Annotated in this window: 45 protein-coding genes and 1 riboswitch (2 of these 46 cut by a window edge); of the genes, 13 read left to right on the top strand and 32 right to left on the bottom strand. The window is 50.6% G+C overall.

The genetic code is table 11. The features are described 5' to 3' along the window. Together B5D63_RS30460 and B5D63_RS30455 are read left to right on the top strand one after the other, a co-directional pair. Positions 1-422: the 3' portion of a PCMD domain-containing protein gene (locus tag B5D63_RS30460; RefSeq protein WP_078672652.1), read on the top strand. 640 nt of this gene lie to the left of the window's left edge; only the last 422 of its 1,062 coding nucleotides appear in the window; the start codon falls outside the window, past its left edge; the stop codon is at positions 420-422. A gap of 20 nt (positions 423-442) precedes the next feature. Further along, positions 443-1,204, top strand: a complete 762-nt coding sequence (locus tag B5D63_RS30455) for a porin family protein (RefSeq protein WP_078672651.1) — start codon at positions 443-445, stop codon at positions 1,202-1,204. A gap of 201 nt (positions 1,205-1,405) precedes the next feature. Here the strand turns inward: B5D63_RS30455 and B5D63_RS30450 are convergent, their stop codons facing one another. Together B5D63_RS30450 and B5D63_RS30445 are read right to left on the bottom strand one after the other, a co-directional pair. Continuing rightward, positions 1,406-2,932: a S10 family peptidase gene (locus B5D63_RS30450; protein WP_235021669.1), complete on the bottom strand. Its 1,527-nt coding sequence runs from the start codon at positions 2,930-2,932 to the stop codon at positions 1,406-1,408. 74 nt (positions 2,933-3,006) lie between these two features. Next, on the bottom strand, positions 3,007-3,816 hold the full coding sequence (locus B5D63_RS30445; RefSeq protein WP_078672650.1) for an AraC family transcriptional regulator: 810 nt from the start codon (positions 3,814-3,816) through the stop codon (positions 3,007-3,009). 86 nt (positions 3,817-3,902) lie between these two features. On the opposite strand from B5D63_RS30445, the gene B5D63_RS30440 reads away from it, so the two are divergent. From B5D63_RS30440 to B5D63_RS30430, 3 genes are read left to right on the top strand one after another with little or no spacing between them, the layout of a single operon-like run. Next, positions 3,903-5,237, top strand: coding sequence for a TolC family protein (locus tag B5D63_RS30440; protein ID WP_078672649.1), 1,335 nt, complete (start codon positions 3,903-3,905; stop codon positions 5,235-5,237). Positions 5,238-5,240: 3 nt separating this feature from the next. Continuing rightward, on the top strand, positions 5,241-6,314 hold the full coding sequence (locus tag B5D63_RS30435; RefSeq protein ID WP_078672648.1) for an HlyD family secretion protein: 1,074 nt from the start codon (positions 5,241-5,243) through the stop codon (positions 6,312-6,314). Between the two features lie 2 nt (positions 6,315-6,316). Further along, positions 6,317-7,912 (top strand): MFS transporter, encoded by a 1,596-nt coding sequence (locus B5D63_RS30430; RefSeq protein ID WP_078672647.1) that lies wholly within the window; start codon positions 6,317-6,319, stop codon positions 7,910-7,912. Between the two features lie 122 nt (positions 7,913-8,034). Here the strand turns inward: B5D63_RS30430 and B5D63_RS30425 are convergent, their stop codons facing one another. The 5 genes from B5D63_RS30425 to B5D63_RS30405 all read right to left on the bottom strand — a co-directional run bounded on the left by B5D63_RS30425 (position 8,035) and on the right by B5D63_RS30405 (position 16,068). Continuing rightward, the gene (locus B5D63_RS30425) at positions 8,035-9,168 is read right to left on the bottom strand and encodes a TlpA family protein disulfide reductase (RefSeq protein ID WP_078672646.1); all 1,134 of its coding nucleotides are present in this window, start codon (positions 9,166-9,168) and stop codon (positions 8,035-8,037) included. Positions 9,169-9,221: 53 nt separating this feature from the next. Beyond that, positions 9,222-10,802, bottom strand: coding sequence for a RagB/SusD family nutrient uptake outer membrane protein (locus B5D63_RS30420; protein WP_159456224.1), 1,581 nt, complete (start codon positions 10,800-10,802; stop codon positions 9,222-9,224). A gap of 19 nt (positions 10,803-10,821) precedes the next feature. Further along, positions 10,822-14,244 carry a SusC/RagA family TonB-linked outer membrane protein gene (locus B5D63_RS30415; RefSeq protein WP_078672644.1) on the bottom strand — a complete coding sequence of 1,141 codons (3,423 nt, stop codon included), beginning with the start codon at positions 14,242-14,244 and terminating at the stop codon, positions 10,822-10,824. Positions 14,245-14,360: 116 nt separating this feature from the next. Then, positions 14,361-15,386, bottom strand: coding sequence for a FecR family protein (locus B5D63_RS30410; RefSeq protein ID WP_078672643.1), 1,026 nt, complete (start codon positions 15,384-15,386; stop codon positions 14,361-14,363). Positions 15,387-15,471: 85 nt separating this feature from the next. Next, positions 15,472-16,068, bottom strand: a complete 597-nt coding sequence (locus tag B5D63_RS30405; protein WP_078672642.1) for an RNA polymerase sigma factor — start codon at positions 16,066-16,068, stop codon at positions 15,472-15,474. 135 nt (positions 16,069-16,203) lie between these two features. Between B5D63_RS30405 and B5D63_RS30400 the strand changes: the two genes are divergently transcribed. After that, positions 16,204-16,785 (top strand): TetR/AcrR family transcriptional regulator, encoded by a 582-nt coding sequence (locus B5D63_RS30400; RefSeq protein WP_078672641.1) that lies wholly within the window; start codon positions 16,204-16,206, stop codon positions 16,783-16,785. Positions 16,786-16,843: 58 nt separating this feature from the next. After that, positions 16,844-17,635 (top strand): SDR family NAD(P)-dependent oxidoreductase, encoded by a 792-nt coding sequence (locus tag B5D63_RS30395; RefSeq protein ID WP_078672837.1) that lies wholly within the window; start codon positions 16,844-16,846, stop codon positions 17,633-17,635. A 904-nt stretch (positions 17,636-18,539) separates the two neighbouring features. On the opposite strand, the gene B5D63_RS30390 is transcribed toward B5D63_RS30395, so the two are convergent. From B5D63_RS30390 to glk, 3 genes are all read right to left on the bottom strand, one after another. Further along, entirely contained in the window at positions 18,540-18,977 is a 438-nt protein-coding gene (locus B5D63_RS30390; protein WP_078672640.1) for a VOC family protein, read from the bottom strand. Positions 18,978-19,058: 81 nt separating this feature from the next. After that, positions 19,059-20,348, bottom strand: coding sequence for a voltage-gated chloride channel family protein (locus B5D63_RS30385; RefSeq protein WP_078672639.1), 1,290 nt, complete (start codon positions 20,346-20,348; stop codon positions 19,059-19,061). A gap of 46 nt (positions 20,349-20,394) precedes the next feature. Next, positions 20,395-20,468: riboswitch (Fluoride riboswitch) on the bottom strand. Between the two features lie 9 nt (positions 20,469-20,477). Continuing rightward, positions 20,478-21,530: a glucokinase gene (glk, locus tag B5D63_RS30380; protein WP_078672638.1), complete on the bottom strand. Its 1,053-nt coding sequence runs from the start codon at positions 21,528-21,530 to the stop codon at positions 20,478-20,480. A gap of 103 nt (positions 21,531-21,633) precedes the next feature. On the opposite strand from glk, the gene B5D63_RS30375 reads away from it, so the two are divergent. Further along, on the top strand, positions 21,634-23,415 hold the full coding sequence (locus B5D63_RS30375; protein WP_078672637.1) for a glycoside hydrolase family 15 protein: 1,782 nt from the start codon (positions 21,634-21,636) through the stop codon (positions 23,413-23,415). Between the two features lie 98 nt (positions 23,416-23,513). Here B5D63_RS30375 and B5D63_RS30370 read toward each other — a convergent pair whose 3' ends face one another. The 11 genes from B5D63_RS30370 to B5D63_RS30320 all read right to left on the bottom strand — a co-directional run bounded on the left by B5D63_RS30370 (position 23,514) and on the right by B5D63_RS30320 (position 37,463). After that, complete coding sequence (locus B5D63_RS30370) at positions 23,514-25,703, bottom strand: bifunctional alpha,alpha-trehalose-phosphate synthase (UDP-forming)/trehalose-phosphatase (protein ID WP_078672636.1); 2,190 nt, start codon at positions 25,701-25,703, stop codon at positions 23,514-23,516. Positions 25,704-25,990: 287 nt separating this feature from the next. Next, positions 25,991-26,947: a Gfo/Idh/MocA family protein gene (locus B5D63_RS30365; RefSeq protein WP_078672635.1), complete on the bottom strand. Its 957-nt coding sequence runs from the start codon at positions 26,945-26,947 to the stop codon at positions 25,991-25,993. A 36-nt stretch (positions 26,948-26,983) separates the two neighbouring features. Continuing rightward, positions 26,984-27,889, bottom strand: a complete 906-nt coding sequence (locus tag B5D63_RS30360) for an EamA family transporter (RefSeq protein ID WP_078672634.1) — start codon at positions 27,887-27,889, stop codon at positions 26,984-26,986. Next, positions 27,886-28,506, bottom strand: a complete 621-nt coding sequence (locus B5D63_RS30355) for a CGNR zinc finger domain-containing protein (protein ID WP_159456223.1) — start codon at positions 28,504-28,506, stop codon at positions 27,886-27,888. Before B5D63_RS30355 ends, B5D63_RS30360 begins: the two co-directional genes overlap by 4 nt. Positions 28,507-29,526: 1,020 nt before the next feature. Further along, positions 29,527-31,218: a hypothetical protein gene (locus tag B5D63_RS30350; protein WP_078672632.1), complete on the bottom strand. Its 1,692-nt coding sequence runs from the start codon at positions 31,216-31,218 to the stop codon at positions 29,527-29,529. Positions 31,219-31,241: 23 nt separating this feature from the next. Continuing rightward, complete coding sequence (locus tag B5D63_RS30345) at positions 31,242-31,841, bottom strand: HAD-IB family hydrolase (RefSeq protein ID WP_159456222.1); 600 nt, start codon at positions 31,839-31,841, stop codon at positions 31,242-31,244. Continuing rightward, on the bottom strand, positions 31,838-32,569 hold the full coding sequence (locus tag B5D63_RS30340) for an SDR family oxidoreductase (protein ID WP_078672630.1): 732 nt from the start codon (positions 32,567-32,569) through the stop codon (positions 31,838-31,840). Before B5D63_RS30340 ends, B5D63_RS30345 begins: the two co-directional genes overlap by 4 nt. Positions 32,570-32,595: 26 nt before the next feature. Continuing rightward, a complete protein-coding gene (locus tag B5D63_RS30335) occupies positions 32,596-33,927 on the bottom strand; it encodes an FAD-binding oxidoreductase (RefSeq protein ID WP_078672629.1) in 1,332 nt (443 codons plus the stop codon). After that, a complete protein-coding gene (locus tag B5D63_RS30330; protein ID WP_200817129.1) occupies positions 33,927-34,814 on the bottom strand; it encodes a decaprenyl-phosphate phosphoribosyltransferase in 888 nt (295 codons plus the stop codon). Before B5D63_RS30330 ends, B5D63_RS30335 begins: the two co-directional genes overlap by 1 nt. A 129-nt stretch (positions 34,815-34,943) precedes the next feature. Further along, entirely contained in the window at positions 34,944-35,717 is a 774-nt protein-coding gene (locus B5D63_RS30325; RefSeq protein ID WP_078672628.1) for an acyl-CoA desaturase, read from the bottom strand. 102 nt (positions 35,718-35,819) lie between these two features. Then, positions 35,820-37,463 carry an ABC transporter substrate-binding protein gene (locus tag B5D63_RS30320; protein WP_078672627.1) on the bottom strand — a complete coding sequence of 548 codons (1,644 nt, stop codon included), beginning with the start codon at positions 37,461-37,463 and terminating at the stop codon, positions 35,820-35,822. A gap of 45 nt (positions 37,464-37,508) precedes the next feature. Between B5D63_RS30320 and B5D63_RS30315 the strand changes: the two genes are divergently transcribed. Then, positions 37,509-39,158, top strand: coding sequence for a M1 family metallopeptidase (locus B5D63_RS30315; protein WP_078672626.1), 1,650 nt, complete (start codon positions 37,509-37,511; stop codon positions 39,156-39,158). Between the two features lie 83 nt (positions 39,159-39,241). On the opposite strand, the gene B5D63_RS30310 is transcribed toward B5D63_RS30315, so the two are convergent. Both B5D63_RS30310 and B5D63_RS30305 read right to left on the bottom strand, forming a co-directional pair. Then, entirely contained in the window at positions 39,242-39,901 is a 660-nt protein-coding gene (locus B5D63_RS30310) for an NADPH-dependent F420 reductase (protein ID WP_078672625.1), read from the bottom strand. Between the two features lie 105 nt (positions 39,902-40,006). Beyond that, positions 40,007-40,756 carry a menaquinone biosynthetic enzyme MqnA/MqnD family protein gene (locus B5D63_RS30305; RefSeq protein WP_078672835.1) on the bottom strand — a complete coding sequence of 250 codons (750 nt, stop codon included), beginning with the start codon at positions 40,754-40,756 and terminating at the stop codon, positions 40,007-40,009. Between the two features lie 141 nt (positions 40,757-40,897). Here B5D63_RS30305 and purB point away from each other — a divergent pair, with 141 nt between their 5' ends. After that, the gene (purB, locus tag B5D63_RS30300; RefSeq protein WP_078672624.1) at positions 40,898-42,235 is read left to right on the top strand and encodes an adenylosuccinate lyase; all 1,338 of its coding nucleotides are present in this window, start codon (positions 40,898-40,900) and stop codon (positions 42,233-42,235) included. Positions 42,236-42,363: 128 nt separating this feature from the next. On the opposite strand, the gene B5D63_RS30295 is transcribed toward purB, so the two are convergent. Together B5D63_RS30295 and B5D63_RS30290 are read right to left on the bottom strand one after the other, a co-directional pair. Continuing rightward, positions 42,364-42,687 (bottom strand): hypothetical protein, encoded by a 324-nt coding sequence (locus B5D63_RS30295; RefSeq protein ID WP_078672623.1) that lies wholly within the window; start codon positions 42,685-42,687, stop codon positions 42,364-42,366. A gap of 314 nt (positions 42,688-43,001) precedes the next feature. Then, positions 43,002-43,349, bottom strand: a complete 348-nt coding sequence (locus B5D63_RS30290; RefSeq protein WP_078672622.1) for a YraN family protein — start codon at positions 43,347-43,349, stop codon at positions 43,002-43,004. A gap of 213 nt (positions 43,350-43,562) precedes the next feature. Between B5D63_RS30290 and manA the strand changes: the two genes are divergently transcribed. Beyond that, complete coding sequence (gene manA, locus B5D63_RS30285; protein ID WP_078672621.1) at positions 43,563-44,768, top strand: mannose-6-phosphate isomerase, class I; 1,206 nt, start codon at positions 43,563-43,565, stop codon at positions 44,766-44,768. A gap of 77 nt (positions 44,769-44,845) precedes the next feature. On the opposite strand, the gene B5D63_RS30280 is transcribed toward manA, so the two are convergent. From B5D63_RS30280 to B5D63_RS30265, 4 genes are read right to left on the bottom strand one after another with little or no spacing between them, the layout of a single operon-like run. Next, a complete protein-coding gene (locus B5D63_RS30280) occupies positions 44,846-45,796 on the bottom strand; it encodes an NADP-dependent oxidoreductase (RefSeq protein ID WP_078672620.1) in 951 nt (316 codons plus the stop codon). A 31-nt stretch (positions 45,797-45,827) separates the two neighbouring features. Next, positions 45,828-48,428: a polynucleotide kinase-phosphatase gene (locus B5D63_RS30275; protein ID WP_078672619.1), complete on the bottom strand. Its 2,601-nt coding sequence runs from the start codon at positions 48,426-48,428 to the stop codon at positions 45,828-45,830. Further along, on the bottom strand, positions 48,412-49,491 hold the full coding sequence (locus tag B5D63_RS30270) for a DNA polymerase beta superfamily protein (protein WP_235021667.1): 1,080 nt from the start codon (positions 49,489-49,491) through the stop codon (positions 48,412-48,414). Before B5D63_RS30270 ends, B5D63_RS30275 begins: the two co-directional genes overlap by 17 nt. Further along, positions 49,488-50,876 carry a 3' terminal RNA ribose 2'-O-methyltransferase Hen1 gene (locus B5D63_RS30265; protein ID WP_078672618.1) on the bottom strand — a complete coding sequence of 463 codons (1,389 nt, stop codon included), beginning with the start codon at positions 50,874-50,876 and terminating at the stop codon, positions 49,488-49,490. The genes B5D63_RS30270 and B5D63_RS30265 overlap by 4 nt, the downstream gene beginning before the upstream one ends. A gap of 150 nt (positions 50,877-51,026) precedes the next feature. On the opposite strand from B5D63_RS30265, the gene B5D63_RS30260 reads away from it, so the two are divergent. Continuing rightward, on the top strand, positions 51,027-52,322 hold the full coding sequence (locus tag B5D63_RS30260) for an O-acetylhomoserine aminocarboxypropyltransferase/cysteine synthase family protein (protein ID WP_078672617.1): 1,296 nt from the start codon (positions 51,027-51,029) through the stop codon (positions 52,320-52,322). Here B5D63_RS30260 and B5D63_RS30255 read toward each other — a convergent pair. Continuing rightward, entirely contained in the window at positions 52,319-54,742 is a 2,424-nt protein-coding gene (locus B5D63_RS30255; RefSeq protein WP_159456221.1) for an AsmA family protein, read from the bottom strand. The genes B5D63_RS30260 and B5D63_RS30255 overlap by 4 nt on opposite strands. A gap of 144 nt (positions 54,743-54,886) precedes the next feature. After that, positions 54,887-56,680, bottom strand: a complete 1,794-nt coding sequence (gene lepA / locus B5D63_RS30250; RefSeq protein WP_078672615.1) for a translation elongation factor 4 — start codon at positions 56,678-56,680, stop codon at positions 54,887-54,889. A gap of 198 nt (positions 56,681-56,878) precedes the next feature. Here lepA and B5D63_RS30245 point away from each other — a divergent pair, with 198 nt between their 5' ends. Then, on the top strand, positions 56,879-57,136 hold the full coding sequence (locus B5D63_RS30245) for an acyl-CoA-binding protein (protein ID WP_078672614.1): 258 nt from the start codon (positions 56,879-56,881) through the stop codon (positions 57,134-57,136). A 54-nt stretch (positions 57,137-57,190) separates the two neighbouring features. On the opposite strand, the gene B5D63_RS30240 is transcribed toward B5D63_RS30245, so the two are convergent. Then, a protein-coding gene (locus tag B5D63_RS30240; RefSeq protein ID WP_078672613.1) for a M1 family metallopeptidase crosses the window boundary here: on the bottom strand, positions 57,191-57,671 show its end. 1,373 nt of this gene lie beyond the right edge of the window; 481 of the gene's 1,854 nt are visible here — the last part of the coding sequence; its start codon lies beyond the right edge, outside the window — the gene reads right to left on this strand; it ends in the stop codon at positions 57,191-57,193.

Here is a 57,671-nt window from a genome sequence, read left to right as displayed (position 1 = left end):
AAGCTTTCGCCCACCCGCTGGAAGCTACCCAGTTCGGGCAACCCTACCGCGGTGAAGCTGTGCGGTTTACAGGATACTATAAGTACCAGCCCGGTCCTAAATACCAAAACAAAGCAGGCGACATCGTCCCCGGCATGATAGACTCCTGTTCTGTCTATGCAGTGCTCTACACCGGTACCACCCGTCTGGATGCCACCAACATCCATACCTCAGACAGGATCGTGGCCACGGCTGCACTGCCGGAAGGTTCTGCCAAAGCCAACTGGACACGTTTTGATCTTCCTTTTGTCATGAAAAGAAAGGTTAACTATGACGAAAAACTGATGATGGCCATTGTTGCCTCCTCCAGTCAGTACGGCGACAAATACGAAGGCGCTATTGGCAGCCGCCTCGTACTCGACAGCCTGGAAATTGTTCACTAACAAAGATTTGACATTCACTCATGAATATAAAAGTAAAAGGCCTGATGGCCGCGTTGTTACTTACAGCCGGACAACTTTGCGCCCAACAAAACGACCAGAAAGAAACCTCCTTCACCCCGCATCTCGAACACCGGATACTGGCAGGATTTAACTTCGGCGCCACTGCACCGGTAGGATTACCGAATACTATCCGTAAAATCAATAGCTACTGGCCTGAATTCAGCCCGTCGCTGGGATATGAACTGGGCTACCGTATCACGCCGAAATGGGGAGCTGCCATTGGGGTAAAACTCGACTACAAAGGAATGGGCACCAAAGACGAAGTCATGTACTTCCCGACGATCATCAATACGAAAGACGGCGGTACTTTTTCGGGCACCTTTACCGGTAAAAACAAAACGACGGTACGTAACGCTTATGTCGCATTCCCCCTCAGCGCTACCTTCACACCCAATAGTAAATGGCGCTTCAGCCTCGGTGGTTACGCCGCCTGGCTCTTCAGCTCCAACTTCTATGGCCATGTGTCCGACGGCTACATCCGCAGTGGCGGTCCCACCGGAGAGAAAGTGATCATCGACCACGCAACTTTCGATTTCGGCACCGACGTGCGCAAATTTGATGTCGGCCTTCAAGGTGGCGCCCTCCGCAAGGTAGGACGCAAACTGGAAGTGATGGGTAATCTCAACTGGGGACTGAGACCCGTGTTCCCGGATGAGTTTAAAGGACTGGATTTCCCGCTGTATAATATCTACCTGACATTGGGTGTGGCGTATAAAATCTAACGCTCGCGGGTTCGCGGAGTTTTCTCGCAAAGCACGCAAAGGAGCAAAGAACGCAAAGATTTTTTTAAGTTTAAATAAGAAAGCAAAGGAGCGAAGATCAAATCGATTTGATCTTCGCTCCTTTGCTTTCTCTGCCCGCTTATATTTTATTCTTTGCGCTCTTTGCTCCTTTGCGTGCTTTGCGAGAAAACTCCGCGAGCGTTAGTACTTCGCCGGTTGACCCGCTTTCGGCAGCGACTTCCGGATAAACTCGCGGATATCCTCGTTGCCCGTGGCCAGGTCATCTTTCCGCAGATACATCATATGCCCGCTGCGATAGCCTTTCCAGGACAGTCGGCTTTTGAGCCGTCCGCCGGGGTCGAGCTGCCACATGCTGTACTTGGCGTTGAAATAGTCGCACGCGCCGTCGTAGTAGCCGGACTGTATCATCACATGGAGGTAGGGATTCGCTGCCATCGCCTGCCGCAGGTTTTCGCCGGTCCTGTCATTGCTGCGGTCCCAGGGATGTACCGGGCCAAACATCATATACTTCAGGTCTGTGCTGAACTTCAGCTCATCATGCAGGTAGATGTGCATAGCAGGTGTAAAGGCGTGCAGCCAGGACGTCAGCTCAGCATTGTAGTCAGGAGACCCGCCGGCGTCTTCCCTGTCCTGCCCGAGGTAGCGGGAATCCAGGCGGCCTACGGTATAACCGCGGTCACGCAGCAGTTCCTTCCAGAAGAAATCAACGGGGATGTTGAGGTTATGCTGCATAATAACTTTCTCAGAAAGACCGGAATAGCGGGCCATACGCGCGGCGATATCTTTTCTTTTCTGATCGTCGAGGAAACCACCCTGGCTGATGGCCGGTATCAGCTCCTGGATAGTGAAGTTTTCCACTTCCGGCAGCATAGCGGTAAGGTCTTTCTGTTGCAGGTCTGCCGCCAGCGCTTTATGGAACCAGGCAGTGGCCGCAAAGTAAGGGAGCGATAGTGCCTGGTCTACCGGACCGCTCCGGGCAATACCCAGATCGGTAGGGGACACCAGTATCACACCGTTGAGATACATCCACTGGGCGTTCTGCAATTCCAGCGCAAGGCCGGACGCGCGGGTGGTACCGTAACTTTCGCCGATCAGGTATTTGGGAGAAGCCCAGCGGTTGTGACGGGTCACGAACGTGTTGATCCATTCGGCCAGGTATTTGATATCGGCATTGGTGCCGAAAAATTTCTCCCGTGGCGCATCTTTATTAATCCGTGAATAACCGGTGTTGGCCGGATCAATATAGACAATGTCTGCAATGTCGAGGATAGACTGTGGGTTCTCCCGGATGCCGTAAGGTTGTATGGGATATCCTTCGTCGTCGATGTTCAGCAGGCGAGGGCCGGTATAGGCGATCTGCATCCATACGGAAGGGGTGCCGGGACCGCCGTTGAAGGAGATGACCAGTGGGCGGGAAGCACGGTCTTTTACATCCGTCCTTTCATAGTAGGTGTAGAAAATCCCCGCTACGGGCTTGCCGTCCTGGTCCCATACAGGCTGTGTACCGGCAATGGCTTTGTAGGGAATTTTCTGTCCTTTAACCGTAACATCGTGGTAGCTGGTGACAGCAGTGTCCGGGTTGAGGGAGAGTACCGGGTTGGCGCCGGTAATCGCTGCTTTGGGCGCCTGTTGCGCCTGTACTGCGGACGACAGGCAGGTAAGGCCGGCCATGAACAAAGGCATCCAGGCCTTGTTGAATACGCTCATAATTAGATCAGATATTTGGTGATAAGCTGTTGTAGCATGCTATTTATAACCAAATATCCGGAAATCCAAACCGGTCATCCCTTTCCTGTCTCCCGCAGCTGGAAGTCGGACGGCCGTTTGCCCACCAGCTTAAAAAAAGTGTTGCTGAAGGCGGACACGCTGTTGTAACCGGTATCCCAGGCGATCTCGCTGATGGTTTTCTCCGTTTCCAGCAGATAACCCATCGCCCGGATCATACGCGCCAGTTTCAGGTACTGGAAAAAAGAGATGTCCATGGTGGAGCGGAACAAGCGGGTTAACGTACGCTCGCTGATATTGAATGCAGTGCTGATCGAGTCAAGCGTCAGCGGTTCGGCCAGGTTCTCATTGATATAACGCAGCACCGGCTGCAGTCGCTTATTATCTGTGGTCGGCAGGTTAATCGGCAGCGGCGAGGTACTGATGTCCGGTAGTATCTTTTTAATAGCTTTTACGAACCGATAGCCATTGGAGCCTGGCATTACGTCCTTGTCCCATTTGGTGGTGTACAGGATCATTTCCAGCAACAGGTTGTTGACCGGATATATGCCCGTCTGACGGTAAAAAGGCTCCTGCTCATCATCCTCATCCCGGAAAAAATAGATGGTACGGACAAAATTAGCAGGGTACCGGTGCGCAAAGTAATGCTCCACACCCGCAGGCACCCACATGTAATGCCGCGCCGGCAGGAAATACGTCTTATCCCGCGTATATAAAAAAGCCACACCCCCCTCAACATAGGTGAGTTGTCCTTTGTCATGCTTATGGAAAGGAAAGTGATGCTCCGTTTTCCAGTGCCATATGTAGGCGGACTCCGGTATCCTGTCCACCTGCTCGAGAATCAGTGCTGGTTTAAATTCTTCCATTTGGCCGGATTTAGCAAATTAATGGCAATTTATAACAAATAATTTAACCGGGATGAACTGAACTTTGCAGCTTCATCAGATTAAATATGTCTTCAATCAGTAAGAAATGGCTTGCGGGAATAATGCTCTCTGCATTATTGGCCGGCAATACAGCCGTTTGTCAAAACCCTGAGCAGAGCCCCCTAACGTTAACGGATGTATGGAATAAGGCTGCCGTGTATAACAAACAACTACAGATGCAACAGCTGCGGGTGGCCGGCGCACAGCAGCAGGTAAAAGCGGCACAGGACGAACGACTGCCGGAGATAAAGGCCAGCGGCTCCTATTCCAGGGTATCCAACCTGCCAATGTACGAAAAGGGCATCTTCAACACGCCCACACAGTTCCCGGTCGTGCACCAGTCGTATTCCGCAGGCGCCGACGCTTATCTCAATGTATACAATGGCGGAAAAACATCCCGCGAAATCATGGTTAAACAAACAGAGAGCGAGCTGGCAGCCGAACAGCGTAACATGACCAACGCGGAAATAAAATACAAAGCGGCGGCATACTACCTCGATATATACCGTTACCGGATGTACGAAAAAGTAATGCTGCAGGATATCCGTGACAGGGAGAAAGAACTGGAGGAAATCAGACAGCTCCTAAAGAACGGCGTAGTGCTGAAAAGCGATGTATTGCGCGCGGAACTGAAACTCTCCCAACAGAAAATGACCCTCCTGGAAATCAGGAACAGTCTTATCATCGCGAACCAGCGGCTCAATATTATGATTGGCCAGCCAGACAGCATCAACAACCACTTGGCGCTGGATACCCTCGCCATGGCGGCCATGCCGGAGAAAGACTACAACAGCTACCTCGCGGAAGCCTGCGAACACGCCTTCGCCTTTAAGATTTCAGAAAAGGAAACAGCGCTTAGTGAGCTCAGGCTCAAAGCAGTAAAGTCCAATATCCTGCCTAAAGTAGGACTGTTCGCGGAATACTCCTACGCCTACCCGCAGATCCTGTTTTATCCCTATGCCATCAGTCTGTATGGCCTCGGACAGGTAGGCGTGAAAGCCGGATTGCCCATATCTGCCCTGTATCAGAACAGGCACAAAAAGGAAGCGGCAAAGATAGACCTGGAACGACAGGAAATAGAACACGCCGATACCAAAGACAAAGTCAGGCAAGAAGTACGGGCCGGTTATCTCCGTTATACCGAAGCGCTGGAACGTATCCGCGTGGCGCAGGAAAATATTCTCCAGGCACAGGAAAACTTCCGGATCGTCAACAATACCTATTTCAATCAGCTGTCACTACTGACAGACCTGCTGGATGCGGAAACACAGCTGCTGCAGTCCCGCTTCGATCTCACCAACGCGGAAGTGACCGCACAACTACAATACTATCAATTATTGAAAGCAACAGGCAACCTTTAATATATGAGCAACACACACACGAACACGAATACGAACAAAACAGACAGGATGATATCGAGGATCACCACCGTGGTTGCCTCCATTGTGGTGATATGTCTTGCCATATGGGGCATAAGAACGCTGTTGCACCAATGGAAATATGAAGAAACCAACGACGCCCAGGTCGATGAATATATAAATCCCGTGGTGGCGAAGGTCACCGGTTATGTGGAATCCATCCGCTTTGAAGAAAACCAGGAAGTGAAGAAAGGCGACACCCTGGTAGTGATAGACAACAGCGAATATGCCGCCCAGCAGCAGGAAGCCGATGCGGCGTTGCTTAATGCCAAAGCACAGGTGAGCGTTGTCCAGAGCGGGGTGACCACCTCTTCCGAATCGGCTAAAGTATACCGGTCCCAGATTGCCGCGGCCAAAGCAAAGCTGCGCAACCAGGAACAGGAATACGATCGCTATAAAAAGCTCTATGACGCCGAATCAGCTACCAGACAACAAATGGAAAAAGTAGAAGCAGCGCTGGCAGTAGCCCGCTCTGAATACAATACTGCCATAGACGCCTACAATGCGGCCCTCGCCAAAATCAACGACGCCCGCGTACAACAGAACGCCCTGGAAGCCGAAATCAAAAGAAGGGAGGCGGTCGTGAAAAACAGGGACCTCACGGTGTCCTATACGGTGATCACAGCACCGTATGACGGCAAAATGGGACGTCGCACCATCCAACCAGGTCAACTGATACAGGCCGGGCAAACGCTGGCCTATATCGTAGACTGGGAAGCCGGGAAATGGGTGGTCGCTAACTTTAAAGAGACGCAGATCCGCCACATGTTTATCGGGGAAACAGCCAGCATCGTGGTAGATGCTTTCCCGGGAAAGACGTTCACCGGAAAAATAGAATCCCTGTCCGGCGCCACCGGCAGCCGGTTTTCATTGCTGCCGCCGGATAATGCGACCGGCAACTTTGTGAAAATAGCTCAACGTATTCCCGTACGGATACGGCTAAACGGCAACCCGGAAGAACTGAAAGCCCTTTCGGCCGGCATGAGCGTCAACATATCTGTATCTAAAACCCGCCGGTAATCATGCGTAAAGGCAATCGTATATTGAGGTCATGGGCGCCGGAATGGCTGGTCAGGCTGACGATCTTCCTCGTCCTGTTTCCTACCGTCATGCTGTTTGCGCTGTCAACGGCCAACATCAACGCGGCAACAGGGTTTTATGGCGTAGAACCGGCAGACATGCAGTTCTCCATGCTATTGTATTATGCTGCGCTGGCCAGCTTCACCCCCCTGGAACGCCGGTTCTTCAGCCGTGTTTCCACCAAAGAGTACTTCCTGATATGCCTCGTGCTGCAGGTGCTCATCAGCTATGCCTGCTATCATACCCGCACACTGCCTGTGCTCTTCGCCTGCCGGTTCCTGCAGGGGATGGTCAACTGCGGCGTTACAAGTATCTGCCTGACATTGCTCTTCGGGAGGTTAAAATCAGAACATGCAAGGGAAACAGGATACACCATCTTTTACTCCATGATCCTGTGTTCAGCCTCGCTCACCTCCCTGGTGACAGCCCCGCTGGTAGATAACTACGAGTACAACGTATTGTACAAGATGATCATCTACACTTTTGTGCCCGGTGGGATACTGTTGCTGCTGATGATGAAAAAAGTGCACCTGGTGCGAAAAACACCGTTGTACCAGCTGGACTGGGCCAGCTTTTTCCTGTACAGTCCCATGCTGATACTGATCGCCTATGTGGTCACTTATGGACAGCAATATTATTGGTTGCAGGATGATACCATCGTATGGAGCCTCATCTGCATCATATTCCTGGCCATTGTGTTTGTGACGCGACAGTTGGTCCGCAAGCGGCCTTTTATACACCAGGAGGTATTTCAGTCGAGGGCTTTCGTGTTCGGTATTTTCCTGATTGGGATGTTATATTTAATAAGAGGGGCTTTCTCTATTACCACTACCTATTTCTCTGCGGTGCTGGGGATGGACCCCATCAACCTGTATGAGCTGCTGATCTATAATATCATCGGCATCATTATAGGAGCGGTTATCTCGGGGCGGCTGATCATTAAAAAACGTCCGTTACAGTTTATCTGGCTGGCAGGTTTTTCCCTGTTGTTATTATTTCATGGCGGGATGTACTTTTTGTTTGCCTCCGAAGCAGATATGAATACCTTTATTATACCCCTGCTGTTACAAGGTATGGGGGCCGGTATGGTGTTTACGCCAATACTGTTGTTTACCATTTCTTCCGTACCGGAAGCCCTGAGCCAGTCGGCGGCAGCGGTGGGTGTATTTGTCCGCTTCGCTTTTTTCGGTATCAGTACGGCGCTGATAAATTACTTTTCCCTGTTTTATGCAGGGACACATACGCTGCGGCTGACAGACCACATTTCAAGGGCGGACAATGGCCTGGAAGACCGGTTGAAGTTATACCAGTCGGCCCTGCACGCCCGGGGAATGGAGCCAGACATGGCGGGCCATGCGGCTACGGGGTTACTGGACAAGGCCGTGAAGAAACAAGCCTTTCTGAAATATGCGATGGACTATAATGAACTGGTCGTTATGCTGATCCTGGGGGTAATGCTGCTTATCATTATGGCGCCGTTTATTAATCGAACAATTATTGACGTTAAATCCAAACAGCCCGCTGCGGCTACATTCTAGGGTTACAGTACTGTGTGAGATGAAAAAGTGTAATCAACTGATTGTGATAACGATATGGCTTACAAAAGAAAAGACGCATGAACTGCGTCTTTTCTTTTTTTGATGATTTTATGTGGATGCTCTTACGGCATCAGTTCTTTCAGTTTTTTATCGAGATCGCCGCCTTCGAGTTTCTGGGCGATGATTTTTCCTTTCGGATCGAGGATGAACAGGGTTGGCAGCACCTGTACATTGAACGTATTTTTGGAGACCTCGCTTTTAGCGTCATGAGCTTGCGGCCATGGGTTGTTTTCATCTTTCACCGCTTTGAGCCATGCGGCCTTGTCACGGTCGGTGGAGATGCTGAGGATCTCAAAATTTTTGTCTTTGTACTGTGCATACAGTTCACGCATGTGTGGGAAAGAAGCGCGGCAGGGACCGCACCAGCTGGCCCAGAAATCGATCAGCAGGTATTTCCCCCGGTAGTCGGAGAGTTTCACTGCTTTTTCTACTTCGTTCATCAGCGTAAAGTCGGCCGGTGTGGCGCCATTGGCGCTGAGTTTACGGGCGGCTATTTCTGTTTTAATGGCTTCTCCTTCCCGCAGTGCTTTGATGCCTGGCGTAAGGCGTTCGTACAGGGTGGTCAGTGTTTTGCTGTCCAGAGAGCCGCTGTTGCGTTGTAAGATCACAGCTGATGCATAAGACCCCGGGTGCTTGCTTACATGACGTTGTACCAGTTTAGCGGTGGCTGCTTTCTCCATGGTTTCCATGTCGGTAGCTGCGGCAGCATTGGGATTTTTGCCGTAAAGACTTTTCATCACATCCTCACCATATTTCTGCTTCATAGCCTTTTCTATTGTTTCCCACGCCTTGTCCTGCTCAGCGGAGAAGGCGGCATATACCTGTTGAGCAGCGCCGTCCACAGAGGAGTAATGGGTGCCATTGCTGTCTATCGTAGCGACTACATGATAAGTACCGGGCTTGTCGATCAGTATCGCCTGCGGCGCATAACCGCCTCTTACCTTTGAGTCATGGAGTGAGGCAAACAGCAGGCGGTAGGGCGCCTCAAAGGGCACTTCACCTGAGAACGTATTGTTGACCACATTCATGGAGTCGTAGCGGTCCGGGTTACGGGAGTACATATCCATACGGTTGTAGCCACGGGTGTCACCGACTACGGTACCTTTTATGACAACAGTCTTTTGCTGTGCATAGGCCCCTGTGCTTAAGGCGGTGAACAGCAGCAGGATACGGGCGCTTGTTGTTATTTTTTTCATATTGACAGATTAAATGGTTGGCATTGTAAGTTAATTTATCCCGGACGGTTGCGTTAATCCCATTCCGGATTTTGTTTCAACTCCTTTCCAGCCGGGTACTTATTAAGCACATCTATCGGGATGGGGAACAGGTACATCTTCGGCGCCACAAACACCCTGTCTTCGATTTTTGTGCGGGTGTAGGTACGTTTACCGTTAACAACGGTGATGACCATGCCATATACCGGCTGACCGATGATCTGCGGGCCTTTGTTCCAGCGGCGTACATCTGCCCGGCGTTGTCCTTCAAAGGCCAGTTCCACCGTCCTTTCCCGCTCGTATTTATCCCAGGTCATTTCCCCCGCAGCGATCGTTGGCATACCAGCGCGTACCCTGATCAGGTTCACGTAAGTACGGGCCTCTTCTGTATTGCCCATTTTCAGTTGGCACTCTGCATAGTTGAGGTAAATTTCACCCAGCCGTATGATGACCGCGTTGTTAAGGTTAGGATTGGAGATGTTCTTCAGGTCATAAGTGGTGTCCAGGAATTTTTTGAGATAGTAGCCTGTCGGTGTGCCGCGTTCGGCAGGGTTGGCAGCGCTGCCTTTCTGCAGGTCCAGTATCTCCCCGCGGAACAGCATACCGTCATACAACACGCTGCTGTACAGACGCGGGTCGCGGTTGTCGTAAGGATGTTCGGGATTGTAGTACGGAGACTCGTTCCAGGGTTTACCGTCTTTCATCAGGAATGCATCTACGATGTTCTGGGTCGGATCATTAACGCCGCTGGCGAAACCGGTGAAGTTGCGCGGATACTCATAATCGTTCAGGTCATGTTTTTGTTTGCTTTGCAGGCTGCCAAACTGTTTGTCAAAAATAACCTCCACATTGTTGTCATTGCCTGGTTGGAACATGGATTTAAAATCCGGGAACAGTTTGTACTGGTTCAGGTCCATCACCTGTTCGGCGGCGGCGGCGGCACGCGGATAGTCCAGTTCATTGAGCAGCAGCCGGCATTTCAGGGCATAACAGGCGCCTTGTGTGGCGCGACCTGTCTGTGCCGGATCGGAATATTTGGCGGGAAGGAGAGTGGCGGCTGTTTCGAGGTCTTTCAGGATGAAGTTCACGCATTCCTTGGCGGTAGCACGCGGAACGGCCAGTTCATCATTCAGTCCTAATGCTTTTTCAATGATAGGAAATGCGCCAAAGTGCGCGTAGATGTCCATATAAAACAACGCACGGAGGAAATATGCTTCTCCGCGCATCCGTTGCTGCAGAGAAGGGCTGAACGGGGCTGACTGTAGCTGTTCCAGGAGCGTGTTGCATTTGCGGATGCTGGTATAATTATCGGTCCATACCTCGGAGAACACGCCGGTAGCGGAGTTGTATTGCCCGAAGTTGACCAGCTGTGAATTCAGATAGGGGCGGTTGGCTTCGCCTTCGTCGGTGTAGCTCATCGTCAGGGCATCGCCGGCTCTGTCATATTCGGTGATAATACCAGAATAGATGTTTGCCACGTAAAGGTTTACGAGGTTACTGTCTTTCCAGATCACTTCATCGGTGAACTTGTCCAGCGGTCCTTTGTTCAGGAAATCCTTCTGGCAGGCTGTCAGACAGTAGGCCGCGAGCAAAAGGAGAAATATATATTTTTTCATGATGACTGTTATTGGTTGGTTACAGTTGAATGTTGATGCCGGCATTGTAGCTGCGGATGATCGGATAAGCTACGGTACCGTTGGCTGCTGCTTCCGGGTCTATTTGTTTTAAGCGGCTGAAAGTGAGCAGGTTGTTACCATTAAGATAAACTCTTACTCCTTTGATACCTGCGAGGCGCAGCCACTGGGCGGGCACGTTATACGCCAGCTCGGCATTTTTCAGACGGATGAAAGCCGCATTGCGTAACCAGAAGTCGGATTCCTGTGTATTGTTGACATAAGCGACAGACAGGCGCGGGAATGCTGCATTGGGGTTATCCGGTGTCCAGTAATCTTTATGTATCTCCTGGGCATGACCGTCAGCATAGAACGGGAATGAATAAGTGCCATATACATAGGCCATTACATTACCATTTCCCTGCCACAGCAGGTTGAGTTCAAAACCTTTGTAGCGGCCCCCCATGGCGATACCATACTGTATTTCGGGATAACCGCCGTTGTCGGTGATGATCTTGTCGTTGTTGGTGATTTTACCGTCGCCGTCAATGTCCACATAGCGGATATCACCGGCAGATACGGTAGGGTACAATGGCTTAGGGCCTTTCTCTACTTCATCCTGTGACTGGTACAGGCCATCTGACACGAACTTCGGTTTAGGGCTGATGCCATTGAGCTTGATCGCTACCGGTTTGCCGGTCAGCCGTTGCCACTCCGGGATGCTACTGGCCTCCGGATAATAAACCATTTTGTTGCGCGCAAAGGTGATGTTGGGTTTTACGTAGTAGGTAAATTTACCTGCGTTACCATTGTAACCTGCGCTGATTTCGAAGCCACGGTTGTCCACGATACCTGCGTTTTCCACCGGCAGGGTGATACCGATAACATCCGGAACGGCCTGCGCACGCGGGGCGAGGATATCTTTGGTGCGTTTGTAGAAGTAATCTGCGGTAATGCTGATCCGGTTATCCCACAGCTGCATATCGAAGCCAATGTTGCTCATCACCGCTTTTTCCCAGGTGAAGTTAGGGTTAGGCAGTACATTCAGCCGAAGGCCCTGGTAATACACCGGGTTGATGCCTCCGAAGGAATAACCATGGCTTACACCATAAATATCTGTACCTACAAGACTGTAGCTGGCGAGGAACTGGTAAGGATCTACACGGTCATTGCCCAGTTGGCCCCAGGAACCGCGCAGTTTAAGATAATCGACCAGTCCACGCTGCGGGAAGAAGTTTTCTTTGGAGATCACCCAGCCGGCGCCGATGGAAGGGAAGAAGCCAAAACGGCCATCCCGGGGGAAGATGTCAGAGCCATCATACCGGAAATTCATCTCCAGCAGGTATTTCTGTTGGTAGTCGTAAGTGAAACGGCCTACCACCCCTTGCCTGTACTGACGGCTGGCGGTGCCTTCCACGGCTGTATTGGTGGGATCTGCAGCGTTCAGGATTTCCAGTGCTGATGACACGAAGTTTCTGCCCGTAGCGCCAAAGTACCGCTCGTTGAAAATCGTTTGCGTATAGAGCACCATTCCACCTACGTGATGATCTTTGAAAGAACGGTCGTAGTTCACGGAGAATTCGCTGGTAGCGTAATAGTTCTGCCGGTTGTTCTCTGTCAGTTCAGGTGCAGTTGGCGCGTTGTTGGCCTTCTTCATGTTGCCGGCATTGTCCATAGTATATAATGCATATGGCTTGGCGAAGCTCCGGAAGTTGATTATGTTCCTGTCGTAAGCAAAGGTTCCCTTCACGGAAAGACCTTCTGCAAATGGCAGCTTATATTGTAACGACATGGTCCCGTTAAAGGTGTTACCGCTGTTTTGTCTGTAGCCGTCTTCTCCGCGGGACTGCTGATAAATATTGCCCCTGGCGGCGGGAACAAAACCATAAAGGCCGTTACTGTATTTGTTGGTATAATACGGTGGGCTGGAAATAGCTATTTTCATGATAGTGCCGCTGGTGGCACGGGCGTCCCTGCTGTCAGACATAATGCCAGCCATTTTAACGTCAAACAGCAGGCCTTTGGCGATCTCTGACTGGAGGCTGCTGCGCACGTTATACCGTTTGTAGGTCACCATCGGGTAGAAGCCACCTTCGTTGTTGTAGCCTGCGGAAACAAAGTAGCGCGTCTTTTCATTGCCACCGCTCACAGACAGGTCGTACCGCTGCTGTACGGAAGTGGGAGCAAGGATATCATTGTACCAGTCCGTGTTAGGGTGGCGGTCAGGGTCGCTGCCGGTTCTGAACTTTTCCAGTACCTCATCGGTGTAACCTTTTCCCACGGCGGGATTGAAGCTGTTCTCATTTTTAAGCGCCACATTGTACATACCTGCATACTCATAAGAACCCAGTGGTTTAAGTGCCCTGGTCTGTTGCTGAACTGTCAGGTTGCCGCTGAAGCTAATGGACGGTTTACCGGATTGGCCGGCTTTGGTCGTCACGAGGATCACCCCGTTGGCTGCCCTGGCGCCGTATACGGCGATAGCAGAAGCGTCTTTCAGTACGGAGATGGTTTCCACGTCTGTTGGGGCCAGGTCGTCCAGGCTGCGGTTGGGAATACCATCTATTACCACCAACGGTTCGGAGTTGTTGGTGGTGCTGATACCACGTACATAAAAAGTAGATCCTTTGCCGGGAGCGCCGTTGGCTTTGGAAACAAAGAGACCTGGTACGCGGCCGGACAGGGCGTCGGTGACCCTTGCTACGGGCGCTTCCGTAATTTCTTTGCTGTTGACCGTAGCCACTGCACCAACTATTTTGGCTCTCTTTTGTTCACCATAACCTACCACCACCACTTCTGTCAGTTCTTTGGAAGATGCAATCAGCTTCACGTTTACGGGTGCAACACCGGAGGCTGTTACCTCTTGTGGGGTATAACCCACGCCACTGATCATCAGCTTTTTATTGGCGGCATTCGGTATTTTGAAGACGCCATCAGCATCCGTATAGGCGCCGGTGGTAGTGCCAGCCACCTGAACGCTGATACGTTCGAGGGGAGCGCCTTTATCGTCGGTGACACGTCCTCTTGCTGCGGACAAGGTGGCCGCAGGGAGGGATGAAGACTCGTCCTTTTTAGTCTCATTATCAGCAGTCAGCACATGATTGCTTTTGTCTTTGTTGACGGTAATGGCGTAGTAGTCCTTTTTAATATAAAGGAACAACAGGCCATTGGGATAGAGGATAGCTTTCAGCTGATCTTCTACGCTCTGACTGCCGGCTAGATCGGGGTTAAAGGAAGTGTACTTTTCGTTGGCCAATGTTTTGTCATAGACAAAAGTGACACCGTATTTCTTTTCCAGTTTTTTTAATGCCGCATCTACGGTCATTTTTTCCTGTCGTTGTTTGCCGGCTGGTACGGTTTGCTGCGCCATGGCCCTTTGCGGTAGGGTGGTGGCGTTCAGGCAAAGCAATACCATTCCCATAGGGAAGAATAAGACTTTCCTCATCGTTAGTTGGTTTTATGATTTTGGTTAGCGTCGCGCTAGTCCTTGTTTAGCATACAGTCGGGGAATGGTGGGTGCTCCGGACTGGATGGTTGGTGTTTGATGATTGTTTGTAATTTTTATTTTCGGTTACTGAAATACATAGTGTCGTTCTTGCGGCTGATTTGTATGTCAAGTACATTGGAGATAATAAAGAGAATGTCTGCTTTGTTCTCCAGGTATATAATGCCTTCTATTTTCCTTTCTTTTATCTTTTCATCGTTCACCACGATTTTTTCTCCGTAGTTATTTTCCAGAATATCGATGATGTCGGACAGGGGAGCGTCTGTTAATGTGAGCTTACCCTGTGTCCAGCTGGTATAGCTGCTGTCGGCTTTTGAAGCGGCCACTTGCCGGGCTTGTGCGTCATATTCCACCAGATCGCCAGGGGAGAGGACCCTGCTGGTGCGCTGTGGATCATGAAAATCGACACGCACTTTCCCTGATTGCAGGAAAATAGCGGTATGGTGTTTTCGTTGCTTCAGGTCAAAGGTAGTACCCAGTACGGTTACATCAGCATCCGCGGTGTGTACGACAAATCCGGCTGCTTTTTTATCCGGATTTACACGGAACCAGGCCTCCCCATGCAGCCACAATTCCCGCAGCTGTCCGTTCAGGGAGCGGCGGTATTGCAGGGTGGAGTTGGCACGCAGCGTTACCAGGGAGCTGTCGGGAAGCACTACCTGCCTGATTTCCCCGAAGGCGGTAGACACTTTTAACGTTGTTTGCTGCCGCCAGATATAAAAGGCGGTAGTACCTGCTACTGCCAGCAATCCGGTCCAGATGGCGGCACGGCGCCAGGTAAATACAGCGTATAGCCGTCGGCGTTGAACGGGTGATTGCCGGAGTTGCGCGATGTTGCCGGTAAACCTTTGATATGACTGCGTTACCATTTCTTCAGTGGGTACGTGTTCCACAAACCGTATCTGTAAAAGCAGTTGCTTTGCCGTTGTTGCAGTAGCGGCATTTTCCGGGTTGGCCGCGGTCCAGCTTTCCCATCGGGCAGTCACCGTCGGATCTTGCTGTAATGCCCATCTCACGAAAGAAGGATCACCCAGCAAGGCTGTTACACTGTATTTTTCATTGTCCGGTTTATCGCGCTGCATCCTGTTTTAGCTGTTTACTGATATATATAAGTCGGCATAGGGAGATATTACCCCATGAAAACGAAAGTTTTTTTTATTTTTTTTGTTACTGCCCGATAAACAATAACCGAAGCATAGGTAGCAGCAGGTAGAAGGGGATGTTCACCAGTTGTTTGAGTTCATCCAGTGCCCGGGCCATGAGTTTGTAAGTGGCTTTAACGGAGATATCCATCACCGTGGCAATCTCATCATACTGCATGTTTTCATAGAAGCGGAGATAGACGGCTTCCCGCTGCCGGGGAGTGAGCTGTTGTAACGCCTGTAATATAGCAGCTTTCAGCTGCTGGTCCTGTTCCCGGAGGATCAGGATATGATCGGCGCCGAATTCGGGGGCGGCGGACCGGCTGGCCCGCTCTTCGCGCTCCATCCGCCTGATGGCGTCTTCGTGATAGCGGAACAGTTTGCGGCGGAAGCTGCTGTATACATAGCTCTTACTGGCATCCATGGCTGGGTTGCGGCTATGGACCTGCCACATGGACACAAATACATCATGAATGGCATCTTCGATCAGACTGTTGTTGTCCGTCAGTTTCCTGCCATAGTTGTACAACTGCCTGTAATGCATTTTATAGGCTGCTGCCGCCTCTGGGGAATCCGGAGCATTAAATATGACGTTGATATTCCGTTGTTCATGAGTGTCCATCAGCGAGGCTAAAGATAGAAATTTTCCGGTTATTATCTTGTAGGCCAATGGGTAGGCGGCAGATAACAGGGAAGAAGCAGAAATATTTTTGTCAGAGCGGTAGTTTTTTTTATTTTTGTATCGATCATTACAAAAATGAGAGGAAGACCAGTAACATATGATAGCGACGCGGTTGTTCTAAAAGCCCAGGAGGTATTCTGGGAGAAAGGATATAGCGCTACCTCCTTGCAGGACCTTCAGACGGCCACGCAAATGGGAAGCGGCAGTTTATATAATACTTTTCCTGGGGGCAAGAAGGAACTTTTTTCCAAAGCATTGCGGCAACGGCGGGAAGCCTTTCAGGCTTTCAAAAGAGAACTGAAACAGCATGCCTCGCCGGTGGACCTTATTAAAGACTTCTTCAGAAGCCTCGCTGACGCTGATGAACACACGCACCTGAAAGGATGTATCATCGCCAATACAGTGACCGCACTGGCTTTTGTGGACCAGGAGCTGGAGACGGAAGCGGTGAGTATCCTGAAAGATGTGGAGCGGATGTTTGCGGAAACGATCCGGGAGGCTCAGAAGTCAGGCGCCATCGCTAATCCCGCGGATGCCGCTGTTTTAGGCAGATACCTGGTCACTTGTTGGAATGGCCTTAACGTGACCCGAAGAATGTATCCTGATAAGGAAAAACTGAAAGAGCTGATTGAAATGCAGCTCAGCATACTACAATAAAAATTTTTTTACTAATTTTTGTAATGATTATTACAAAAATATAATTCAGACTGAAAATATGGATTTACAACTAGCATCGAAGCGTGCTTTCATCAGCGGGTCCACACAGGGAATAGGGTTTGCGATAGCACAGTATCTGGCACAGGAAGGAGCAGCCATCATCATTCACGGAAGAACGCAGGCGAAGGTAGATAAGACCGTAAAGCGGCTCTCAGATTCGTTTCCAGGAGCGGTGGTCATGGGAATAGCGGCAGACCTGGCGGTTCGGGAAGAGACGGAAGCATTGCTGCAGCAACTGCCGCCGGTAGATATACTCGTCAACAATGCGGGTATATTTGAAGTGAAAGATTTCATGGATATCGGAGATGACTCCTGGCACAATTTCTTTAATGTCAACGTCATGAGCGCTGTGAGGCTTTCCAGGCAGGTATTGCAAGGAATGCTGTCCCGCAATTGGGGCAGGATCATCTTTATCAGCAGTGAATCAGGACTCAACGTTCCAGGCAACATGATTCACTACGGTACCACCAAGGCGGCCATGCTGGCGCTTGGCAACGGGTTGTCAAAATTGACGAAAGGCACACGGGTAACGGTTAATACTATTCTCGGAGGCCCCGCTTATTCCGATGGTGTGGCGACAGTAGTAGAACAAATCGCTGCCAGCCACCAGCAATCTGCTGAAGCCATCAGGCAGCAGATCATGCAAAGTGCCAATCCTCACTCATTGCTGGAACGTTTTATCGACCCCGCAGAAATAGCCAGTCTGGCGGCCTACCTGGCCAGCCCGCTGTCATCTGCTATTAACGGTGCTTCTATACGGGCCGATGGTGGTGTATTAAGAACGCTGTAATTTTAAATTAATGTGGGCAATAGCGTTTGGGACTGGTGGAGTAACAGCGCTATTGGAACACGCCATACTGAAAATATTCCGTTGGGTAAGCGAAATGAAGGCCCTGAGAATCGCGTATTTCGCGGCCTGGTTGATCCTGCAGAGGTATACAGAGTCGACATAGGCGCAAAATAGACAGTCGACAGTGAAACCCTGGATATGCCTTCTTGATCTGCTTTGCCGACCGGTTACAAGGCAAAGGAGTAATTAATGGAAAAAGTATTGCTTAATCGTATTAAGTCGGTACATGGTGCCGAAATGACGCCCAACCAGATGTTAAAACTCTCTTCATAATTGCTGACGTTTTGGATGTAAGCGTTAGAATCTTGCTTGTCGATAATAAGGCAAAATAGGGGCAATAGGGGCCGCCCAAGTACACCCGTTTAACTGTAATTTTTGTTGGTATTGGTTTTTTTGCTAGTTTGAAAGAACTAGTTCTTTGACAGCTGTTACTACGCAAGCGGGGCAGTGGTTAAAATAGGCCGTTTATTGTCTTAACTCGCTGATTATCATCACGGGTTAAAGTAAAAATACATGTAAAGGAGAACTTATTAATAACGTTCTCTTTTTAATGGGTTATTCTATTTAACATAATGTTTATTATAGGAATAATTGGCAACCGTGATATTTATCCTCTCAAAGCGAGAAAATTTATACCGAAATGAGGTGAGATTTTCATGAAATGAAGCCGCTGTGGCTCGTCTATACGGATCTCTGCTGGCCCGATGTACAGATGACCGATTCTCAGCGCACTCAGTTTTGATCGATGCTGCGCTTTTGGGGCTGCTGCTGTTCTTTAAATCTGGTTGAACGGGAACAAACTAAAAAGCCGCCAGGCTGACCCATACCCCGGCGGCAAAAAAAATTAAATAAAAGCAATGAATTCGATCACTTCTCCATCCAGCCCGTACACCAGTGCGTTGCGAACATTCAAAGGCGGCAATCCAAGCGATAATACGCAAGGTTCGACGCAGATCGTAGCGCCGAGCGATAATGCGTGCGCACAGGCGGCGTCCACATCATCGACTGTCAGCGCCAGGTGCAGCAATGCGCCCGCCACAACACTTTCTCCTGGCGTTTTACGGCGGCCCTGCGTGGCCACATTCGCGTCCTTGTCGAAGATCTCAATAAAGGACTGTGTACCCGGAATCCGCAGCAGCGCAGCGTGCGTGATATTATACTCCGGAAGCGCCCAGGAATGGAAAGGTTCCAGGCCCAGCGCCTCGTAAAATCTGCAGGTGGCGGCAAAATCATTGGCCTGTATCGCCAGATGATGAATCCCTGTGATATTCGTCTTCTTCATGCATCAAACTTACTGCAAGACAAGTACGTAGATATCGGGCTAACAAAATTGTTAGTGCTACAACCAGCTACCATGGCTGATCTAATGCTCAAATTTTGACACCATCAGCTTCTGGGAGGCGTATATACCGGAATGACCGCTGAAATAATACGCAGTGAAACACGCAACGGCAAAATACAACACATGATCGGCGCCAAAAAGTTCTACGCCCATCAATGTACAGGCCAGCGGGGTATTGGTGGCTCCGGCAAAAACGGCGATGAATCCGAGTCCGGCGAAAAGATCTACCGGAGCGCCCAGCAACAGCGCCAGCGTATGACCCAGCGCGGCGCCCATAAAAAACAGGGGGGTCACCTCCCCTCCTTTAAAACCCATTCCCAGCGTCACAGCAGTGAAAACCAGCTTCCAGAGCCAGCTCCATTCAGAGATATGTGCTGTATCCCGGAATGCATTGACGATGCTGATCCCGTCGGGTGACTGGCTATTCACACCCAATCCCAAATAATCACGGGTGCCGACGACGAACGTCATGGCGATCACTATCAACCCGCCCACCACCGGAATCAACCAGGGAATTTTAATATAGGTGTTAGCGTTATATTTGATGGCATGTATCAGCCATGAAAATAGAAAACTGGTAAGCCCGAAAGCTACACCACAAACAATGACTTTCAGTAACAAGAGCAAATCTGCTTTTACGAAAGGGATGTAAGGCGTCAGATGTGTACCGGTATATAATATATGGTAATGGGTATGGGATATTCCCCAGGCCGAGCAAACAATATCGGCCAGTACGGCAGCTATCAGGCAAGGTACCAGCGCATCGTACCTCATAGCACCAATGGCCAACACTTCCAGCGCGAAAACAGTCCCTGCAATGGGTGTACCAAATACAGCCCCGAAACCAGCTGCAATACCGGTCATTAATAATATGCGTATATCCCTCTCCGTTAGCCCCAGCGTTTTTCCAATCCACGCAGCCATGCTGCCGCCTATCTGTACCGCTGTTCCTTCCCGCCCGGCGGAACCGCCAAACAAATGGGTGATTACCGTCGTCAGCAACACCAAAGGCGCCATCCTCGCGGGGACACCGCCACCAGGCTGGTGTATTTCATCCATGATCAGGTTGTTACCTCTCTCTGCGTTTTTGCCGCCAAGACGGTACAACCAATAGATCAAAACACCTGCTGCAGGCAATAAGTATAATAACCATTCGTGTTCAAAACGAAGCTGGGTCGACTTATCGAGCAACCATAAAAAGAGGGCTACCAGGCTACCCACGATCAGGGCAACGGGTAATACCAATACTGTCCATCGCAGCAGCTGATACGCCACTGTCACCTGTTCCGGTTTATTTGTGTGTTGTTTCATGTCCTACAAACAGCAATTTACAACGATACACTTGTATCGTCAGGTTTGTTTTGTAGGCGCCATCAGTTCCGGAGGACCCGGAACGGTTCTGAGCAGGAAGACACCATTTCCTGTGTCGCAAAAATAAAACTAATCTGCTAATAACCCAGCATAATATGCTGCGCCCCAGAGGGCCGACTTATCATTATTGACAATATGTATCGGAACGCTGGCCAGCAATTCGGCCATCCGGTCGCCTTGCAGATAGTGATGATAGAATTCTCCCGTCTCCAGCAACCGCGCTATCTTCGGTGGAATGCCGCCGCCAAGGAACAGGCCTCCGGTGGACTTCATCTTCAGCACCAGGTTGCAGGATTCGCGGGCCAGATAACGGACAAACAGCTCCATGGTTTTCACACAGATGGCCGCTTTTCCTTCCATCGCCGCGTTACTGATAACCGCGGCATCATCACCGGCCTCCATCTCAGTCACCAGTGCCGCCGGCGCTTCCATGCCTTTCACGTCACGAAGAAATTGGTAGATGGTTACTATGCCCGGTCCCGAAATCACGCGCTCCCAGCTGGCAATCTCATATTTCTCCTGCAGATAACGCAACAGAGCGATGTCCAGTTCTGTCCGGGGCGCAAAGTCACCATGGCCCCCTTCTGTAGGAAACGGATGATGGTGCTGCCCATCCCAATATAACCCGGCCATCCCTAAACCTGTACCAGGCGCAATGATCGCCATATTACCACTGCTGTCGGCCGCACCACGGTGCAGCGTAGTCAGCTGCCCGGGAGATAAGGTAGCCAGACCATAAGCCGTAGCCTCAAGGTCATTGATCAGCGCTACGGCGTTGATCCCGGTAGCCTGACGGATCTCGTCTTCACTCAGCTCCCGCGCCAGATTGGTCAGTTCCACCTTTCCCTTCACAACAGGCCCGGCTACGCCAATGCATATACGCTGCGGCTGCTGGTCGCCCTGACTGATAAAATACTGAATAATCTCTGAGAAACTGGCATAGTCACGGGAAGCATATTTATCCTCACGCACCACGTCCAGATCGCCATCGGCCAGTCGGAACAGCGCCAGGTTGGTTTTGGTGCCTCCCAGATCGCCTGCCAGCAAATACAGGTCACCCCCCTCTTCATATACGGGTGCTACAAACTTCGGCAAATAGTGCTGCTTTTTGATCGTATGCATAACATCGTAAACTTATCTCCTAAAAATAGTCAAATTGGAACAGCATTTGCCTCTTGTTGAACAATTTTCCGAAAAAAATGTAAACCCAATAAATTGATTTTTAATGGAAAGACATACCTATCAGACTGGACTTATCGGTAACTGCGCCTTCCTGGCGCATATCAACAAAGACACGAATGTAGATTGGCTCTGCTGGCCGAGGATGGACAGCTCCTTTATTTTTGGCGGGCTGCTCGACCGTAAAAAAGGAGGTACCTTTTCCATCCTTCCTACCGGTGATTTCGACTCCCATCAATATTATATGGAGAACACCAACGTGCTCTGTACCGAAATCAGCACACATGAGGGCAGCTACCGGGTGACGGACTTCGCCCCCCGCTTCCTGCAATATGAACGTTTCTTTAAGCCGCTGATGCTGATCAGGAAAGTAGAGCCGCTGGAAGGCTCTCCCCGCGTACGGGTGAAATGCACGCCCACCTGCGACTATGGCGCAGCCCAGTTGCATCCTGTCCGGGGCAGCAACCACATCGAATTTGCCGGTTGTGAAGACAACATCAGGCTGACCACCAATATCGCCGTCAGTTATGTTTTTGAGGAAGAATACTTTGTATTGAACGAAACCAAGTACCTGATACTCACCTACGGGCAACCGCTGGAAGCGGCGCTGACCAGCACAGCTGAACGGTTCCTGCGGGAAACCATCACCTACTGGCACACCTGGATCAAACACTCTTCCATCGCCGGTTATCATCAGCCCTATGTTATCAGGGCCGCACTGGCGCTCAAAATTCACCAGAACGAAGACACCGGCGCCATCATTGCCGCCAGTACCACCAGCCTCCCCGAATTTCCCGACAGTGGGCGTAACTGGGATTACCGCTACTGCTGGATGCGCGACAGCTATTATGTAATTACCGCACTGAACCATATCGGGCACTTCGAGGAGATGGAAAAATACTTCAGCTATATCACCGATATCTCGTTCTCCGACGACTTCCGTTATCAGCCCCTGTATGGCATTACCGGTAAAAAGGACCTGGTGGAAACCATTCTCCCCCACCTCGACGGCTATATGGGCAACCAACCCGTGAGGATCGGTAACCAGGCTTACGAGCATATCCAAAATGATATCTATGGACAAGTGCTGATTTCTATGCTGCCCCTATATACTGATCACCGCTTCATTTTCTCTGAACGAAAAGATTCCGATCGCTGGATCAACCTTCTGCTGAAGAAAATAGAACGTACCATCGATGAAAAAGACGCAGGTATCTGGGAGTTCCGCAACATGGCTAACGTACACTGTTATACAAACCTGTTCCAGTGGGCCGGCTGCAACGCCGCGGAAAAAATGGCACGCACCATCGGCAATGAGGAATTGATTGAAAGGGCCGTGGCATTGAAAAACCGCGCCGCCGCCCATATCGAGAGCTGCTACGACCCTGTCCGTAAAGTATATACCAACGCTGCCGGCAGCCAGCATCTCGATGCCAGCACGCTGCAGCTGATCATGATGAACTACCTGGACCCCGCATCCGAAAAAGCGCGTGATCACCTGGCGGGCCTGGAAAAAGAACTGAAAACACCGGAGGGACTTTTTTACCGTTACCGTCACTCCGATGACTTCGGGCTACCCAGGACCACTTTCCTCGTATGTGCATTCTGGTATGTGGAAGCGCTCGCCTGCGTTGGACGTGTAGAAGATGCGCAGCGCGAATTCAGCAAATTGCTGCAGTATTCCAATCACCTGCTGCTCTTTAGTGAAGACGTGGAATCGGCCACCGGCAGCCAGTGGGGTAACTTCCCGCAGGCATACAGCCATGTGGGCCTGATGAATGCTGCCTATCGCATTGCCATGAAACTGGACAGGCCGATATTCCTGTAAACATTCGGACCTCCGGATATCCGGATATTTTACCGGTGTTTATTATATATATAAATATTAATAATAAACACCGGTAAAACATCTGGCTATCTACCTTCCTAGACTTCTAAATGAACTGTTTTCAGGGTGCGCAACAGATGCCGCACCTCATGATGACTGCGGAGATAGTATTGTGCCGCAGACACCTGGCTTCCTACTTTGATCGTAATCGCCTTTGGCGGCAACGCCTTGAAAATATCTTCATCCGTCACATCATCGCCCATGGCCATAATAAAATCGTATTTCTTATGATTCAGCCAGCTTAGCGCGGCCTTTCCCTTATTGATCTCTATATTTTTTACCTCAATAACCTTGTCACCGGGTAATACCTGCAGCCCTTTCTCCTGTGTGTAATAACGCAGGGTGTTCATCAGCTCATTGGCACGCAGTTCCCCCAAACCGGATTCCACTTTACGGTAATGCCATACCAGCGAGTAACTTTTCTCTTCCACGAAAGAGCCCGGTGTACGATCAGTAGCCTGCTCCAGCATGGGCAAGATTTCCTGTTTCCATTTGTCAGTCAGTCCTGGCAGCTGGTACCACTCCCCTTCTTTTGTCTTCTGCCAGGCCCCGTGTTCGGCAATCAGGTCCAGCGGCAAATGCCCGAACCACTCTCCCAGCGTTTCATGTTTTCTGCCACTGATCATAACAATGTCATTGCCCGGATAAGCGGCCAGTTCGCGCAGCAACTGGTAGAGGTCCGGGTCGGGTGCGGCCATATCGATATTGGACTGGAAACCCACCAGCGTGCCGTCATAATCCAGGAAGATAATGCGCCTCTTGGATTTCCTGTATTGCTGCCGAATCAACACTGCGGTCTCCTGGTTGACCCTGCGGGCCAGCATATTCTGCTGCATTTCATTCACTTCCTCCAGGCGGGTCATGAACAACTTCACCCAGTGATTAATATTGAATTTGGACACCAGCTGGCGCATCTGTTTCATGCGTCGCTGTTGTTCCGGCAATGGCATATTCAACGCATCCACAATCGCCCGTGTGATAGCGCCAATGTTATTAGGATTGACGATGATCGCGTCGATCAGCTCTTTAGATGCTCCTGCCATTTCGCTGAGGATCAGCACCCCGTCGTTATTATTGCGGCTGGCCACATACTCCTTGCTGACAAGATTCATCCCGTCGCGCATGGGTGTCACCAGGCAGATATCTGCATAATTATACAAAGCTGCCAGCACCTCTACAGGGAAGGAACGGTAAAAATACTGCACCGGGTGCCAGGAAAGGGTCCGGAAACGAGCGTTGATGTTGCCCACCAGTTTGTCTATTTCATCGCGCAACTCTTTGTATTGCGGCACAGTGTCCCGGGATGGCACCACGATCATATACAAGACAACTTTACCTACATATTCCGGATGCAGTTGCAGCAGTAACTCAAAAGCTTGCAGGCGTTGCAGGATTCCCTTACTGTAATCCAGGCGGTCGATGGAAAGCACCATCCGCTCCTGCTGAAAATTCTCCTGCAGGTTTTGCAGCTGGTGTTTTACCCCCGGGTCGTTTCCGAGGGCGGAAAATTTGTTAAAGTCAATACCCATCGGAAAAGTCTCCACCACTACAGTACGGTCATTATAGGAAACCACGTTGGCACTGGTGTTTACCGGGAGAATACGGCTGACGGCATTAAGGAAGTGCCGGGTATCATCGAAAGTATGAAAGCCCAGCAGGTCGGCGCCCAGCATCCCTTCTACCAGTTCTGCACGCCACGGAATAAGGCGGAACAACTCATAGGAAGGGAAAGGAATATGGTTAAAAAAGCCGATGGATATCTCGGGCATCTCTGCCCGCAACATGCCGGGCAACAGTAACAGCTGGTAATCGTGTATCCAGATGATGTCTCCCTGTTCAGCAACCTGCATCACAATATCGCGGAACTTTTTGTTCACCTGATAGTAAGCATCCCAGTAACCCTGATCGTAACGGGCATACACGGCCATGTAATGGAACACCGGCCATAAGGTCTCATTGGAAAAACCTTCGTAGAAATTATTGATTTCTTCCTGTGTGAGAAAAACGGGCATCAGGTTCATCTGCCTGAGCTGCCTGGTGATTTTCTCCTGTTGTTTCGGATCTGTGATTTCCTGTCCCGGCCATCCCAGCCAGATGTTATTGCCTTCTCTGTAAATAGATCCTAAACCGGTTGCCAATCCCCCTTCACTGGCCTGTAGTGAAAATTCACCATCTTTCTCTGTAATTTTTACCGGTAGCCTGTTCGAAACAATAATAGTCTTTCTCATAGTCAGTTTATATCTCTAATTATCAATTACGTGATTTGTGCGCAGCAACAAAAACAAATAGCACACCCAAAAGAGCGGAACCGATACATATAAATAAATATAATGCTGCTAAAGCGGCTGTGGTTCATCAACAGGGACTATCCGGAGTTGGACAGCGGGATTTCCTGCAAAGTGTGATCTTCGCAATATAGTGATTTTCAGGGGCAAAAGAAAGGGAAATATCTCCCCTTCCTGCGAAATACTTGCTACGCAGGGGTTTCAACACATATAAATATAAAAGGTATTTGTCAACCGAGCAGTTGTTCCATTAGCTGCATGCCCTTAACGGCATCTTCCACCGAAGAGGGATTAGTCCCCTCACCGCGGAAATATTGCACCACTTCAGCAATAAGAGGCGCCTGTACGTTAGCCGGCGTATCAAAATTGAAATGCTCCGTTCCGGCGGCTGTCTCCAGCTCTGCCAGATGAAAATCCCGGAAGAAATGAAACCGGATAGTACCGGCATCTCCCGTGAGGATACAGTTATCTTCCTCTTCTCCTGCAGGTGCGGTGAAGTTCCAGCTACCATTAAAGCGTACGCCGTCGGAAAATAGTATCTGTCCGCTTACCTGGTCGGCTATACGCGGATCAGTTCCGGTACTGGTACCGGTTACCCGGACAGGTTCTCCGAAATAATACAGGAGGATATCCAGCTGGTGTGGCGCCAGGTCATGGAAGTGGCCACCGCCCGACAAGGCAGGATCCAGGCGCCAACCGGCATTTTCTTTCGGGGCATTTTTCCGGAGGCGCAGCTCCGCGGTGCGTACCTGGCCAATGCGGCCTTCGGCCAGCCACTGTTTCACGGCAACGAAAGCAGGCAGGCGCCGGCGGTAGTGCGCCACACTGGCACGAACACCGGCTGCACTCACCGCAGCGGCTATACGACGGGCAGCCGCCAGATCTATGGCAACCGGCTTTTCTATGTAAACCGGCAAGCCCTTCCCTATGGCCGCAAGGGCATATTCTTCGTGACTGCCAGGCGGCGTGGCTATATAAACAGCATTTACATGAGGGTCCTGCAACAAGTCATAAGCATCATCATAATAACGGTCCACCTGGTGGCGCTTCGCATAATCCTGCGCCAGTTCCTTGTTCCGGCGCATGACGGCCACTACATCGCTGTTGGCGGCCAGCCGGAAACCCGGTCCGCTTTTTACTTCTGTCACATTCCCGCATCCAATGATGCCCCAATTGATCCTGTCCATAATAATATCGATATGATTATCCCGACAAAATACAAATTACTTTTTTAACGTCATCAGCACTACACCAGCGATCACGATGGCTGCCGACGCACCCACCATGCTGTCAACCACTTCATTGCCGATGGCCCATCCGAGGAACATAGCGACTACCGGATTCACATAGGCATAGGTCGACGTGAGCCGTGGCGGCGCATTCCGGGTAAGCCAGCTGTAAGAGGTGTACCCTATGAGGGAACCGATCATGACAAGATAAATATAGGCCAGCCAACTACGTTGAGACATCCCCGGTAGTGTGCCCCAAGCACCAGGCTCCAGTAAAGCACTGACCAGCAAGGAGAAAGCGCCACCAGCAAGCATCTGTATCGCGGTGCTGATCATCTGCGTTGGCATGGACAATCGTTGTACAAGCAACGAACCGGTAGCCCAACTAATGCTTCCTGTCACCACTACAAGAATAGGCCATAACGGAAAACTACGCGTAGCATGAGCTGCAGCAAAAGGATTGAATAACAGAAACAGCCCCACAAACCCCAGCACAATTCCCAGCGCGGTCAGCAGCGAAGGGCGCTTCTTACTGAAAAAGGCCCAGTCCAGCCCCACGAACCAGGCCGGCATGGCGGCCACCAGTAAAGCTACCAAACCTGACGGCATGTGGTGTACCGCCAGCGCCACGGTTGTATTGCCGATACCTATCAGCAACACGCCCACGAAGATAGCAGACAACAGTTGCTGGCGGGTGGGAATACGCCGCTCTTTCGAATAACCAATTGCCAGAAGGATACCACCGGCAACAAAAAAGCGAAGCGCAGACAATAAAAAAGGAGGTACGGTTTCCGTGGCGATCTTCAATCCGAGGTAGGTAGATCCCCAAATAATATATACTGCCAGCAGGTAAAGGAAAGTCTTTGAGCTATAGCTGGCAGGTGCTGATGACGTGGTCATTTTGTTTTCTTTTTATTACGCTGATGAAATTGCTGTACTTTATGAATATCACCACAAACACTCATACTGCACCACTTCCGGGAGCCGTTACGGCTTTTGTCGAGGAACAACCATCCACAGGCCGGGCATTGACGGACCTGTTGCAGGCTTTTTCCGGTGTACAATTCAAGGGCCGACTTTACCAGCCACCAGGTCAACTGCTCCAACGCCGGAGCGTTGAACAAAAGTTCCCCCTGCCGTTGCGCCGGTCTCCATGCAACCTCGATGTTAGCATATGCATCGGCCACATAGGTATTGAATAAAACAATGTCTGAAGGGTCGGGTGCTTTCCGATGGATAGCAGCAGTAAAGAGCCTTAATAACAACTCCCGGAGTGCGATGCATTTGTCAAAAACGACCGCCGCTTTTTGAGGGTACCCCTTCGCCAGCCGTTCCAAAGTATGAGACACTTTGGCAGTAATTACTCCTGTGCGATCATACCATTCCAATAGTTCCTTAAAACCGGGGAGGTAGTCAAAGAGCACAGGCTTGTTTCGGTTACTAATCGTGTTCACAAAATCCAGACACAGTATCCCGCCGTCAAACCGTAAAGTGGAGATGCTTTTTTCCATAGACATAAACAGTTGTTTAAAATGGTCCTCTGCACAAATGTAAGGCATTAAATTAACCAGTAAAATTAATTTTGGTAGTTAATAAAAACAGGAAGCTTTGCCGTGGTTTCAGCAACTTAAACTACTACTTCATCATAATCAATAAAAAATATTCAAAATCAATCTATTAAAAAATAAAAAACAGCCATTCCAAATGGCTGTTTACTTGTAACAGTAATAGTATTTTAAGGCAGATTTCGTTTAGGGGGAAGATCGTTTTTGGAAGTGCCTGTCTCCTGTTGTGCTGAATAGCGGACGGCAGCAATAATACACTAAAAAACGGAAATATCTATATGAATTTACAAATACAAAATATAAATATATTAATAAATATACAAATATTTTTTTGAATTAATTATTGGGGACATAGTCTGTCAGGGCACGCTTATGGAAAGCCAGGATTATTATGACATAATGACCTGATCGTTTCTGATGAAGACTTCAATAAGAACTGACATTTGTCGCTTACACCTTACAAAAATGGCGACAAACGAAATAAAAAAAAGAACGACATTTGTCGTCCTCTACCTACAAATTTAACATTTACGGAAGGTCGGGAAGATCATTCCGGGGTGGACAAAACACGGTTTATCATTCATGTACCCTTACCACCTGCCCTGTAATTACCCCTTCGATGGTCCTCAAATAAGTATTCACCAACCTGCTCATCGGCACCGGATTAAATCCGGGAAACAGATGCCCGACAGCGCCGGCAGAATCCGCCGCCAAACCCCGGGCTAACAGCATTGATACGCATACCCCGCTGCAGCTCCCCGGTAGATATACCAATTAAGTTGAGCGAGGTAAACAGCCGGTGTTTCAGTAGGTTATGCTACGCTACCAGCAGATAATTGACAAACATGACAACCTGGTTACGGATGGCTATAAGATAAAATAAAAACGGCACCGTCCTTGGCGCCGTTTTCTATCGTACTTCAATACAAATAATATATATATATATATATATATATATATATATATATATATTTATCTTAAAGTATCCACTTTATGCAGGAACGCGTCTGTAACCGGACGTGGCGCGCCTTCTGCCACATACACTTCGATCATGGCATTGGTAGGCCGGCGAGGCGCCAGGAACGAATCCACCAGCTGATAGTGTTGTTGCAGTTCTCCTCTCAGGGTAAACGGGAAAAAGTTGTTTAACGTTGGCGCATACTCGTAGAGCACAACATCATAATGATGGGTGCGTACTTTCTCTTTGAACGCCGCCAGCTGGCGGTTGAACATCCCTACGCCCAGGTGGTACCACAGCGGGTAATCCTGGCCCGTTTCCAGTTTAAAAGGCATCGCTGCGGCCAGCGGTGTCAACTCGGTCATGTTCAGCACCTTAATATTGTCTCTTTTCTGCTGTACGACCGGCAGCGCCATTACCCGGTCAATACCCGCTACCGTTGGCGCCGGCATATAAATCTTATGAAACACCGGCAATCTGGAAAACGTCCACTGCGATACAGGTACATCCGTTGTATCAGTATTGACCATATAGTTACGACGCGATACCACATTTTCATGGGTGGAATCATTCGGTGCGTACACTGCTTCTTTCACGGGGAACAACCGGTCGGTATACCGGCCGATATATTTCCACCAGGTACCAGACCACCAGAATAAAATCAGCACCGTAGCCAGGGCTAAGGAACTGCCCGTACGCAGCGGAACTGACAACAACCGGCACAACCAGCTGGCTATGAATGCAAAAGCGAAACTGTGAAAGAAAATATTATTGTCCGGTGGTGTGTAGCTGGTCACCTGAAAGATAGCCGCCTCTCCTAAAACACCCAACGTCAGCAGGGCAAACAGTACTTCCCTCCGCTCATGTATAAAAGCGCCCCATTGTTTTACCCCTGCAAACAAACAAAGTGCTGCCAGCAATACATAGATCTTGATCCAGTTAGATCCGCCCATGATCTCATCGGTAAAATCGTTTAGGGCTAACCGTGAGCTGTGAGGCGCCTGCCCGTGGTTGAACCAGTAGGCAAATCCAGGCATCAGCGGAACGATGAACAATGCGGCTATTACCACAAATAAAACGAGGAACACCGGTATATCCAGCCAACGGCGGGTTTCCAGTGAGTTATAGGCCAGCAGCGCCAGGCACAGCATGAGCGCCATGCCGCCACCATCCTGTTTGGTAAAGAGCGATAAAAAGACAAACAAGGCCGCCAGTGCTATCAACAGATAACGACCGCCCTTACCTTCTGCAAAGAAGGCGCGCAGCAGAAAGCTGATAGCCACCAATTCGTAGACGATCACCGTATGGTTGTACCAGGGCCAGAAGTTAAAGAAGGAATAAGACATGACAAACACCAGCACCGACAGCAGCCGTACACCCGGTGTCACATGCAGCGTTTTCAGAATGGATCGGAATGACAGGCCCGCGATAATATTAATGAACACCTGCGCTTTCACCAGTGTGATCATCTGTGGCCCGAACAACTTGAAAAACAACGCGGGAATGATCCAGAAGCCATATCCCAGCGGTGAACCATAATCTTTAAAAGGTACCTGCCCGGAAGACAGGCGGTAAGCGCCTTCCCATGACAGGAAGATATTTACACGATAGGGAAAGGTGGTAAACAACGGTACCAGTGCCAGCAACACAATGATCAGGATTTCTAAAACCGCCCATTTGCGGGCATTGGGAAACGAATTGGACATACTGTATCTGTTATAAGGAGGTGTTATCCTTTATTTCTGAAAGGTTTATATACGGGGTATTGCGCTAGTGCCAACATGGGTCTGTCGCCGTTAGTGTCGCCATAAGCATAGATATCCGTATAGTCGTAAAGGTTAAACTGCTGCCGGATGCGGACTACTTTCTCCTGGCCGTTGCAGTTGACACCGGAGAGCCTGCCGGTGATCAGGCCGTCGGCCACTTCGAGATTGCTGGCAATACAGTCAACCCCCAGCGTCTCACACCAGGGCGCCACCCAGTCACGGGCCGAAGCGGTCACCACCACCACCTGCCGGCCCTGCTGCTGATGTTTCCGGATAGCTGTCAATGCCGGTTCCCGTACCAGCGCCGGCAACCTTTCGCGGCAGAAGCGCTGACAATTCTCGGTAAACTGCGCCTCCTGCATGCCGCCAAAGAAGTGCCGCAGCACTTGTTCTTTGCTTTCCTGCGCTGTCCGCCTGCCTAACTTAAAACGGACGAGTCCCGGCAACAGGCTGACCATACCGGTGTACAGCGCGGCGCTTCCCTTCTGAAAACGGATGATCTCCCATAGGGTGTCCCTGTGGGTGATCGTGCCGTCAAAATCGAAGAATGCAATACCCGTCACAGTTTTAATTTTTTAAAGATAAACTCAGGTATCAACTTAATAATCAGCATAATATATTTCCAGGGCCATTTTACAAACAGTACATTTTTCTTACGCTGCACGGCTTTGAACACCGCATTGGCCACCAGCTCCGGCTGCGCCGTCAACAGTGGCGGCAGAGTCAGATGCTGCGTCATAGCGGTATTCACAAACCCCGGCAGCACGCTCACCACGTGTACGCCACTACGAAAAAGCCGGTTGCGCAGCCCGCTGAGGTAAGCCGTGAACCCCGCCTTGGCGCTGCCGTATATATAATTGCTTTGCCTTCCCCTTTCACCGGCCACAGAACTGATGCCGACAATAGTACCAGCTTTCCTCGCTTCATACGCATTGGCCACTACATTTAATATAGATACGGCGCCGGTGAAATTGGTGTCCAGGATGCGGGCTGTTTCCGTCCAGTTTTGCTGCGCCTGTTCCTGGTCCCCCAGGTAGCCAAAAGCACAAACAGTAACGTCCGGTGGCTCCGGAAGCGTGGCATAAAAAGCAGCATGGGTATCGTAGGCGGTTGCATCGAATGTGTGCACGGAGGCGGTTATACCATACCGTATCTGGAGGTCCTGCTGCAATGGCTGCAGGGCAGCGGCCTGACGGCCAGCCAGTTGTACGTTATATTGAGCGGCGGCAAACCGGCGCGCAATGGCCACTGCCATGTCCGAGCCTGCGCCTAAAAGAAGTACTATCGGCATGTAGGTGTTTGGTTAATAAGGGGAAACTATTTTGTCAGTAATAATCTTTCTGATTGGAGCGACTCAAACCGCTTACCGGGATTGTAGGTGTTTACAATCTCCGCAAAACGACCGGCATTGGGGTAACTCTTCCAGAATACCTCCTGCTTCATGCGGGCGTCTTTTGAAAGATACAGACGGCCACCGTACTGCAACACGATCTCATCCAGCTCGTCCAGAAAGGCGAACAGCCCTTTTCGTACCGGGAAATCCAATGCCAGCGTATACCCTTCCATCGGGAAAGATATCAGGGAGTCCTGCCGGCCAAACACTTTTAATACTGCCAGGAAAGATCCCCACCCTTTGTCGCTGATACGGCGGAGAATGGCGACCAACCCTTCTTTTTGTTCCAGCGGCAGTACAAACTGGTATTGTATGAAACCCGCTTTCCCGTAACCACGGTTCCAGTGCAGGATAGCATCCAGTGGGTAGAAGAACGGCTCATAAGGCACCACATTGTTGATCTCCTTTTTAAAGTTCTTACCGTAGTACAACCAGTTGAAAGCCTTTACCGTAAATGTATTCAGGATAAAAGAAGGCAGGTTGAACGGTACCGTCAGCCGGGGTTTGGCTGGCAGCTGCAGCGGGGCCTGACCTTGTTTGGCGTTCAGGTCCGCTTTGGTGGCGTGCTCTCCCACGATCAGGATACTGCGGCCAAAGGAATCTCCTTTCTGCAGGCAGTCGATCCATGCCATGGAATAGGTGTAGTGTTTATATTCGTCAAACAGCCGTATCACCTCTTCGAGGTTCCGGGCTTTAATCTGTTTCTGTTTGATGTACGCCGTCTCTATTTTTTTCAATCCGAACTTTACCCGGGTGATCACCCCGGTAAGTCCCATTCCTCCGCAGGTAGCCCAGTACAGGTCGGCGTGCGCCACGGGGGAACAGGTGATGGTGAGGCCGTCGCCGGTGATCACATCCATCTCGGTAATGTGGCCGGAGAAAGCCCCTTCCATATGATGGTTCTTACCATGCACATCAGAAGCTACCGCTCCGCCGACAGTAATAAACTTGGTCCCCGGTGTTACCGGCAGGAACCACCCTTTGGGAACGATAATATCCAATATCTTGTCCAGGGTAACGCCGGCCTGGGTTTCCAATACGCCGGCAACGGTATCGAAAGAGAGGACCTTGTCGTATTTGAGCATCGACAGGGTGTGCTTCCCCAGAGAAGCATCACCGTAACAACGGCCATTGCCGCGGGCAATAAACCCATGATGAGCCACTACGAACGACCGTAGCTGCTCTTCCTGCGTATAAGCACTTTCTTCTGATATGATGGCGGGGTAATTACCCCAGTTAGCTAACCGCTTTTGCATTATTCAAAAAAAACTTTATTAGTGGGCCAATAAATCAGCACATAAAAACTCAGCACCCACAGGAGTATGGTTAATTGAATAAAACGGTCTTTATATAGGATCTTGGTGGGAGAACCAGTGTTGTTCTCCACGTAGGTTATTTGCAAATATCGTAATAATCCGCCAATTACAAAAAGGGTTGTGTAATAGAGACGGTAAGTATGAAAGCGGACCTGCGTTTCCGGGGCCATGGTATACATCAGGTAACACACAATAATCACCGCCGACACCAGTGCCAGCATTACATTGAGAAAATCCGGATTATACCCTTTGGCAGCCTTGCGCATCTCCTGCCCTGACTGCAGGCGGATCAGTACATCGTCGCGGCGTTTGGCGATCGCCATGAACAGCGCCAGCAGGAAGATCATTACCATCAGCCATTCGGATATGGCGATGCCACCGGCAATACCGCCGGCTTTCACCCTCAGTACAAAACCGATAGCCAGGATGATGATGTCCAGGATCGAGATGTTTTTCAGCCCAAAGCTGTAAAACAGGTTCATGAGAAAATAGATGCCCAGCACAAAGGCGAACTTGGCGCCCACCATCCATGCCAGCGCACCGCCCACTGCCAGGCAACCAATGAACATGAGCAGTCCCGCCGGCCGGGATATTTCTCCGGAAGCCAGGGGCCGCTTACATTTCACCGGGTGTTGCCGGTCAGCCTCAATGTCCTGGTAATCATTGATAATATAAATACTGCTGGCGGTGATGCTAAACGCCATAAAAGCGAGCAGCAGCTCCAGTACTTTGGCTACATTGAAGATCTCTCCGGCAAAAAACAGCGGAATAAACAGGAAGGTGTTCTTTGCCCAGTGCGCGGGCCGGAGTAATTTGATGTACTTCATGATGGGGATCAGGGTAAGTCGCCGTGCCAAATTACAATTTTATTCTTTTATCCCCTGCCTATAAAAAAAATGTCCCACCCTTGCGGTGAGACATTTTTCTATTGTAACAGATTGATTGTACGTTGTTGATCAAGCGGCTTTTTTCATGCCTGCCGGTGTTACCATCGCAGGTTTCAGCTTGATGATGCCCAATACATTGAACAGTTTCATCACCTGGTAGCTCGGGTCCAGTTCATACCATTTTTTGGCGAAGTTAGGACTGTCTTTGAATTTGTGGTGGTTGTTCTGGAACAGTTCGCCCAGCAGGATGATCCCCCAGGGAGAAGTGTTTTTGGATTGATCACCGTTATCAAAGTTGCTGTAACCATATTTATGACCGCACCAGTTAACGATAGCGCCCTGTACAGGTCCCATCAGGAAGTGGATCGGGAGCAGCAGGTACAAATACCACATGCCGGCAGGTACAAACACTACGTAGAACGCCACGTAGATGGCCATCCAGGCGATGCGGGTGATGTTGCTGTCGCCCACTCTGTCCATCGCTTCCCATTCAGGCAGCGGCTCTTCGAGGAATACAGCATCCACGGTGCTGGTACGGGTCACGAAACCATTGTAGATCTTACGGGTTTGTACCATCATGGTCCATACGTCCTTAAAGAAATGCGGAGAATGCGGATCTTTCTCTGTATCGCTGAATTCGTGGTGCATCCGGTGCATCACCCCGTAAGCACGTGGGATCAGGTAGGAAGACCCCTGGAAAAACCAGGTACAGAAATAAAAGAAACGTTCCCAGAATTTATTGGTGGTATACATCTGGTGAGATGCATAACGGTGCAGATAAAACGTGTGGAAGAACAGTGACAAGAACCAGTGCACACAAAAGAATATCAGGATCGCCGTCATTAGAAAACTTTAAAAATTGACAAATAATCTCCAAAGGTATACTTAAATACCGGGCTTTCACGCAGTTTTACAAATTGGTATAGTGAATGAAATGTTAAAAAACTATTTCTTGCGTACAAACCGCAGGTCCAGCAGGTTCATACCATTATTATATAAACCGGACACATGAGGCTGTACCAGCCGCATGGCCTGGTCATAGAACAGCGGCACCACCGGCGCGTCCGCGATAATCCGGCGGTCCATCTCCTGGTAAAGCAGGTAACGCAGGCTGTCGTTGTTTTCCTCCAGCGCCTGCTCATACAGCCTGTCGAAGGCCGGGCTGGCGTAGCGTGTATAGTTCGGTGGCGCAGGATTGCGGCTGTAGAACATCGCCAGGTAACTCTCCGCATCCGGATAGTCAGCAATCCAGCTGCCGCGGAAAAAGAGCGCCTGCGACTTGGCCGTCTGCTCCAGCAGCAGGCTTTTCTGCACTACCTCCACCTGTATACGGATACCAATCTCCTGCAACTGGTTGGCTACATAATCGGCCATATCTGCGTAGATGGGAATCGACAATAACTTAATGACCGGCAGCCCTTTACCTCCCGGATAACCGGCTTCAGCGAGCAACTGCCGGGCTTTGCCCGGATCGTAGGTGTATCCCTTCACCTGTGCGGTATCAAACGATGGCAGACCCGCCGGTACAAATCCTGCTGATGCCGGCGTTCCTTTTCCGTTGCGCAGGTAGGTGACCATTTTCGTACGGTCGATACCGTAGTTGATGGCCTGCCGTATTTTTTTTATCCGTACAGGGGCATTTTTTACCAGCGCATTGTTGCTGTCTGCCAGGAAGCCCAGGTATTCTGTATTGAGGAAAGGCTTCTTGTCGAGCACCATCTTATCGCTCCACTCCTGCTTCAGCACGCCCTGCTTGGTCAGTATTTCATCTTTAAACGAAGCGTCGATATCATTGATAAAATCCAGTTGCCCCTGGCGGAACAACAGGAACTCGGAGGCTTTGCTGTCCAGGAAACTGATCTGGACAGCATCGAGATAAGGCAGACGGGTCCCTTTTGCATCGCGTTCAAAATAAGTCGGGTTACGGTGAAAGACCAGGCCCTGGCCCTCATCCCAGAAAAAGAACGTAAATGGCCCGGTACCACAGGGATGGTTCCGGAAATCTTTTCCGTACTTCTCCACTGCCTCGTGTGGTACTACCGAACAATATTGCATGCTGAGGATTCCCAGTATCGGATGGAAAGGTCTTACCAGCGTCAGTTGAAAAGTGGAGTCATTCACCGCGCGGAAGCCGCTGTCTGCCGCAATACGCCCGTTGAAGATCCAGGCGCCCGGAGAAGCCGTGGCCGGATCGGTGATGCGTTGCAGACTATATACCACGTCCTGTGCCGTCATCCGCCGCCCTTTGCCGCCGGGGAAAATATCGCTGTCATGAAAATAAACGTCCGTCCGCAGGTCGAAGGTATAAGTGCGGTGGTCGGCCGACACCTGCCACCCTTTGGCCAGCGAAGGACGGATGGCCAGGTTGGTATCGGGCGCCACCAGCGTATTATATAACTGACTTACCGCCCAGATGACTGCCTGGCTCTTGGCAAAGGCAGGGTCCAGGCTGCTGATCCCTTCTGTCTGATTATACCGGAACACCTGCTGATCGTGGTTTTCCGCCTGTCCGCAGGAACCAAGCAACAGGCTGCAGCCTCCCAGCAGGCAAAGAACAGATATAACCACCTGACAATAACATCTTTTCATTTGGCAGTAAATTAATATCTTTCCGCATAAAATAGCTCATTAATTATGCGTGGCATTACCATGTTTTGTATGGCACTGCTGACAGCCGGTACCGTCAGTGCCCAGCAACCATTCACCAAAGCAGATACCTTACGGGGCTCTATCACCAAAGAAAGAGCCTGGTGGGATGTGACCTCCTATGACCTCCATGTACAGGTCCACCTGGAAGACAGCACCTTCAGCGGATTCAATACCATTACCTATAAAGTGCTGAAACCGGATACGGTGATGCAGATAGACCTGCAGGTACCGATGGTGATCGACAGCATCCTGCAGGACAAACACTCACTGCCCTTTACCCGCAACGGTAACGCCTGGATGGTGAGGATGAAATCTCCGCAGGTAAAAAATAAAACCAGGCACCTCACCGTATTTTATAGCGGCAAACCGCATAAAGCTAAAAACGCTCCCTGGGACGGCGGCGTGGTATGGGCACGGGATGAACAGCAACGCCCGTGGGTGGCAACTGCTGTGCAGCACTTCGGCGCCAGTGCCTGGTGGCCCAACAAAGACCACCAGAGCGACGAGCCGGAGAATATGAGCATCCATGTGACCGTGCCGGCTGAAATGACCGACGTGTCCAACGGACGGCTGAAGAAAAAAACAGATAACCCTGACGGAACGGTCACCTACACCTGGTATGTCAGCAACCCTATTAACAACTATGACGTGGCCATCAATGTGGGGCACTACAGCGAAATAAAAGACACCTACTCCGGCGAAGGCGGTAAACTGGACCTGAGCTACTGGGTGCTGGACTACAACGTGGACAAGGCGAAAGAACATTTTAAAGTGGTGAAACCCATGCTCAAGTGTTTTGAGTACTGGTTTGGCAAATACCCCTTCTATAAAGATTCCTATAAACTTGTAGAAACACCGTTCCTGGGGATGGAGCATCAGAGCGCTGTTGCCTATGGCAACAAATTCAAGATGGGCTACATGGGCCGTGACCTTTCCGGCACCGGCTGGGGCCTCAAATGGGACTTCCTCATTATTCATGAAAGCGGCCATGAATGGTTTGGCAACAGCATCACCAGCAAAGACATTGCCGATATGTGGATACATGAGTCTTTCACCAACTACTCCGAAACGCTGTTCACCCAATGCCAGTACGGTATGAAAGCCGGCGAGGAATATGTGGCCGGTATCCGCCAGATCATTAAAAATGATGTTCCGATCATCGGACCTTATGGTGTGAATGCAGAAGGCAGTGCCGATATGTACCCCAAGGGCGCCAATATGATCCACAACATCCGGCTGGTCATGAACAACGACGAAGCTTTCCGCCAGATGCTGAGAGGCCTGAACAAAACATTCTATCACAAAACGGTGACCACCCGGGAAGTGGAGCGGTTTATGAGTAACGCCGCCGGCTTCGACCTGGGCCGCGTTTTCGACCAGTACCTGCGGGACACGATCATTCCTACGCTGGAGTATCGGATCATCGGTCAACAGGTACAATATCGCTGGATCAACTGTGTGAAGGATTTTAATATGCCCGTGCGCGTTAAGCTGAGCGAGAACGGATATAAACTGATCTATCCCGCTACCAGCTGGCGCACCGCCAGCATCACCCTGCCTGACCCGAATCAGTTTGAAGTGGACAAAGGGTTTTATATCCATGTAAAGAAAAGAGAGGCGACAGATAATAAATAGCGGGAGAAATACACTGTATATAGTATAAAAGCAAAGCGGGTAACATAGTATGTCACCCGCTTTGCTTTAGGTAGATGTATACCTTACTTCTTTAATAATTTAAACGCGTGTCCGCTGCTGTTATGCAGATACCCGTAGGCGGTCCATAATACGGCCAGCGGTTCTATACTGCGGCTCATTTCGATGTGCCCCATGTCTGCAACATCTTTCCAGCCAAACTCATTGAGCAGGTCTACGACAGTTTGTTTCGCTTCGGGGTTGTTGCCGGCGATGAACATAGTGGGAGAACCTTCTGTAAAATCGGGGGACAGCATGTGCTGGTATCCGATACAGCTAAGGGCTTTTACTACCCTGGCATCCGGGGGAAGCCAGGCCTGTATCTGTTCACCGGCGGAGTTGGTATGTCCGACCAGCAGGTTAAGACGGCCGTGTTCATCGGGCCCTTTGCCATCTACGGGGTTGGTCACATCTACGACGGTTTTGCCTTTGAAGTTCCAGATGCCGGCAGCCTCGATGGCTTTTTTAGTGCCGGGCCAGCTGGTGCAGATGATGATCAGTTCCCCGAATTCAGCAGCCTGGCGGAAGGTACCGGCAGCGGCCTGCTGCCCCTGTTGCCGGACCCATTGCTGTAATCCCTCCCTGGCAGGGTTACGGGTACCAATCGTAATATGGTGGCCCGTCTGAATAAGACCTTTGCCAAGCGTGAGCCCAACAGGACCACTGCCGAGGATACCGATTCTCATGACCGCGGGAGTATTTGTTGAACTATGAAGTTAACTCATTTGCGCATTAATTAAAATGCCATGAAAGGGATTTCATGGCATTTTAATTAATCAGATAAGCTGTCCTTAAATTCCCAGGTCCCGGATATAGGACAGGAACTTCTGCATACCCTGGCGTTTGGCCGGGGTGATCGGATAGCTGAGGTTATGCACGTAATAAGTGGTAAGGTCGTACAAGTCGTACGGGTTCTCCGCTACCACGGCAGGAATATTTTTGATGCCGATGCTGGTCGCGTCGTTGAACTGTTGTATGAAATCCTCCGGCAGCTGTTTGTTGCTGATCCATGCCGCAAAGAGGAAAGGCAGGCTGGTAAAGCGCATCCAGTGTTCGGCGAGGTCAAAAATAAAAGGAGACACTTTCCGTTGTGCCAGGGCGCGGTCGCCAATGACGAGTCCGGCGTCGGTACCTTTGATTTTGTCCTCATAGTCGCCGGTGGTGGGCACCAGCTCCACGTCCAGCTTCCAGTGTTCTTTTACCAGTATTTTCAGCAGGGCTACAGAGGTACGGCTCTGGTAGTCCAGGTAGATCCGTTTAATTTCGTTCAGGGGCACATCGCTGTAGAGGCATACGGAGGCCACCGGGCCTTCTGCGCCAATACCGTAGTCCGCTATAATATGGTGTTCGTTCAGTTTAGGGATAATAGCCACCGGCACAAGGGCCACATCTACCTCACCATCTATCAGCTGCTGGGCGATTTTAGCAGGATAATCCACTGACAATTCCATCTGTTCCATTACCGGATGATTCCTGAATCCGTATAATAAAGGCTTCGTATTCAAATAACTTACAGCCGCAACTTTTACTTTCCGTTCCAATTTCAGTAATTTTGAAGCTGCAAAAGTAACTAAATCCCGGATAACAAGTTCCAAATCCTGATTTCCCCCTGAAAACAGGTGGTAAAGGCGGCCTTGTTTTTCCCGCAGGCTTTTTTGTAAAAACTGGAATACATATATATTATGCAACTACAACCATTAACTGCCATTTCCCCGCTGGATGGGCGCTATCGTAAGCAACTGGACGAGCTTGCGGGCTATTTTTCCGAATTTGCGTTGATCCGTTACCGTGTGATGGTAGAGGTGGAATATTTTATTGCGCTGTCTGAACAGAAGCTGTTTACCTTGCCCAAGGCCAAATACGCTTCCCTGCGCAAGATCTACCAGGAGTTTACCATTGAGCACGCACAGCTGATCAAAGACACCGAGAAAATCACCAACCACGACGTGAAGGCAGTAGAGTACTTCCTGAAAAATGAGCTGAAGAACCTCGGCCTGGAAGACAAGCTGGAGTGGGTACACTTTGGCCTGACCTCCCAGGACGTGAACAACACCGCTACCCCGCTGTTATGGAAAGACGCCGTTGAACATGTGTACATGCCTGCGCTGGCCAACCTGGTACTGGCCCTCAGAAAGCTGGGCGAATCCTGGATGAAAGTGCCTATGCTGGCCCGTACCCACGGCCAACCGGCATCTCCTACCATCCTGGGCAAGGAAATACTGGTGTTTGTAGAACGCCTTGAAGGACAAATCAAACTGCTGGGAGAAATTCCGTTCGCTGCCAAGTTCGGCGGCGCTACCGGTAACTTCAACGCCCACAACGTAGCCTTCCCTAAAATCAACTGGGAAAAATTCGGAGAGAAGTTTGTGAACAATACCCTCGGCCTGCAAAGGATGAAGTATACCACCCAGATTGAACATTATGATAACATCGCCGCCCAGTTTGATGCCCTCAAACGGGTGAACAATATCCTGATTGATTTCTGCCGCGACGTGTGGACTTACATCTCTATGGACTACTTCAAACAGAAAATCAAAAAGAACGAAGTAGGGTCCTCCGCGATGCCGCACAAAGTAAACCCGATCGATTTCGAAAACGCAGAAGGCAACCTTGGTATCGCCAATGCCGTGTTCGAGCACCTGAGCGCTAAACTGCCCATCTCCCGTTTACAGCGCGATCTCACCGACTCCACGGTGCTCCGCAATGTAGGCGTGCCTTTCGGTCATACACTGCTGGCCACCAAGTCTATCCAGAAAGGACTGGATAAACTGATTCTCAATGAAGCCAAGCTGAAAGAAGACCTGGAAAACAACTGGGCCGTGGTAGCAGAAGCTATTCAGACCGTATTGCGCCGGGAGAATTATCCGCAGCCATATGAAGCACTGAAAGAACTGACCCGTGGCGGTGAACATATCACCCAGAAGAGCATGCATAAATTCATTGATGGTCTGAAAATCAGCGCAGCGCTGAAAAAAGAACTGAAAGCCATTACGCCGCATAACTATACCGGCCTCTGGTAAATAATTTGGGGATTTTTCGATTTACGATTTTTTGATTTTGGGGAACAAATGTAGTCTGCCAGAAATCAAAAAATCGTAAATCAAAAAATCCCCAAATCCATATGACTCCCGAAAGCATTAAGACAGCTTTACTGTCTTATTTCGATATTTTTCTCTGCGACCCTTCCGGCCACGGTTACACGGGCAATATATTCTCCGGCTGATAATCCGGTCAGACATACCAGTTGCCCCGCTGGCAGACTGTTTTGCGCAATTGGGATCATGCGCACAGGTGAGTGATGATTGTCGAAAATTGTCAGTAACAGGTTCTCTTCTCCTTCCACTGTTTCCATCTGCACAAAGAGACGCCCGCTATAAGGCTGTTCCTGGATGATCCTGCACGGTAAGCTGCTGTTGACCGCTACCGCTCCCACTGTCTGTTGAATAAATACCATCAAGCTCCATAAGTTCATAATAATAGTTTTTATGATGAACAATACCTTCAAAGGTGTTGTACGGAGTTTTTCCAGGGAGATGATTATGATAGCTGACCCGGTTTAAAACGGGTTTGTGATAACATCACAGGGGTCATTTTTTTTGCACGGCAAAGATATAAAATATCTTTTTATTAAACATAGATTATAAGTGTTTATTTTGTTAAGTATTGGTTAACGTAATACGTTGCTAAAACACGCCCAATGAGGACGTCGCCCCCTTTATCCCCTGAACCTCAGCTCACAGATTTTCTGCAATCGATGTAAACCCTAACTTGTTAATTCAGCCGGACTCAGAACACGTCCCGCAGGTGCAACAGTTCATGCCCCGCCGCAGTAAAAGTAACAGCAATAATATCAAAGCGGATCGCCTCCGGATAAAGATGGAAGTACTCGAGGTAAGCTGCGGCCACCAGCTGTATATGCGCCTGTTTCCTGCGGTCCACCGCCTCCTCCGGCCAACCGAAACGATCGCCGTTCCGGGCTTTGACTTCAATAAAAAAAAGCGTGCCGCCGTTTTCGGCAATGATATCAATCTCTTTTCGGCCGCATTTCCAATTGGTATGACGGATGGTACAAAAGCGGCGCACATATTCCTGCGCAATCCTTTCACCTTCCTGTCCTGTTTCCTGTGGGTGCATCGGGAAAATGGTTTAACAAACAATCCCCTTTAAGATACACATTTTCAGCGTCAGTCTGTTGCTTTTCAACTATTTAGCGACGTGGGGCTTAAAAATCTGAATAATTTGACAGTAATTTGCACTGGGTTATCACCGCCCGCTGATCGCAGCGTGACTGCCGCGGACACGAACGATGAACAAACCGTTAAAACCATAAACCCGTAAATCGTCTTTATGAAATTATTCAGACTGGATGGAAAGATTCAGCATTATGCCTGGGGTGGATCTACTTACATCCCTGCTTTGCTGGGAATAGCCCCATCAGAAAAACCCAGTGCAGAATACTGGATGGGCGCACATCCGAGCGCGCCTTCCGCTATTACCACCAGCAATGGCCCGGTGCCCATGAATGAACTGATACAGCAAGACCCGGCAGGCATCGTAGGACCACAGGTATGGCAACAGTTCCAGGAACTGCCTTATCTCTTTAAAATACTGGACGTAAAAGACATGCTGTCCATCCAGGTGCATCCCACCAAAGAAGAAGCGGAAAAAGGGTTCGCCCGCGAAAACGCCGCCGGCATCCCGCTCAACGCACCTGACCGCAACTATAAAGATGCCAACCACAAACCGGAAATCATGGTGGCCCTCAGCGAATTCTGGCTGCTCCACGGTTTCCTGCCAGAGGATAAACTGCAACAGGTATTGCTGGACACACCTGAATTTACCTCACTGGTAGGCATATACGAAAAAGAAGGCTACTATGGTCTGTATAAAAGCGTGATGGAAATGCCGCAGGCACTGGCCAACATTATCCTGCGCCCGCTGACAGACCGCCTCATACCTGACTACAAAGCCGGCAAACTGTCCAAATCCGATCCGGCCTTCTGGGCGGCCCGTGCGGTGCTCAACGATCCGAATGGCGCCGATAATCTCGACAGAGGCATCTTCTCCATTTACTTCTTCAATATTATGCATGTGCAACCCGGACAAGCCGTATTCCAGGATGCCGGCATCCCGCACGCCTACCTCGAAGGCCAGAATGTGGAACTGATGGCCAACTCAGACAACGTGTTGCGCGGCGGCCTTACCCCCAAGCACATCGATGTACCGGAACTACTGAAACATACCCGTTTTGAAGCGGTACACCCGAAAATACTCGCTGGTGACAGCATCTCCGGCGGACTGGAAAAAATTTACCCTACGCCCGCTCCTGACTTTGTCGTGAGCAAAATCAACATCAGCGCAGGACAGGTGTACACCTACACCGCCAAAGCCGCCGAAATCATGATCGTCATGAGCGGCGCCGCCACCATCAAAGGCTCCGACACGCTGGACCTCCACAAAGGACAGTGCGTAATGGCCGCCTACGGCGAAAGCTATGAAATCACTACCACTACCAGCGTGGAAATATTTAAAGCGACCGTGCCGGTTAAATAACCGTCACCCTGGCATACAAAAAAAGCAGTGTAGCCTACCTACACTGCTTTTTTCTTTTTATGGTAACCAGCCAGTAATTACATAATGATCACGGTCTTCCCGGTAACCTTTCCTTCACGGCTGGCCACGATAGCAGCCGGCACGTCTTCCAGCCTGATCCTGTTTTCCACCGGCACTTTGATCTGGCCCTGGTCTATCAGCCGGGAGAGCTGGTCCAGCGCTGCCGGGCCTCCTTCCGTCTCGAAATTCCCCCCATGCAGGTTCCTCGCCTTCAATGCTTCGTCGTCGGCGACGAATAAAGTGGTAAATGCCCCACCCCCTTCTTTTACCAGCTGCAGGTTGTTTTCAAAACCGGCTTTATCGCTCACCATGTCAATCAGTCCGTCAATCCCCTGCGGGAACTTCGCTTTCACCTGGTCGGCCAGCGGCGCCTTTTTATAATTGATGGTGACGGCCGCTCCCAGCTGATGCATCCGTTTAGCACCGGCCTCATCTCCCACGGTGGCGATCACTTTCAGGCCTTTTGCAGCCGCTATCTGCGTAGCGAACGAACCCACGCCGCCTGTAGCGCCGTTGATCAGGACCACATCCCCTTTCTGCAGCTTCAGTTTGTCGATCATCTGCAGGGCGGTCATACCGGAGGTGGGCACCGCTGCCGCTTCCTCAGGGCTTATTCTCATGGGGGCCATCGTAAGCCCCGCTTTCTCGGGTACAATGGCATATTCCGCGTAAGAGCCTTCACCTATCGGCATATGAATGAACTGTCCATAAACGAGGTCTCCTTTTTTGAAGTGTGTCACCCCTTCTCCCACTTCTTCTATCACGCCGGCGCCGTCCACTCCCATGATCAGCGGAAACTGATGCGGTGTTTTTCCATTATTCATGATCCCGTCAATCATTTTCCAGTCGAAGGGATTGATACCTGCTGCCTGTACCTTAACGAGTACAGTACCGGGCCTTACGTCGGGCCTGGGCAAATCCATCAAAGTCGGGATACCTTTAAATTCAGATACGGCTATGGCTTTCATATACTTCTTTGTTTGATGTAATAGTAACGGATTACAACCGGGGGTCTACCGGTTCGCTTTCGAGCGCTAAGATACCGAAAACGCACTGATGCACCATTTGCAGTGGCTCCTTGCTTACAAATCTTTCCAGTCCCTCCAGTCCCAGCGCAAATTCTCTCAATGCCAGGGAACGTTTGGCTCCCAGTCCGCGGGAACGCAGCCTTGACAGGTTTTCGGGGGCATCATATTCCGGGCCGTAAATAATACGGAGATAATTTTTCCCACGCACTTTCACGGCCGGCTGTACCAGCCCCCGCGTATCTCTGGTCAGGAAGCTGTAGGGCTTCATCACCATACCCTCGCCTCCGGCGGCGGTGAGTTTTTCCCACCACTGTACCGCGGCCAGTTCACTTTCCGGATCGCCGATCTGCACCACCTGGTAAGCTGTGGCCAGCAACAGTTCCGGCGCTGCCTCGCAGATTTTGCGGATATGAGCCATATGCCATTCATGGTCTTTATCGAAGTAAGTTTTCCCTTCTGTGGCCATGATATGGAAGGGCGCCAGTTTATAGTCCTCCAGCCGGTGCACCGGCCAGCAATACTGACGGTAGGCGGCCACATAATCTGTTACCTGCTGCTGACGACTGCGGTACTTCTCCAATAACAGCTGAGCAGGAACATTGTTGCGGACAGCCTGTTCCAGCGCGGCTGTCACAGCCGGCAACGCCTGACCGGCAGCCGTTCCCACGGCGGCATACTGCTGCTGCAGCAGCGCTTGCGCCTTGGCGCTCCACGGCATCAGCTCACAGTCCAGGCATACCCAGTCGGATTGGAAATCGTTATAAAAGCCGGCGCTTTCCAGCGCCGCATTCATACGGGCGAGGAACGCCTGTTCCAGCCCTTTGTCAGCAAAGAAACTACGGCCAGTACGGGTATACGCCACACCGATACCCTCCCCGTCTACCCCAAAACGTTCGCGGGCTACGTCTTCATTACGGCATACCACTACGATAGCACGTGATCCCATGTGTTTCTCTTCACACACCACCTTTTCCACGCCCGTTTCCCGGAAATACTGCAGCCCTCCTTCGGGATGTTCCAGCAGGCCGGGTAAAGAAGAAGTCTCCACCGGCGACATGGTTGGCGGCAGGTAAATCATCCAGCGGGGATTGATCGCAAAACGGCTCATCACTTCCAGCGCCGCAATACTGTTCTCTTCGCGGATGGTGATATTATGGCTGTAACGGGTGTTGACTATTTTTTTACCGATGAAGTCCGCAATGTCCAGGACGCCGTCGTACTGCTGCTGCACACTCAGGCCGCTGTCGGCATTATAACCGATGGGGCGCGCCGGTACAGCGTATTGCTGCAGCGCAGATACGGATACAAGCTCTTTCTCCGGGTAGCGCAATGCGGTGAGGCTGCCACCGAAAACGCAGCCGGTGTCTATGTCAATGGTGCGGTTCAGCCACTGCGCCTGTGGCACAGGCGTATGTCCGTACACCACCATGGCTTTGCCTTTATATTCCAGCGCCCAGTTATAGCGCACCGGCAGGCCAAACTCGTCGATCTCTCCCGTGGTTTCGCCATACATACAGAACTCCCTCACAGCGCCGGAACCGCGGCCCTGCATATTTTCCTTCAGGCCGGCATGCGCAACTACCAGCTTACCATCGTCCAGTACATAGTGACTGATTAATCCGTCAATGAACGTTTTGATACTTTCCAGGAACTCCGGCGGTTCGGCGCTCAGTTGTTCCACGGTCTTCTCCAGGCCGTGTTTCAACTGTACCTGCTTACCGTTGAGCCATTTGAGCAACTTGGCGTCGTGGTTACCGGGCACACACAGTGCCGCCCCGTTGCCAACCATATTCATCACCAGTCTCAATACCTGCGGCGATGCCGGCCCCCTGTCTACCAGGTCGCCCACGAACACCGGTTTACGAACACGCGTATATCCGTCTTCGTTAGTCGTCTGCGGAGCGCTTATCAGCTCCGCATGTTCACGGTCGATACCATAGCCCAGTTGCTCCAGCAGCATACAGAGTTCATCATAACAACCGTGTACGTCGCCGATAATATCAAACGGTCCGTGCTCTTCTCTTTTATTGTTATATAAAGGTGTGCGAGTGATGGTTTCCAGCATGGCCACGTCTTCCTCGGAGCGCAACTCGTATACCTGGCGGAAGCCTTCTTCTTTCAGGTGGCGCAGGTTGCGCTTCAGCTGACTGATCTGCTGCGGGATCACATGCCCGCCAAAGTTACGGTCCGGGCGGGTCTTGTTTCTTTTACTGCATACCTCTTCCGGCAGGTTCAATATGATGGCCACCGGCAGCACATGGTATTCCCGCGCCAGTTTAATCCAGTCCTTGCGGCTTTCGGATTGTACGTTGGTAGCGTCTATAACTGTGAGCAGTCCGTTTTTGAGGCGTTTGGCGGCTATAAAGCGCGCCAGCTCAAATGCGTCAGCCGATACCGCCTGATTGTTTTCGTCGTCACTGATCAAACCACGGCATACATCGGAAGAGATGATCTCCGTAGGTTTGAAGTATTTCCGGGCAAAGGTGGACTTGCCGGCGCCTGACGGCCCTACCAGCAGTACCAGTGACAATTCCGGAATGGATATATGAGACAGGTTATTTCTTCTTGCCATAAAACGCTTCTCTGATCTTGATGAGCAGTCGCCGTGTCAATACCGGGTCCGGGCGTTCCGGAAGATCTGACTGAGCGTACAGCTCCTGTATATTGGTTAATTTCTCCGTTGCCATCTCCAGCAACTTATCGTAGGCAAATTCCCCGTTGCGGATACGCAACAGGAAATCACGGTCTTCCCGGAACACCCGTACCTCGCGGTAGCGGGCAATCTCTTCAGCCATTGTGAGCAGGCGGAAGGTGTGCATCATGTGTTTGCTGTCGTAGTCTGCCCCTAACGCCTGGTTATGCTGATAGCGCGCTTCGTTGCGATGCTCCACCCAGTCCCAGTAGGCGGCAAACTCCTTACAGTACACCGTATAGCCGTCCTTGTTAAAATGCATGATTGCCGCCGGCACCACGCCTTTGGGGATGGCGCTTAACTGCACATCATTGGCATCCGGACCGGAGAACAGCCCTTTCAGCTTTACCGGCCGGGGAAACTGGTAGCGGTGAAACAAGGCATAAGCATCCCGGAAATGATCGATCCGGGAAATGCCACAATCTTCCTGTTGCAGCTGATGCGCTTCCAGCCACTGCTTCAGCGGAACGCTCTCACTACCCTGCACGACATAACAAAACTCCAGAATATCTTTCCGTGTTTCCGGGAAGGACTGGTTAATCTTTTTATTGAGGCCACGCGCCCTTTTGATCTGGGTTTGAGCATACCCTGCAAAAGTATCCATGCAGAGGCGCGACAGAAAATCTTCCGGTTTGATCAGGTCCATCAGCGGATGGCGGAACAGGCAATTCTCCCGCTGCGTACTCAGCAACTCCAGGATATTCGGATTGTTTTTCTCCAGCAGCTCCAGGAAACGTTTTATCTCAAAGTACACCTCATCGTTGCTGTCATTGGCTACCTGGTCGGTAAAGTCCATACCATATACCTCTGATTGCGGCAGTATGAAAACGCCTTTCAGGTCTGTATCGGACGAAGGTACCTGCAGGTTATAGGCTTTACTGCCGCTGATACATTCCAGCAGCAGGTATTCCCTTTGTTCCTTTAAAGTAGTATACGTCATCATGCGGTGTCGATTGTAAACAGTGCCAGTTGGCTGGGAGCGCCCACGGCGTCGTCCCATTCGCCCAATGGCCTGAAGGTAACGGTATATCCAAAGCGGCCGGCGACTTCCGTGGCCCACGCTTCAAATTCAGGTCTGGTCCACTCAAAGCGGTGGTCACTATGCCGGAAAGTTCCCGCAGTCAGCGATTCATATTTAATGTTATACTCCGCGTTGACCGTCGTGATAATCACGAGCGAAGGGCGGGCGTATTCAAATACTACTTTTTCCATTGCGGCCAGCCGCGGCGGGTCCAGGTGTTCTATCACCTCCACTAAGGTGGCGGCGTCAAAACCGGACAGCCTTTTGTCTTTATACAACAGGGAACCCTGTATTAATTCCAGCCGTTTCCGCTGTCTGTCGGTCATGCGGTCCAGCTTGAGTTTTTCACCGGCGATCTCCAGCGAGCGATAGCTGACGTCCATGCCGAGGATACGGGTAAACACGGATTTCTCCGTTAGCAGCCGGAGTAGTTTGCCTTCACCACAACCCAGATCTGCCACGGAGCTGACCTGTTGCTCCAGCAGCAGGTCCCTCACGGTTTGCAGGCGCAGGTCATGCAGGCGTATTTTTTCCGCCGGTTCAGGTATTTCCTCCACCTCTTCCGGTGTTGCTTCGTCTTTCATGATAAGTCCGAGTGCTTCACGGGTCAGTGGTCCCAGATGTTTCATATAGCGCCGGACGATCAGCTCGTTGGCCGGATGGTCTTCCAGCCAGCCGCGGCCTTTCTCCATGAGTTTTTCTATCTCGTGGCTGCCCACGAAATAATGTTTATCGTTGTCGCATACCGGGATCAGCACATACAGCTGGGACAGTAACATCCACAGCGGCAGCGTATTCTTCAGTGTCACCTGGTAATAGCGGCTCTGCCCCCATTCCGGATACTGTGTATCTAACGGGAAAGCCTGTACGTCTACCTCATAACCGAGCGGTTCAAAGAGGCTGCGCAGCAGTGGCTCGCCACCGTTGACGGGCAATACCGACAAACTCACCTCCAGCGGAAAGGCGACGTCCACCAGTTCCGGTTTGTCTTTGCAACGGCCATTCATGGCCGACGAATAAGCCTGTGATATGGCGGCACTCATAAAGGAAGAAGCCACGTAGGGCCGGTCGTTGACATACGCTTCCAGCGCAAAGTCATTGCCGCCGGGACCTGACTTACGGGTAAGCCGCACCGGGTCCAGGTCCAGCAGCAATGCTGCTGTACATTTTTCCGCGGTGGCTTCAGGATAAAAAACATGCACATCACCGGCTGTAAGGGGAAAAGTTTGCACCTTAGCCGGATGTTTGTGCAACAGATAACCAAGGTCTGTAGCGGGGTTACGTGTAGTGGTAATCGTTAATAACATAGGTTCACTAAAACAATCGTCAAATGATCCCCCGAAGATAACTGTTTATTTAATATCCACTTTTTATATCCACCGGGCATTTGGAAATCTAAATTAGTCTACTATATTTGTAGACTAATTTAGCTACCTTAACTATTAAACATCCAGATTATGTCCAGGAAGTTACACTTCGAGACCCTGCAGGTACATGCCGGGTATAGCCCCGACCCTACTACCAAATCGGCTGCCGTACCTATTTACCAGACAACCTCCTATACGTTCGACAGCGCGGAACATGCTTCCGATTTGTTTGAACTGAAGCAGTTCGGCAACATCTACACCCGAATCATGAACCCCACCACCGACGTATTTGAAAAAAGAGTAGCGGCGCTGGAAGGCGGTGTGGGCGCATTGGCGGTAGCATCCGGACAGGCGGCGCAGTTCATTGCGCTGCACAATATCCTGCTCCCGGGTGATAATTTTGTGACTTCCTCCTACCTCTATGGCGGTACCTACAACCAGTTTAAAGTGAGCTTTAAAAGAATTGGCGTAGACGCCCGTTTTGCCGACCTGGATAACCCGGAGAGCTTTGAAAAACAGATCGATGAAAACACAAAAGCGATTTACGTGGAAACCATCGGTAACCCGGGCTTTGCCATTCCCGACTTTGAAAAGCTCAGTGCCATTGCCCGTAAACACGACCTGCCGCTGATAGTGGACAATACTTTTGGTGCGGCCGGTTATCTCTGCCGTCCGCTGGAACATGGCGCCAATGTAGTGGTGGAAGCGGCCACCAAATGGATCGGCGGGCATGGCACCAGTATCGGCGGTATCATCGTGGATGGAGGAAATTACAACTGGGGCAACGGGAAATTCAAACAATTCAGCGAACCCGATGATGCTTACCATGGTATGAAGTTCTGGGAAGTATTTGGCTCCCATAGCCCGTTTGGCAATATTGCCTATATCATCCGCGCCCGGGTGACAGGCTTACGCAGCTGGGGCCCTGCACTGGCGCCACAGAACTCATTCCTGTTCCTGCAGGGATTGGAGAGCCTGTCACTGCGCGTACAACGAACAGTAGACAACGCGTTGCAGCTGGCGCAATGGCTGCTGCAACAACCACAGGTGGAGTACGTCAACTACCCCGGTCTGCCAGGCAACAAATACCACGGACTGGCGCAGAAATACCTGCAGAATGGCTTTGGAGGCGTATTGAGCTTCAAAATAAAAGGTGGCAAAGAAGCAGCCGATAAGTTCGTACAGTCATTACAGTTAATATACCACCTGGCAAATGTGGGTGACAGCAAAACACTGATCATCCATCCGGCCACCACCACCCACTCGCAGCTCAGCGAACAGGAACAGCGGGCAGCCGGCGTAGAGCCTGGCCTGCTACGTATATCCCTTGGCGTAGAACATATAGACGACATTAAGGAAGACATCCAACAGGCCTTTGGCGCTTAATCGCCTTTGCCCAGTTTGATCTTTACTTTTCCGTCACTACCTGAAACGGCGTGGAGATGCAGGATAATACCTTTCCTGCTTCTGCGCCGTTTTTCTGCTTTATCGGTAATAGCGGAGTCTTTGGCAGGGTTGCGCAACGGCACGTCGAGGTTGATATTGGTGCCGCCGGCAAGGCCATATACCCCATTCACATCAATATTCACGGCGCTGGAAGCTATCCGCATCGGTGGTATCAGGATCTTACTTCCCTGTATCTGCAGGGTATTGCTGAGGTTATCAAAGGTAATGCTGTCCAGCCGCCGGCGACGGAACACAAAGTTACCGATATCTTCCAGCGGCCCGAAGTTGACAAGTGCGCCATTGCGCAAATTAAAGTTGACCGCACCATATAAGGCATGTTTCGCCAGCGTCCCATTGTCCAGCACGTTGCCTTTAATATCCGCTTTGGCTGACACGATGCCCCGCAGATTGTCGGACTTCAGCGATTCCATCCCAAAGTTGCTGAAAGCATAAAACAGTTGTGCGATATGCACGTTGGATATATTGGCGTTTATTTTAAAGGTATTATTGGCGCCCTGCTGATGTACGCTGCCCGATGCCTGGGCCGTACCGCCTGCATGCTGGAAACCAATTTTACTTAGCTGGATATCCGATTCTGTCATGGCGATGAGCGCTTTTACATTCTGTGCAGTGAAACGCTCAAACACGATCTTGTCCAGCGCTACATCCATTTTCACATTACTGGCTGCCAGTACCTTGTCGAGTTGCCGGCCTACCCTGCTCTCTGTTCCGGCCTTTTTCTTATGTACCGCCTTCTTCCCTTTACGACGGGCGGTGAGGAAACTCCTGAATTCATTAAGGTCTACCAACGCGCTTCTGATCTTCCAATCCAGCTCTATTTTCTCCGGCGCCGTAAAATACAGGTTCAGCATATTACGGACGGTCCCTTCCATCTGCAGGGCGCTTTTCCGGGACTGGATACGCACATTACGCACCAGCAGGTCCTGCCCGGTAAATTGCAGCGTAGCGCTACAGTCATGAAACGTCAGGTCACGCGGCAGATAGGTAAATCCGCCCCGCTGCACCTGCACCGTTCCTTCCAGGGCCGACGGGGTATTGTCGTCTTTTAATACCGGCCCCGTGTAATACAGGTCTGCCGCCGCAGTCCCCTCGCTGAACAGTATCGGCACCTCGCTGGCGGCAGTATTGAGGTGCGACAGCGGGAACTGCGACCGGAAATGCCCGCGCAACAGCGGATGTTTGAGGTTCACCACCCGGATGGTATCTGCCTCGAGCGGCACCTCCCCGAGGGAAGCTTTCAGGCCGAAAATATTCACGGCGGAGTTTTCATCGTTATGCCCGGCGCCCGGCAGCACTTCATTGTTGAACCGCCCGGTGAAGCTACAGTCGCTCCACTCCCCGGCGGCCGTCACCAGCGTGTTTTTCGTCGTCTTCCAGGTTACCGCCACCCGGGGCGTATCCCTGAATTTCATATGTCCTTCGAGGTTAGCCTCCGCGTCCAGCGGCGCCGTCAGGTGGATGGCGGCGAGCTTTCCGGAGATATTGGGTGACAGCCAGGAAGCAGCGTCCTGCAACAGCACCTGGTTGGCGTTGATCTTCAGGCGGAACGGCGGCGGCTTCTGTGAGAAATCAAAGACTCCGGCTATTCGCACCGGTGTCTGGTCTATTTTTATCTGCTGCTCCGGGATGATCAGCTGTTTAGAGGTCTTATTAAAGAACAGGGAGAGGTCGAGGCCCAGCGTCTTGTTTTTCAGATAGCTCCCTTTGTTGGTATTAAACGCAAAGCTACGGGCGAGGATCTTCGACCGCATATCCAGGTGCATACCGGAGTCGCTGCTCTTTAGCTTACCATCCATCTGCTGTATGTCCAGCTCGAAAAGTTTAAACTTCTGCCGGTTGTCGATCGTAAATGTGATCTGTGACAAGCCAATGTTCCGGATATCAGCATCGCGGGACGTGTCCTTTTTCTTGCCAGGCTTACTGGCAGCGAGCGCCGAGGTATTGGTGTAACCGGTACTGTCGGTAAACAGGTAGATATTGCCTTTCTCCAGGGCCACCTCTTTCACATCTACGTGTTTGCGTAACAGTGATAACGTGTTTACCCGTACGAAAACATAGTCGAGATCCAACAGGGCGTGATGGTGCTGCTGCCACAGGCTGTCGCGGAGGACCACTTTTTTGAGGGCGATGGACACATTGGGGAAGCTTCTGAAAAGGGATGGCTCCATATCTTCCACAGATAGCTGGCCATTGATATTATCATTCAGCTGGTCGGTAATCTGCTTCAGAAAAGCAGCCTTATTACCTTTAATATACAGGGCCAGTCCAACAGACAAAAGAATAATCAGGGCTACGAGGCTTCCTCCTGCAATCAGCACAACTTTGAGCCATTTACGCATGTAATGGATGTTTAAAGGGTATAACATTCGAACACGTAAACAGTTTACGAAAAATTCCGCTTTTCCGAAAAATAAAAACAGCGAAGATTCCGTAGAACCTTCGCTGTTATCATCTGAAAATTTTTAATTTCTAAATTTTGTTCATTAGTCGTCCAGTTTAAGCACGGCCAGGAACGCTTCCTGCGGTACTTCCACGTTACCGATCTGACGCATACGTTTTTTACCTTCCTTCTGTTTCTCCAGCAGTTTACGTTTACGGGAGATATCACCGCCATAACATTTCGCGGTCACGTCTTTACGCATGGCGCTGATGTTTTCGCGGGCGAGGATTTTAGCGCCTACGGCAGCCTGGATGGCGATAAGGAACTGCTGGCGGGGCAGCAGGTCTTTCAGTTTTTCGCAGAGCTTACGGCCGAAGTCCTGCGCTCTGCTGCGGTGGATCAGCGCACTGAGGGCATCCACCTTGTCACCGTTGAGCAGGATGTCCATTTTCACGATATCGCTGTCGCGGAAACCGATCGGCGTATAGTCGAAAGAGGCATAACCACGGGTCTGGCTCTTCAGTTTATCGTAGAAGTCAAATACGATCTCTGTCAGCGGTAATTCAAACATGAGTTCTACGCGGGTAGTGGTCAGGTAGCTCTGGTTGAGCAGGATACCACGTTTACCAAGGCAAAGCGTCATGATGTTACCGATATATTCCGGTTTGGTAATGATCTGTGCACGGATGAAAGGTTCTTCGATCCTTTCCAGTTTGGTGGGGTCCGGCATTTCGCTCGGGTTGTTCACGATCACCACGCCTTCTCTGGTGGTGTGCGCAATGAAGCCCACGTTCGGTACGGTAGTGATCACCGTTTGGTTAAACTCCCTTTCGAGGCGTTCCTGGATAATTTCCATGTGAAGCATACCGAGGAAGCCGCAACGGAAACCGAAGCCCAGCGCTTGTGAAGTTTCCAGTTCGTAAGTCAGGGAGGCGTCGTTGAGCTGGAGTTTGTCCATACATTCGCGCAGCTCTTCAAAGTCTTCAGTTACTACCGGGAAGATACCGGCAAATACCATGGGCTTCACTTCCTGGAAGCCTTTGATACCTTCTTCGCAAGGTCTGCTTGCCAGGGTGATGGTGTCCCCTACTTTTACTTCTTTGGCGCTCTTGATACCGGTGATGATATAACCTACGTCGCCGGCAAATACCTCTTTACGGGGCTCCAGTCCCAGTTTAAGGATACCTACTTCATCGGCTTCATATTCTTCCCCGGTATTGACGAACTTGATTTTATCTCCTTTTTTGATGGAACCGTTGTACACGCGGAAATACGCGATGATACCACGGAAAGAGTTGAACACGCTGTCAAAGATCAGCGCCTGCAACGGCGCTTCGAGGCTGCCTTTGGGTCCCGGGATACGGGTCACGATCGCTTCCAGGATGTCTTCGATGCCGATACCGGTTTTACCGGACGCCAGCAGGATGTCTTCGTCTTTTACACCGATCAGTTCAATGATCTGGTCTTTCACCTCTTCGATCATCGCGCCCGGCATATCAATTTTGTTGATGACAGGGATGATCTCGAGGTCGTTCTCCAGTGCCAGGTACAGGTTGGAGATGGTTTGCGCCTGGATGCCCTGGGCAGCGTCTACCAGCAGCAGTGCGCCTTCACAGGCGGCCAGTGCGCGGGACACCTCGTAGGAAAAGTCTACGTGGCCGGGGGTATCGATCAGGTTAAACGTATATTTTTCGCCGTTTTTGGCGGTATAGTTCATTTGGATAGCATGGCTCTTGATGGTGATGCCTTTCTCCCTTTCCAGGTCCATGTCGTCCAGCACCTGCGCCTGCATATCACGATCGGAGATCGTTTTGGTAAATTCCAATAATCGGTCAGCCAGGGTACTCTTACCGTGGTCAATATGGGCAATGATACAAAAATTGCGAATATTCTTCATATGTTGATTTACTGGCTCCGTGGCGGTTAAAATGCCAGGTTAAGCCTTTTCAGGCCGCAAAGGTATTAAAAATTGTTTATTAGTCAGCGGTTTAGGGCGATTATGTTTTGATAAACATGCTACATGCGGATTGTCAATTTTTCATATATTAGATATAAATCCCCTCGGGGGTATTATTTGATCTAAAACCTGAATGTTATGGACCTGACCGCACAATTTGAACAAGCGGCTGCTGAAAGCAAAACCCTCTCTGAGAAGCCGTCCAACGAGATACTGCTGCAATTATACAGCCTTTATAAACAGGGTTCCACCGGCGATGTGGACACTGATGCGCCGGCCAACCCGTTTGACTTTGTGGCGAAGGCCAAACATGAAGCCTGGGCGGCCCTGAAAGGCAAATCCAGGGAGGCGGCCATGCAGGAATACATCGACCTGGTAAAACGTCTGAAAGGCTGATGCCTCCAGGGTTAAGATACTGCGGCTGGCCTTGTGGGGCCAGCCGCTTTTATTTTATAGCACCTTCACATTGTCAGCCGGATTTACGTCCGCCGACCAGGTGCCGCCCAGCGTTACTTTACTGACTTTTTTGGACGTGGTGAAAGGAATGATCACCGTTTTGTTGCCTTTCTCCCAGCAGGCGATGCTTTTATGCAGTTGCAGCCTGGTCTGATCCTCGAACGTCACCGTCAGGTCCACCGGCACCGGTTTGCTGCCTTTAGAAAGGATAGTCACTTCGTAACGCCGCCCGTTGCGGTCCACTTTCCCGATGGCCAGATCGGGATAACCCTCATCGAAGAACCAGCTTTTCCAGAACCAGTTCATGTTTTTCCCGGCACCTGCATTCATACAGTTGAAGAAATCGTAAGGCTGCGGATGTTTCCCGTTCCACGTGCGGATATAATGGTGCAGCGCTTTCAGAAAGAGGCTGTCGCCCAGCATATCTTTCACATATAAATAACCCAACGCCGGCTTGGGATAAGCGTTGGTCATA

This window comes from Chitinophaga eiseniae (genome assembly GCF_900167135.1).
Taxonomy (GTDB): domain Bacteria; phylum Bacteroidota; class Bacteroidia; order Chitinophagales; family Chitinophagaceae; genus Chitinophaga; species Chitinophaga eiseniae.
This window is presented reverse-complemented; position numbering and strand designations above follow the sequence as displayed.

Coding starts and splice junctions, on each gene's coding strand:
- B5D63_RS30260 (WP_078672617.1), top strand. CDS start 51,027: ATGTCCAGGAAGTTACACTTCGAGACCCTGCAGGTACATGCCGGGTAT.
- B5D63_RS30440 (WP_078672649.1), top strand. CDS start 3,903: ATGTCTTCAATCAGTAAGAAATGGCTTGCGGGAATAATGCTCTCTGCA.
- B5D63_RS30360 (WP_078672634.1), bottom strand. CDS start 27,889: ATGACCACGTCATCAGCACCTGCCAGCTATAGCTCAAAGACTTTCCTT.
- B5D63_RS30445 (WP_078672650.1), bottom strand. CDS start 3,816: ATGGAAGAATTTAAACCAGCACTGATTCTCGAGCAGGTGGACAGGATA.
- B5D63_RS30245 (WP_078672614.1), top strand. CDS start 56,879: ATGGACCTGACCGCACAATTTGAACAAGCGGCTGCTGAAAGCAAAACC.
- B5D63_RS30350 (WP_078672632.1), bottom strand. CDS start 31,218: ATGTCCAATTCGTTTCCCAATGCCCGCAAATGGGCGGTTTTAGAAATC.
- purB (WP_078672624.1), top strand. CDS start 40,898: ATGCAACTACAACCATTAACTGCCATTTCCCCGCTGGATGGGCGCTAT.
- B5D63_RS30270 (WP_235021667.1), bottom strand. CDS start 49,491: ATGATGACGTATACTACTTTAAAGGAACAAAGGGAATACCTGCTGCTG.
- B5D63_RS30370 (WP_078672636.1), bottom strand. CDS start 25,703: ATGAGAAAGACTATTATTGTTTCGAACAGGCTACCGGTAAAAATTACA.
- B5D63_RS30385 (WP_078672639.1), bottom strand. CDS start 20,348: ATGAAACAACACACAAATAAACCGGAACAGGTGACAGTGGCGTATCAG.
- B5D63_RS30310 (WP_078672625.1), bottom strand. CDS start 39,901: ATGAGAATCGGTATCCTCGGCAGTGGTCCTGTTGGGCTCACGCTTGGC.
- B5D63_RS30405 (WP_078672642.1), bottom strand. CDS start 16,068: ATGGACACTCATGAACAACGGAATATCAACGTCATATTTAATGCTCCG.
- B5D63_RS30315 (WP_078672626.1), top strand. CDS start 37,509: ATGCGTGGCATTACCATGTTTTGTATGGCACTGCTGACAGCCGGTACC.
- B5D63_RS30280 (WP_078672620.1), bottom strand. CDS start 45,796: ATGAAAGCCATAGCCGTATCTGAATTTAAAGGTATCCCGACTTTGATG.
- B5D63_RS30275 (WP_078672619.1), bottom strand. CDS start 48,428: ATGGCAAGAAGAAATAACCTGTCTCATATATCCATTCCGGAATTGTCA.
- B5D63_RS30400 (WP_078672641.1), top strand. CDS start 16,204: ATGAGAGGAAGACCAGTAACATATGATAGCGACGCGGTTGTTCTAAAA.
- B5D63_RS30415 (WP_078672644.1), bottom strand. CDS start 14,244: ATGAGGAAAGTCTTATTCTTCCCTATGGGAATGGTATTGCTTTGCCTG.
- B5D63_RS30340 (WP_078672630.1), bottom strand. CDS start 32,569: ATGCCGATAGTACTTCTTTTAGGCGCAGGCTCGGACATGGCAGTGGCC.
- B5D63_RS30450 (WP_235021669.1), bottom strand. CDS start 2,932: ATGAGCGTATTCAACAAGGCCTGGATGCCTTTGTTCATGGCCGGCCTT.
- B5D63_RS30325 (WP_078672628.1), bottom strand. CDS start 35,717: ATGACGGCGATCCTGATATTCTTTTGTGTGCACTGGTTCTTGTCACTG.
- B5D63_RS30435 (WP_078672648.1), top strand. CDS start 5,241: ATGAGCAACACACACACGAACACGAATACGAACAAAACAGACAGGATG.
- B5D63_RS30330 (WP_200817129.1), bottom strand. CDS start 34,814: ATGAAGTACATCAAATTACTCCGGCCCGCGCACTGGGCAAAGAACACC.
- B5D63_RS30290 (WP_078672622.1), bottom strand. CDS start 43,349: ATGCACCCACAGGAAACAGGACAGGAAGGTGAAAGGATTGCGCAGGAA.
- B5D63_RS30410 (WP_078672643.1), bottom strand. CDS start 15,386: ATGCAGCGCGATAAACCGGACAATGAAAAATACAGTGTAACAGCCTTG.
- B5D63_RS30265 (WP_078672618.1), bottom strand. CDS start 50,876: ATGTTATTAACGATTACCACTACACGTAACCCCGCTACAGACCTTGGT.
- B5D63_RS30455 (WP_078672651.1), top strand. CDS start 443: ATGAATATAAAAGTAAAAGGCCTGATGGCCGCGTTGTTACTTACAGCC.
- B5D63_RS30420 (WP_159456224.1), bottom strand. CDS start 10,802: ATGAAAAAATATATATTTCTCCTTTTGCTCGCGGCCTACTGTCTGACA.
- B5D63_RS30425 (WP_078672646.1), bottom strand. CDS start 9,168: ATGAAAAAAATAACAACAAGCGCCCGTATCCTGCTGCTGTTCACCGCC.
- B5D63_RS30390 (WP_078672640.1), bottom strand. CDS start 18,977: ATGAAGAAGACGAATATCACAGGGATTCATCATCTGGCGATACAGGCC.
- glk (WP_078672638.1), bottom strand. CDS start 21,530: ATGCATACGATCAAAAAGCAGCACTATTTGCCGAAGTTTGTAGCACCC.
- B5D63_RS30355 (WP_159456223.1), bottom strand. CDS start 28,506: ATGTCTATGGAAAAAAGCATCTCCACTTTACGGTTTGACGGCGGGATA.
- manA (WP_078672621.1), top strand. CDS start 43,563: ATGAAATTATTCAGACTGGATGGAAAGATTCAGCATTATGCCTGGGGT.
- B5D63_RS30430 (WP_078672647.1), top strand. CDS start 6,317: ATGCGTAAAGGCAATCGTATATTGAGGTCATGGGCGCCGGAATGGCTG.
- B5D63_RS30295 (WP_078672623.1), bottom strand. CDS start 42,687: ATGAACTTATGGAGCTTGATGGTATTTATTCAACAGACAGTGGGAGCG.
- B5D63_RS30395 (WP_078672837.1), top strand. CDS start 16,844: ATGGATTTACAACTAGCATCGAAGCGTGCTTTCATCAGCGGGTCCACA.
- B5D63_RS30375 (WP_078672637.1), top strand. CDS start 21,634: ATGGAAAGACATACCTATCAGACTGGACTTATCGGTAACTGCGCCTTC.
- B5D63_RS30335 (WP_078672629.1), bottom strand. CDS start 33,927: ATGCAAAAGCGGTTAGCTAACTGGGGTAATTACCCCGCCATCATATCA.
- B5D63_RS30365 (WP_078672635.1), bottom strand. CDS start 26,947: ATGGACAGGATCAATTGGGGCATCATTGGATGCGGGAATGTGACAGAA.
- B5D63_RS30320 (WP_078672627.1), bottom strand. CDS start 37,463: ATGAAAAGATGTTATTGTCAGGTGGTTATATCTGTTCTTTGCCTGCTG.
- B5D63_RS30255 (WP_159456221.1), bottom strand. CDS start 54,742: ATGCGTAAATGGCTCAAAGTTGTGCTGATTGCAGGAGGAAGCCTCGTA.
- lepA (WP_078672615.1), bottom strand. CDS start 56,680: ATGAAGAATATTCGCAATTTTTGTATCATTGCCCATATTGACCACGGT.